Raw genomic sequence first — 56,077 nt, 5'->3', positions numbered from 1 at the left:
CGGGCGACCAGGTCGTCGAGCCGGGTGCGGGTGACGGCGCGGCGCAGCTCGTCCTCGGTGGCGTCCTGGGCGGCGAAGAGCAGGTTCTCGCGCAGCGTGCCGGCCAGGACGGGGGCGTCCTGCTCGACGTAGCCGAGCGCGGCCCGTAGCTCGCCGAGCGGCCAGTCGCGGATGTCCCGGCCGCCGATGGAGATGAGGCCGTCCTGGTGCTCGTAGAAGCGTTCGAGCAGGGCGAACACCGTGGACTTGCCCGCGCCGGACGGCCCGACCAGCGCCGTGAGCCCGCCGGCGGGCACCTCGAAGGTGACGCCGTCGTGCACGGCGGGACGGTCGTCGCCGTACCGGAAGACGACGTCCTGAAACCGCAGGCCCACCGGCGTGCTCGCGGCCGGGACGGCGGCGCTGACCGGCTCGCCGGGCAGGTCCTCGATCTCCTTGATGCGCCGCATCGCGGCCAGCCCGTTCTGCAGCTGGACGGCGCCCTGGACGAGCTGCCCGATCGGCGGCACCAGGTAGAACAGGTAGAGCAGGAACGCGATCAGGGACGAGATCTCCAGCACGCCCGAGGCCACCCGCGACCCGCCGACGGCCAGCACGCACAGGAAGGCGATCTGCACGGCCATCCAGGTCGCCACGCCGGCCAGCGATGTCCAGCCGGCCACCTGCAGCCCGCGGTCGCGGGCGCGCTCGGCCGCCTCCCCGACGACCGCGATCTCCCGCTCCTCCGCGCCGCTGGCCTTGACCGTCCGGTACGCCTGCAGCGCCCGGTCCAGGACGGCCCCCATCTCGCCGACGGCCTCCTGGGCCTGCGTCTGCGCCCGCTGGATGCGCGGCATGATGAGCGCGACCAGGCCGCCGATCACCACCACCACGAGCAGCGTGACCAGCAGCAGCACGCCGTCCATGGTGGCCATCATGACGATCGCGCCGACCAGCATGAAGACCGCGCTGACCGACTCCACGATCCCGTTGGTCAGCACCGCGCGCAGCAGCGTCGTGTCACTCGTCACCCGCGACATCAGGTCGCCGGGCTTGAGCCGGTCGACGTCGGCGACCCTGAGCCGGAGCATCCGGTCGACGAGCCTGCGCCGGGCGCCCAGCACGACGCCCTCGCCGGTGCGTTCCATCAGGTAGGTGCCGCCGGCCGAGACGACGGCTCCCACGAGCACCGCCACGGTCAGTCCTAACAGCGGCGCGGCCAGCGACTGGTCCTCTCCGAAGGCGTCCACGACGTACTTGGCCAGCAGGGGCATCGCCAGCCCCGCCACCGAGCCGATCAGCCCGAGCAGACCGCCCGCGATCAGGACTTTCCGGTGCGGCCTGAGATAGGCCAGCAGCTCTTTGAGCACCCCAACTCCTCTCACGACATTTCTCGAAATTGCCCAACGAACGGCGCAGCGCGATCCGCACCGCCACGCCAGGGTCAACTTAGATTGACGACCAAAGTATGTCAACTTTCGTTGACGCCTCCTCCTTGAGAAGGAGACGCACGGGCGATCGAGGCCCCCTGGCACCGGGATCGGCGGCGGCACTATAGTCATGTCCATGACTAGTCATGTCCTTGAGCGTCGCTGATGGCGTTGCGGCATGCCGTGCTGGCGGCGCTGCTCGACGGCGAGTACAGCGGCTACCAGCTCACCAAGATCTTCGACGTGGGCGTCTCCAACTTCTGGTACGCCGCCCCCCAGCAGCTCTACGCCGAGCTGACCAGGCTGGAGGCCGACGGCCTGGTCACCGGCCGGGAGGTGGTCCAGCGCGGCCGTCCGAACAAGCGCCTGTTCGCGGTCACCCCGGCCGGCCTGGACGAGCTGGCCGCCTTCGCCGCGGCCCCGGCCAAGCCCTTGCTGCTCCGTGACGACCTGGCCGTCAAGGTCCACGCGGCCGACCGGCTCGACCCGGCGCCGCTGATCGCCCAGCTCCTCGACCGCGCCGGGGAGGCCGCCGCCAAGCTCGCGTACTTCGAGAAGACCCTGCTGCGCCTGCGCGGCGACCGCGACGAGGAGTCGTTCCTGCGCGAGGGCGAGCGGGTCGGCCCGTACCTGTCCTGCCTGGCGGGCTGCCGCCTGGAGCGGGAGATGCGCGACTGGTGCCTGAGCACCGCCAGGACGCTCGGCGAGCGCGCCGCCCGCACCCCGGAGGAGAACCCGTGACCTACGCCCGTTACGTCGCGCTCGGCGACAGCCAGACCGAGGGCCTCGGCGACGGCGACGACGTCCTCGGCCACCGCGGCTGGGCCGACCGGCTCGCCGAGCACCTGGCCCGCGGCAATCCCGGCCTGCTCTACGCCAACCTCGCCGTGCGCGGCCGGGTGGCCGCCCAGATCCGCGCCGAGCAGCTTCCCGCCGCCCTGGAGCTCCGTCCCGACCTGGCCACGGTCATGGCGGGCATGAACGACGTCATCCGTCCCGGCTTCGACGCCGCCGCCGTCGCGGCCGACCTGGAGCACATGTTCGCGGCGCTGACCGGGGCGGGCGCGCGGGTGGTGACCGTGACGTTCCCCGACATCGGCCGGATCGCGCCGCTGGCCAGGCCGCTGCTGCCGCGCGTGCTCGACCTCAACGCCCGCGTCCGCGAGGCCGCCGCCCGGCACGGCGTGACGCTGGTGGACACCTTCCCCGACACGGCGGTGACCGACGCGCGGCTGTGGAGCCCCGACCGGCTGCACGCCAGCCCGGCGGGGCACGCCAGGTTCGCCGCGTCGGTGGCCTACGCGCTGGAGCTGCCCGGCAGCGACGACGGCTGGAACCTGCCGCTGCCCGTGCTCCCGCCGCCCGGCCGCCTGCGCACGGCGGCGGCCGAGGCCCGCTGGCTGGGCTCGTTCGCCGGGCCGTGGATCGCCCGGCGGCTGCGGGGCCGCTCGTCGGGCGACGGCCGGGTGTGCAAGCGCCCGGCGCTCGCGCCGGTGCTCCCGGGCCTGCCGGATCAGTCGACCTCGGGCAGGTCGGGGTCGTCGTAGTCGGCGTCGCCGTCGTCGGCCCTGCGCAGCTTGATGTCCTCGGCCCACTCCCGGGCGAAGGCGCGGATGTCCGCGATGTGCCGTTCGTCCAGGCCGTGGGCCTCGAAGCGTTCGTCGCTCATCAGCTCGACGAACTCCAGCCGCATGAGCAGCTCCTGCGGCGAGAAGTCGTCGAGGTGGACGGCGGCGAGGCGTTCGAGGTCGCGGAAGGAGAACACGTGCGCCGCCGAGGCCGCGTCGGCGACGTCGGCCGGCAGCCCCCTCTCGTGCAGGTCGCGCACCCGCAGCCCGATCACGTCCGCCGGGGCCGCCACCGGCAGGCCGTCGCACACCACCGGGGGCTCGCGCAGCGCCTCGCGGGTGAGGACGATCTCGGCGTCGCGCCCGCTGGACGGGTCCGTGACGGTCAGGCGGGCCGCCCACACGGCGCTCTCGGCGACCTCGGCGACCAGCCCGCCGGCGCGCAACGCGGCCACGACGTCGCCGGCGGCGGACGGCAGGGGCCCTTCGGCGGCGGTCACCAGGTCGAGGCCCTCGACCAGGCGGTCGGTGAAGCCGTGGGCCCGCAGGGCGTGGCCGCCCGCCAGCAGCAGCCCGTGCCGCTCGCCGGCCGGCGACAGGGCCCGCAGCAGGCGCTCGGGGAACGGCGGTAAGCGCATCAGAGCGCGACGGGGGGGCGCGAGCGGTGTCATGGGTCAAGTATGCCGACGGCCGCGCCGGCTGGAGGGCAGGTCGTGCCGCCCCGAGAGGAACTCCTGGAACGCGATCTTGCCCCTGATGACCGGCCGCCGCCAGCGTTCCTCACGGTGGACGGCGGTGGCCAGCTTGCGGGGCGAGCGTCCGCCGCGGAAGAACCAGCGGGCCCACGGCGAGCCGGGACGGGCCAGGCGCACGGCGCCCACCACGAGCAGTAAAGGCAGGAACAGCCCCGCCATCCCGGTCCAGATCTTGCCCTTGAGCAGCGTGATCACCGCCAGCGCGAGGTTGGCCACGATCAGCGCCGCCGGGTTGACCGGCGTGCCGTAGTCCCAGGTCAGCGGGCGCAGGCCGATGAGGAGCAGGCCGGTCACGGCGACCGCGATGAAGACCGCGTCCACCGAGGTGCGCCCCTCCTCCTCCCAGTAGACGTCGTGCAGGTGCAGGATCAGCGCGAACTCGTCCAGCACGAGCGCGGAGCCGACGCCGAACACGCAGGCGGCGACCACCTGCCCGGCCTGCGCGGCGCCGTTGACGATGAGCCCGGTCACGCCGCCGATGAGCATGAGCACGACGCCGAACACGACGTGGTGGATGTGCATCTCGCCCACGTTCACGTTGCGGAACCAGCCGACCTTGGCCCTGATCAGGCGGACGTTGATGCGCGTGGCGATGAAGGCCACGATGAGCGTGACGAAGTAACAGAACAGCGGCAGCCGTCCCGTGGTGACGATGTTGCTCTGGAACCAGTTCCCCATGACCTTAGAAGTCGATGGTACGAGCCGGAACAGCCTTGTATGTCCGCTGCGGGATGGCTCATGAGTCGGCTCTCGCCCGGAGGGCCCGTTCGTAGCCCTCGATGACGAGCTGCCGCCTGATGGTGTCGCGTACCTGGTCGAAAGGGGGCGCCCCGGGGGCCGCGGTGCGGGCGTACCGGTCGCGCAGGCGGCGTTCGGACAGGTCGAGGGTGGCCGCGTGCAGCTTGCCGAGCGCCGAGTCCAGCTCGGCGGCCCGCACCTGCGCGTAGGTGTACTGGTCGTAGGAGGGCACGCCCGGGATCGGGCGGCCGGAGCGCGCGGCCTGCGCGCGGCGGGCGTTCTCGGCGGCCAGCTCGCGCTGGAACCCCTGCTCGCTGACGTCGGCGAGCAGGCCCGCCTCGCGGGCCCAGATCCGCCGCGCCTTGTCCAGCACGGCGGCCCGCACCGCCCGCTCCCTGAGCCGCCGCGCCGGGGTGACGCCGTCGCGGGGACGGTCCCAGAAGCCCGGCCCGAGCCCCTGGGCGGCGAACTCGGAGATCACCTCGGCGCGCACGGTCTCGGCCGCCCTGAGTACCTCGGCCCCGCTCACCGGCTCCCCCTCGAACGTGACGACCGTGTCCCCGGGACGCATCCCGAGCACCTCCGCCACGCCCGCGGACGCCGTCCGCGCGGGACCGCCGCCCCCGGCCTCCTCACCCGACACCGCGAGGCCGACGACGAGCACCCCGGCCAGGGCGAGAGCCGCCCACAGGACCCGCCCGCGCGCCGGGAACCTCGGACGCGGGCCGGACGCCCGGCGCGGCCGGCCGAGGGCCGGGGTGCTCGTCACGGCGTCAGCTCGCGATCTTCATGTCGAAGACGTGGAGCCCCGCGTTCGCCAGCGGGCTGCCCGCCGGGAAGGTCACCGTGGCGACCGTCCTGGACGCGTCGAGCGGCACCGCGTAGCCGAAGACCGACACGCCCGACTCGCGCGTCTGCCCGGTGGCCGGGTTCTTGTAGCTGGTCTGCGTCATGTTGTGGTAGTCGGCGCGGGCCACGAGCACGCCCCCGGCGGGCGCGGTCGCGTCCCACTGGTCGCCGAACCTGACGGTCTTGTCCTCGGTCGTCCCGTCGGTGTAGGTGACCTTGAAGACGCCCTCGCGCGCCTTCAGGCCACCGGCGCCGAGCAGGACCAGGCGGGCGCCCTGCCCCGGCAGCGCGACCGTCTGCCCGGCGGCCTTGACGTTGTCGGTCATGCCGTACGGGCGCGGGTGCCAGACGAAGTCGGCGCCGAGCACGTTCACGGTCCGGCCCGGCGTCAGACCGGCCTTCTCCAGCGCCTGGCCGGAGTAGCTGCGGCCGCTGGTGGAGAAGCCGCCGACGTTGGGGTTGAGGTCGGAGCTGACCGCGACGTTGTTGTACGCCTCCTCGACCGAGCCGGACACGACCGGCGCGGTGGCGGGCCCGTTGTAGGCCCCGCGCGAGACCGTGCCGGCGACCTGGTTGCCGAAGTAGTCGCGGTCGCCGAGGCCGTCCACGACCGCGCCGGACGCGAGCGCGGGCGAGCCTTCGAGCAGCTTGTAGCCGTCCACGTCGGCGGCGCCGTCGGCGGTGCCGGGGGCGGCGAGCCCGGGGTCGGCGGTCACCGCGCGGGCGTCGCCCGCCGGTACGGCCACGCCGCCGTGGTAGACGTTGGAGTCGTAGCCGATGCCGGGGGCCGCGGGCAGCGTGCCGGACGGCGCGTAGAAGATGTTGTTGACGATCTTCGAGTTCCCGGTGGGCACGGCCACGTCGAGCTTCTGCGAGGGGCAGAAGAACGTGTTGTTGTACAGCCACAGCGGGCTCGTGTTGTCGCCGGAGGCGTTGCCCGCGATGCGGCAGTCGTCCTGGGCGATGTTGAACCGCAGGATGGCGGTGGCCTTGTAGTTGGGGAACTCGGTGCAGCTCTGGCAGCCGAGGTAGAAGCCGCCGGCGTTGTCGTGCGAGTAGTTGTACTGGTAGACGCACGAGCCCTTGATGCCGCCGTCGCAGTCCCAGGCGGTGGAGTCGAAGATGGTGGGCCGCTGCCGGGTCACTTCATTGAACTGAAATACCGGGTCAACAGAGTTGATCGGCCACATTCCCGCGAAATTTCCGTCTACGTACGGGTATTTCCCGGCGCCGCCCTCGTCGAACAGGTTCCGCTCCACCAGCGGCCGGTCCGAGGCGTGCACCACGATGCCGTCGCCGCCGACCGCGCGGATGGTGTTGCGGGCGATGAGCACGTTCCGGTGGTAGTCGGTGCCCTTACGGCTGATCTTGATGCCGCCGCCGCCCGTGTCGTGCACGTAGTTGCCGGTGATCGTGATGCCGTCGAGGTAGCCGACCTTGCCCTCGGGCAGCGCCTGGACGCTGATGCCCGCCGAGTAGGCGAACCAGGAGCTGTTCGCCCCGGTCTTGTTGCCCCAGCCGGCGACGTCGGAGATCTCCAGGTCCCGCAGGACCAGCCCGGCCTTCGGCTCGGGGGTGGTGGAGTTGTACTGCACGCCGGTCCGCTTGGCCGTGGTGGCCGCCGGGTTGGTGATGTGCAGCTTCTCCAGCGTCACGTAGCTGTTGTCCACCAGGTGGACGGCCCACTCGCCGCCGTCGCCCTGGATGATCGGCTTGGGGCCCTCGCCGTAGGAGGTGAAGACGACGGGGTGCGCGGCCGTGCCGGAGCCGACGGGTTCGAGCCGGCCGGCGCAGACGGTCCCCGCCCTGAACTTGATCGTGTCCTTCTCGCGGAAGGTGATGGCGTTGACGTCGGCCAGGCTGTTCAGCGGCCCGGCGGCGTTGCGCCCCGAGCCGCCGTCCGGCGCCTGGCAGTCGACGAAGAAGTTCCGGGCGGCGGCCGCTTCCGCGGGGGTGGCGACCAGTCCGGCCGCCACGACCAGGGCCGCGACTAACTGAAGGCGCATGTTTACTCTCCGGGGGTGTTTCAGGCGAACTCTGAGCAGTTCAGAGCAGTTCAGAGCAGTTCAGAGCAGTTCAGAGGGGGCTTCAGGCGGACCGGGACAGCGTGCCGGGCTCGACGCCGTGCTCGAAGGGCAGTCCCTGGGCGTGCCGGGCCAGCTCGTCGAGCGCGAGGTCGGCCATCCTGGCCAGCTCGCCGCCCAGCGAGCCGGCGACGTGCGGCGTGACGAGCACGTTCGGCAGGTCGTAGAGTGGCGACTCGGCGGGCAGGAACTCCGGCTCGGTGTGGTCGAGCACCGCGTACAGCCGTCCGGAGGTCAGCTCGGCGACGAGCGCGTCCTGGTCGACCAGGGCGGCCCTGGCCGTGTTGATCAGCGTGGCGCCGTCGCGCATGGCGGCCAACCGGCCCGCGTCGATCAGGTGGCGGGTCTCCGGCAGGTCGGGCGCGTGCAGGCTGACCACGTCGGAGCGGGCGACCAGCTCGTCCAGCCCGACCCGGCGCGCCCCCAGGTCCTCCGCCAGGTACGGGTCGCTGACCAGCACCTCGAAGTCGAACGGCCGCAGCAGCTCGATCACCCGCCGCCCGATCCTGGAGGCCCCGACGACGCCGACCACCCGCCGGTAGTTGCCGAAGCCGGGGAAGCGGGCGTCCCAGTCGTCGTTGGCCCGCCGCGCCCGGTAGGCGCGGGCGATGTCGATCACCCGCTTGTTCGCGAACAGGATCGCCGCGAGCGTGAACTCGGCCACCGGCTCGGCGTTGGCCGAGGCGGCCGAGGAGACCACGATGCCGCGCTCCCAGCAGGCGTCGGTGACGTGGTGCTTGACCGAGCCGGCCGCGTGCACGATCGCCCGCAGCCGGGGCGCGCGGGCCAGCACCTCGGCCGTCACCGGCGGGCACCCCCACGAGGTGAGCAGCACCTCGGTCTGCGACAGGTCGGCGTCGTCGAACGCGGCGACCTCGGCCCGGACGTCGGCCAGCCGGTCAAGGCGGGCGCGCACCTCGCCGGTGAGCATGCGCCCGGCGACCTCGGCGGCCATGGCGACGACCGTCACCGGCTTGTTCATGTTCTCCCCCGAGAGCTCGTTCACTTGACGCTGCCCGCCGTCATCCCGGCCTTCCAGAACCGCTGCAAAGACACGAACACCAGCAGCAGGGGCACCACGGACAGCAGCGACCCGGTGATCACGAGGCTGTGGAACTCGGGGAAGGCGTTGCCCTGCTTCTCCCATCCGTACAGGCCGAGGCTGAGCGGGTAGAGCCGCTGGTCGCTCAGCATGACCAGGGGCAGGAAGAAGTTGTTCCAGATGGCGGTGAACTGGAACAGGAAGATCGTCACGTACGCGGGCAGCAGCATGGGCAGCGCCACGGACACGAACGTGCGCAGCTCGCCGGCCCCGTCGGACCTGGCCGCCTCCAGCACCTCGCCGGGCACGTACCCGGAGGAGAGCACCCGCGCCAGGTAGACGCCGAACGGATGCACCAGCACCGGCACGAACACCGACCAGAACGTGTTCACCACGCCGACCTTGGAGGCCAGCAGGTAGAGCGGCACGGCGGTGGCGGTGGTCGGCACCAGCACGCCGAGCAGCACCAGCCCGAACATCTTCTCCTTGGCGAACCAGGAGTACTTGTCGAAGGCGTAGCCGCACATCACGGTTACGAACGAGCTGACCGCCGCGCCGACGCCGGCGTACAGGACGCTGTTGAGGTACCAGCGGAAGAAGACGCCGTCGCCCTCCTGCGCGACCGCCCTGATGTTCTCGAACAGGTTGAAGCCGGCGAAGGAGAAGCCGGGCGTCGAGTACAGGTCGGACAGCGACTTGGTGGAGGCGAACAGCAGCCACGTCAGCGGCAGCAGCGTGTAGAGGGCGGAGATGATCAGCAGCACGTTGACCGTGGCGCGGGACATCCACTTCACCGGCGGTTCCCCCACTTCGTGACGGCGTAGGACAGCACGGCGGCGAGCAGCGCGAGCAGAATGGAGGCCGCGCCGGCCTGGCCGTAGTCGTTGTTGCCGAACGCCTCGTTGTAGGCGTACATGTTGGGCGTCCAGGTGCTGACGACGCCGTCGCTGACGTTGTCGAGCACCATCGGCTCGGTGAACAGCTGCAGCGAGCCGATGATCGTGAACAGCACGGTGGTGACCACGGCGCCGCGGATCAGCGGCACCTTGACCTGGAGGGCGACGCGCAGCGGGCCGGCGCCGTCCATCCTGGCCGCCTCGACGACCTCGGCCGGGATGGCCTGGAGCGCCGCGAAGTAGATGATCATGTTGTAGCCCACCCACTCCCACAGCGCGATGTTGACCACCGAGCCGAGCACGTGGTCGCCGCCGAGGAAGTCGACGTCGCCGAGCAGGTCCACGATGGGGCTGATGCCGGGCAGGTACAGGTAGAGCCAGATCAGCCCGGCGATCACGCCCGGCACGATGTGCGGCATGAACAGCGCGAGCTGGAAGAACTTGCCCAGCCTGGCCAGCCCGGAGTCCAGCAGCAGCGCCAGCGTGAGCGCGCCGCCGATCATCAGCGGGATGTACAGCACGCAGTAGCCGAGGATGACCAGGAAGCCGTCGGTGAAGGCGGAGTCCTTCAGCGTGTCCAGGTAGTTGCCGAGCCCGACGAACACGGTCTCCGCGCCGCCGAAGCCGAGCCCCGACGACTTCTCGCTGAACAGGCTGAGGTAGACCGCGTAGGCCAGCGGGGCCACGATCACGGCCGCGAACAGCGCGAAGAACGGCCCGACGAACAGCAGGATCGCCCCCCGCCGCCGCCACCCCTCGCCGCCGCGACCGCTTCCTACTGGAGGAGTCACAAGCTGCCTTTCGGTGGGTCGCGGCGGAGCCGGCGCTCCGCCGCGAGCGTCGTGCTACTGCTGGGCGACGTTGAGGCCGCGGCTCTTGATCTCGCCGACGGTGGCCGTCTGGGCGGCGTCCAGCACGCCGGGGATGGTGGTGCCGCCGCTGGAGACCTTGCCGAGGGCGTCCTTGAACGTGGTCAGCGTCTGGACCATGCTCGGGCCCCACGTCCAGCCGGGCTGGACCGTCTTGTACGACTCCGCGAACAGCGCGTAGATGTCCTGGCCGCCGTAGAAGGAGGCGTCGAAGCTCTTGGCCGCGACCGGCACGAGGTCGGCGATGGCCGGGAAGCCGCTGGAGGTGCCCGAGGACAGGCGGGCGGTCCACGCCTCCTCCGAGCCGGTCAGCCACTTGACGACCTCGACGGCGGCCTTGGCGTTCTTCGACCCCTTGCTCACGCCGAACGTGGTGCCGCCGAGCATGCCGCTGGCCGGGGTGCCCCAGTTGGGGATCGGCGCGATGGCCCACTTGCCGGCCTGGCCGGCGTGGTTGCCCTTCATGACGCCCGCGCCCCAGTTGGCGCCGACGTAGCCCCAGAGGGTGTCGTCCTCGAAGGCGGCGTTCCACTCCTGGCTGAAGGACGGCTGGACCTTCAGCAGGTCGTCCTTGACCAGGCCCTGCCAGTACTCGGCGACCTTCTTGCTGGGCTCGTCGTTGATCGTCACCTTCCAGGCGTCGCCCTCGGTGCCGAACCACTTGCCGCCCGCCTGCCACGACAGCGCGGCCAGCACGCTCGGGTCGTCGGGGAAGAAGGTGGCGATGCGCGACTTGCCGTCGGCCTTCTTCACCTTCTCGGCGGCGGCACGGAAGTCGTCCCAGGTCTTGGGGACCTCGATCTTGTTCTTCTCGAACAGGTCCTTGCGGTAGAAGAACACCTGCGGCGCGGCGTCCATGGGCAGCGCCCATGCCTTGCCGCCCAGCTCGACCAGGCCGAAGACCTCGGCCGGGTACTTGGACTTGACGTCGGCCACGTCGGCCGAGATGTCCTGGAGGGCGCCCTGGTTCACGAAGTCGGGCAGCTGCGGGTACTCCACGGACATGACGTCGGGGGCGTTGCCGGCCTTGACGGCGTTGGAGAACTTGGCGTAGCCGCCCGCGTTGCCCGAGGGGATCTCCTCGTACTTGATCTGGACGTCCTTGTGTGACTTGTTGAAGGCGTCCACGACCTGCTGGGTGCCCTTCGCCCAGCCCCAGAAGGTGACCTCGGCGGGCTTGCCCGCCTCGCCCGCGGGCTGCGCCGGCTCCGTGCTGCCGCACGCGGCGGCGAGCAGGCTCATACCGGCCAGCAGTCCGGCAATGCCGGCGCTCTTGCGTCCCATCGATGGCTCCTCATCGCTTTCGATCGATAAGGCATCATTCGCTCATACTCGATCGGTTGTCTAGAGAGAGGCCACAAATCGATCAATAACGAAATGGATGCGTAACGTCATGGGCGCGGCGCGACCGTGGATTCCCGGACCCGCAGCTCGGGCAGCAGCGCCACGTGCTGGGCAGGGCGCCGCGGGCCCTCCTGGATCCGGCTCACCAGCAGGTCGACGGCACAGCGGCCGACCGCGGCCTTGGGGGGCGCGACGGCCGTGAGCGGGGGGTCGCTGAGCGCCGCCACCTCGTCATCGTAGGCGACCAGCGACACCTCTTCGGGAATGCGCACCCCGGCCGTCCGCAGGTGCTGGACCAGCAGCAACGTGTCCTCGTCGTTGTGCACGAGCATGGCGGTGACCCCGCCCCTGATCGCCGCGACCACGTCGGCCACCTGCTCGCGCGAGGGCCCCTCCTGCGCGACGTCGAGGTGGACGGGCTCGGCCAGCCCCAGGTCGCGGACGGCGGCGAGGAACCCGTGCCGCACCCGGGGGGCCGTCGGGCTGTCCCGCGAGACCATGGCCAGGCGCCGGTGCCCGAGCTCGGCCAGGTGCCGGGTGCCGAGGAAGGCCCCGTGGGCATGGTGGGAGGCCGCCGCGTCCAGCAGCGAGGCGGGCCCGCCCAGCTCGGCCCGCCGTTCGACGAGCACCGCCGGCACGCCCAGCTCGGCCAGCCAGCCCTCGTGCGAGGCGTCCGGCTGCCTGCTCGGGGTGAGCAGCAGGCCCTCGATGCCGCCCTCCACGAGCTGCCTGACCTGGGTGCGGTCCTCCTCGTCGTCGTAGCGCGAGACGCCGAGGACGAGCCGCGCGCCCAGCCGTTCGGCCTGCTCGCGGGCGCCCCTGATGACCGCCGGGTAGTAGTAGGTGGCCGAGGGCACCAGCATGCCGAGGGTCAGGGAGCGCTCCCTGGCCGGGGCGGGCGCGGACTCGGGCCGGGTGATGCCGCCGTGCACGCGGTTGACCAGGCCCCGGCCGGCCAGGTGCTCGACGTCCCTGCGCAGGGTGACCATCGAGACGTTGAGCCGGTCGACCAGCTCGGCCAGGCGTACGGAACCGCGCTCGCGCACCTCGCGCAGGATCAGTTCATGACGTTGTTCGGCGAACACCGCGACTCCTTCTGACTCGACCCTGCGATCCTAGCGGGAAGTGCTTTCGTTTTTGAACGGATGCTTTCGTTCGATCAAGATGCTAAGGTCCCGGCCGAGACCGGACGTCCCTTTGGAGTGCCGCATGTTCCCGCTTCCGCCGGAGGATCGAACGCTCAGCCCGTACACCGGCTGGACCCGCGCCCATTGGGCGGCGGTGGCCGACGGGCTGCTGGCCGCGGTGGAACCGTACCGCTCCGCGGACGGCGCCGTGATCACGTTGCCGGGACGCGAGAGCTGGTCGCGCTGCGACGGCCTGGAGGGGTACGCGCGCACCTTCCTGCTGGCCGCCTTCCGCGTGGCCGGCGGCGGCCCCGAGGAGCTGCTGGCCCCGTACGCGCGCGGCCTGGAGTCCGGCCCCGGCGTCTGGCAGCCGATCGAGGACCGCACCCAGCCCATGGTCGAGGCGGCCTCGATCGCCCTGTCGCTCTGGCTGACCCGCGAGCGCCTGTGGGACCGCCTGTCCCCCGCCACCCGCGAACGCGTCGCCGCCTACCTGGCCGGGGCGCTGCGCCACGAGCCGGTGGACAACAACTGGTGGCTGTTCCCCGCCATGGTGGGCGGCTTCCTGTCGGCGGCCGGCCTGCACGCCGAGGAGGCCGGCGCGGCGGTGGAGCGCGGCCTGGCCCGCATCGAGCCCTGGTACGCCGGCGACGGCTGGTACGCCGACGGCGACAACCGCTCCTTCGACCACTACAACGGCTGGGCCATGCACCTCTACCCGGCCCTGCTGGCCCACCTGGCGGGTCAGGGCGCCCCCGGGCCCCGCCTGCGCCGCTTCCTGGAGAGCTACGCCCTCACCTTCGACCAGGACGGCCGCATGCTCTACCACGGCCGCTCCCTCACCTACCGCTTCGCCTCGGCGACCTCGCTCTTCGCCGGCGCCCTGCTGGAGGCCACCTCGCTCTCCCCCGGCCAGACCCGCCGCATCGCCTCCGGCGTCCTGCGCCGCTTCCTCGACGAGGGCGCGCTCTCCCCCGAGGGGCTGCTCACGCTGGGCTGGCACGGCCCCCACGAGCCCTCGCTGCAGTCCTACTCCGGCTCGGCGTCGCCGTACTGGGCGTCGAAGGCGTTCCTCGGGCTGCTGCTGCCGGCCGGCCACCCGGTGTGGACGGCGACCGAGGAGCCCGGCCCCACCGGGCTGGCCGCGCTGCCCGGTCCGGGACTGGTCGTCCAGCACACCGGCGACGTCGCCCGCCTGCTCAACCACGGCAGCCAGCACCACCCCGGCGACCCCCTGTACGACCGGTACGCCTACTCCACCCGCACCGCGCCGACCACGGGCGTCCCCGACAACCACTTCGGCGTGGTCGGCCCGGACGGCACGGTCGGCGGGCGCGGCACGATCACTCCTCGGGGAGCGGGCTCGGCGGGCGACCTGGCGTGGGCGGCGTCGGCGGGCGCGGGCGTGGAGAGCCTGAGCGTGATCAGGGGGGCCGTCGAGGTGCGCGTCCACCGGGTCGCGCCCGGCTCGGCGGTCCGGCAGAGCGGCTGGGCGCTCGTCGCAGCCGCCGACGCCGACGCCGACCAAGCCGACCCTGCCGACCAGGCCGGCGGGCCCGGCGCCCGGGTTCGGGTCCGGGACGGCGACGGGCTGGTCTCCGAGCTGGTCGCGGTGCGCGGCTACAGCCGGGCCTACGTCGCCGACGACCCCGAGGGCAGCGCCTTCGGGGCGCCGGCGGCCGTGCCGGTGCTGGAGGGGGTGGCGGCGGACGGCTGGGCGGTCAGCACGGCCGTCCTGGGCGACGACCCGGCCGGGACGCCGTCAGCGGCGGTGACGGCGACGGCGACGGCGACGGCGACGGCGACGGCTGACGAGATCACGCTGACCTGGCCCGACGGCACCCGCCACACCTTCCGGGTCCGCACCCCGGACGCCGAAACCGCCTGACAGCCCGCCCACGCCACGGCCCCCGCGCCGGCCCCTCCAGGAGGCGCTCGGACCGGGAAGGCGTTCAGACCAGGGGCTCAGGCCAGTGCTCAGGCCAGGAAGGCGCGCAGGAGGGCCGCCGTGCCCTCCAGGTGCTCGGACATCGCCCGGCGGGCCGCGTCCGGGTCGCCGGCCAGGATGGCGTCCACGATGGCCCGGTGCTGGGCGGCGGCGTGCTCGATGTTCACCTGGAGCATCGGGATCGCGTTCAGCAGGTCGCTCACCCGGGAGCGGGCGTCGGCGCACGTCGCCGCGAGCAGCGTCGAGCCGGTCAGCTCGGCGATCGACAGGTGGAAGGCCGTGTCGAGGCGCCGGTAGTCCTCCAGGGGCGCCGCGTCCAGCTCGGCCAGGCGGCGCAGCAGCACCTCCCGCTGTGCCGGGGTCAGCTCGGCCGCGGCCAGCACCTGCGCCGCCCCGCACTCGACCGCCAGCCGGAACGTCAGCGCGTCCGACAGCTCGGCCATGCCCATGTCGGCCACCGCCTGCCGCAGGTCGCCCGCGTCGGGCCGCGGCGGGACGTAGGTGACGAACGCGCCGCCGTACCGGCCGCGCCGCACGTCGAGGTAGCCCGCGTCCTGAAGGGCGCGGATGGCCTCGCGCAGGGTGACCCTGCTGATGCCCAGCCGCACGGCGAGCTCGCGCTCGGGCGGCAGTTTGTCGCCGTACGCCACCACGCCCAGTTTGATCGCCTGGAGCAGCCGTTCCACGGTCTCCTCGAAGGCGTTTCCCGCCTTCACCGGGCGCAGAACTGTCATCAAACGCGCCGAATCGTCCAAGGTGTCCTCAGGTCTTGACAAGCGATCCCGGCATGCACATCAATGGTCTGAGACTAGCCCAATCAACGGGAAAGCGCTTCAGAGCAGATCGGAGCGACCTAGGGTGAGCGAACCAGCGGGCAACGGATTCCTGTCCGTCGAGGAACTGCGGGGCGAGGTCGCCTCCGGCCGGATCGACACGGTGCTGCTCGCCGTCGCCGACATGCAGGGCAGGTTGCAGGGCAAACGGCTCTCCGCCCGCTACTTCCTGGACGAGGTGCTGCACCACGGCTCCGAGGGCTGCAACTACCTGCTCGCGGTCGACGTGGACATGAACACCGTCTCCGGCTACGACATGTCCTCCTGGGACCGGGGCTACGGCGACTTCGCGATGAAGCCCGACCTGTCCACCCTGCGCCGGGTCCCCTGGCAGGACGGCACCGCCCTGATCATGGCCGACCTGGCCTGGGAGGAGGGCGGCGAGGTCACCGCCTCGCCGCGGCAGATCCTGCGCCGCCAGCTCGCCCGCCTGGCCGAGCGGGGCCTGGCCGCGTACGTGGGCACCGAGCTGGAGTTCGTCGTCTACGACGACAGCTACGAGGACGCCTGGCGGCGCGCCTACCGCGACCTGACCCCCGCCAACCTCTACAACGTCGACTACTCCCTCCTCGGCACCGCCCGCGTCGAGCCACTGCTCCGGCGCATCAGGCGCGACATGGAGGGCGCCGGCATGTACGTCGAGTCGGCCAAGGGCGAGTGCAACCTCGGCCAGCACGAGATCGCCTTCCGCTACGACGAGGCCCTGCGCACCTGCGACAACCACTCGATCTACAAGAACGGCGCCAAGGAGATCGCCGCCCAGGAGGGCCGCTCGATCACCTTCATGGCCAAGCCGAACCAGCGTGAAGGCAACTCCTGCCACATCCACATCTCGCTGCGCGGCCTCGACGGCGGCCTGGCGATGGCGGGCGAGGGGCCGTACGGGCTCTCGCCGCTCGGCGCGCGGTTCATCGCCGGGCAGCTCGCCCGCATGCGCGAGCTCACCCTGCTGTACGCGCCCAACGTCAACTCCTACAAGCGTTACGTGCCCGGCAGTTTCGCGCCCACCGCCGTCAAGTGGGGCGTCGACAACCGCACCTGCTCCCTGCGGCTGGTGGGCCACGGGCCGTCGCTGCGGGTGGAGAACCGGGTGCCGGGCGGGGACGTCAACCCCTACCTGGCGGTGTCGGCGCTGATCGCGGCCGGGCTGGACGGCATCGACCGGGAGCTGCCGCTGGAGGACGCCTTCGCGGGCAACGCCTACGACTCCGGCGCCGAGACCGTGCCGCACACGCTGCGGGACGCGCTCGCCCTGTTCGAGGGGTCGAAGCTGGCCAGGGAGGCGTTCGGCGACGACGTGGTCGAGCACTACGCGAACAACGCGCGCGTGGAGCTGGCCGCCTTCGACGCGGCGGTGACGGACTGGGAGCTGTTCCGTGGTTTCGAGCGAATGTGACGGTAGGGCATGAGGATCGTTAATCCGGCGACGGAAGAGGTCGTCGCCGAGGTCGAGCTCGCCGACGCGGCCGAGGTCGACCGGGCCGTGGAGCGGGCCGCGAAGGCGTACCGGAGCTGGCGGGAGGTGGCGCCGGGCGACCGGGCGCGGCTGCTGCGCCGCTTCGCCGACCTGGTGGACGCCCACGGCGAGGAGCTGGCCCGGCTGGAGCTGGACAACGCCGGGCACCCGATCGGCAACGCGCGCTGGGCGGCCGGGGCCGTCCGCGACGTGCTGCACTTCTACGCCGCCGCCCCCGAGCGCAACCACGGCAAGCAGATCCCGGTGCCCGGCGGCGTGGACATCACGTTCCAGGAGCCGCTGGGCGTGGTGGGCGTCATCGTGCCGTGGAACTTCCCGATGCTGATCATGTCGTGGGGCGTCGCCCCGGCGCTCGCGGCGGGCAACACGGTGATCGTCAAGCCGGCGGAATGGACTCCGCTCACGGCGCTGCGGCTGGCCGAGCTGGCCCTGGCGGCGGGCCTCCCCGAGGGGGTGCTCCAGGTGCTGCCCGGGGCGGGGGAGGTCGCGGGGGCCCGGCTGGTCGAGCATCCCGGCGTGGCCAAGATCGTGTTCACCGGCTCGACCGAGGTGGGCAAGGAGATCGCCGCGAAGGCGGCGGCGCAGGTCAAGCGGGTGACGCTGGAGCTGGGCGGCAAGTCGGCGAACATCGTCTTCGCCGACTCCGATCTCGACAAGGCGGCGCGCACCGCTCCCTACGCGGTCTTCGACAACTCCGGCCAGGACTGCTGCGCCCGCTCGCGCATCCTCGTCCAGGCCGAGGTGTACGAGGAGTTCCTGGAACGCCTGTCGGCGGCGGTGCGCGGCGTCAAGGTCGGCGACCCGCTCGACGAGTCCACCGAGATGGGCCCGCTGATCAGCGCCGAGCACCTGGAACGCGTCCGCGGCTTCGTCGAGGGCACGCCCTACCTCCAGGGCGACTGCCCCCAGGGCAAGGGCTTCTGGTTCCCGCCGACCGTGCTCACCTCCAAGGTCACCGACCGCGCCTTCACCGAGGAGATCTTCGGCCCGGTGGTGTCGGTGGTGCCGTTCACCGACGAGGCCGAGGCCGTGCGCATCGCCAACGACACCCCGTACGGGCTGAGCGGGTCCATCTGGACGCGCGACGTCGGGCGGGCGCTGCGGGTGGCCCGCGCGGTCGAGTCGGGCGCCCTGTCGGTGAACTCGCACTCCTCGGTGCGCTACTGGACCCCGTTCGGCGGCTTCAAGCAGTCCGGCCTCGGCCGGGAGCTCGGCCCGGACGCCCTGACGGCCTTCACCGAGACCAAGAACGTCTTCATCTCATGGGAGTGAACCTGACGCAGTGAGCGGAGTGAAGGGCTGAGGAACGAAGCCCTTCGCGAAGCGAATGAGGAAGGTGAACGACCAATCGGACAGGGAGTGAACACAGTGCAGCGTTTGCAGGACCGGGTGGCCGTGATCACGGGCGCGGGCAGCGGCATCGGGCTGGCCACGGCGCGCAGGTTCGCGCAGGAGGGCGCGAAGGTCGTCTGCGTCGACATCGACGAGGAGGCCGGGGCCAAGGCCGCGGGCGAGGTCGGCGGCCTCTTCGTCAAGGCCGACGTGACCAGCGAGGACGACGTCGTCCGGATGTTCGCCACGGCCCACGAGACCTACGGCAGCGTGGACGTCGTCTTCAACAACGCCGGCATCTCGCCGCCCGACGACGACTCGATCCTGGAGACCGGCCTCGACGCCTGGCGCCGCGTCCAGGAGGTGAACCTGACCAGCGTGTACCTGTGCTGCAAGCACGCCATCCCGTACATGCGGCGGCAGGGCAAGGGGTCGATCATCAACACCGCGTCGTTCGTGGCGGTGATGGGGTCGGCCACGTCGCAGATCTCGTACACGGCCTCCAAGGGCGGCGTGCTGGCGATGTCGCGCGAGCTGGGCGTGCAGTTCGCCCGCGAGGGCATCCGGGTCAACGCGCTGTGCCCGGGGCCGGTGAACACGCCGCTGCTGCAGGAGCTGTTCGCCAAGGACCCCGAGCGGGCCCAGCGGCGGCTGGTGCACATCCCGGTGGGCCGCTTCGCCGAGGCGTCGGAGATCGCCGCCGCCGTGGCGTTCCTGGCCAGCGACGACGCCTCCTTCATCACGGGGGCCGAGTTCCTGGTGGACGGCGGCATCTCCGGCGCGTACGTGACGCCGCTGTGACCCGTCCGGTCATCGGCGTCACGACGTACGTCGAGCCCGCCCGGTTCACCGTGTGGGACCTGCCCGTCGCGCTGCTGCCGTACATGTACGTCGAGAAGATCGTCCAGGCCGGCGGGCAGCCCGTGCTGCTGCCGCCGGCCGGCGATCCCGCCCAGGTCGTGGGGCGGCTCGACGGTCTGGTCCTGGCCGGCGGCGGCGACGTCGACCCGGCCAGGTACGGCCGGGCGGCGCACGAGCGCACCGGCTACGTCCGGGAGTTCCGGGACGAGGCCGAGTTCGCCCTCCTGGCGGCGGCCCTGGAGGCCGGGCTGCCGTTCCTGGGCATCTGCCGCGGGCTGCAGGTGCTCAACGTGCTGCTCGGCGGCACCCTGCACCAGCACCTGCCCGACGTGACCGGGCACACCGGCCACTCCCCCGCGCCGGGCGAGTTCGGCCACCTGCCGGTCACGCCCGTCCCCGGCAGCCGCCTGGCCGAGGCGCTCGGCACGGACCCGGTGGCGGTCCCGCACTACCACCACCAGGCGATCGACCGGCTCGCCCCCGGACTCACGGTCACCGCCACGGCCGGCGACGGGACGATCGAGGCGGTGGAGCTCGACTCCGGCGGGTTCGCGGTGGCGGTCCAGTGGCACCCGGAGGCGGGCGAGGGACTGACGCTCTTCGAGGCGTTCACGGCGGCCTGCTGAGACCGTTACTGGAAAGCTTCTTTACCTTTTCTGTGCCCTAAAATCCCGCGAAATCCCAGCTCAGGGGGCCATACCACCGCGTTATAGACAACTTGTTGGGTACCGGGTCGCGCCATCCCGGTGTCACCCTGTGTTCATCCCCAGCCGGCCGGGGCTCTTCCACTCCACACCCCCCTGAGGAGCCAGAGAGTGAACCCCAAACTCAGGTTGGGGGCTGCCGCAATGCTCGCGCTAGCCCTGACCACCAGCTCGCTGGTGGGCGCCACGAGCGCCACAGCCCAAGCGTCGCAGGTGGCCGATCCTCCCAGCCCGGACGAGCGCAGGAACGCGATCGCCACCGCACACAACGCGATCCTGGCCGACTCGGCGGCATTGCTGGCATCCGAGCAGGACACGTTCACGCTGACGTCGACCGTCGAAGGCGTCCGCGGCCTGCAGTACCTGACCTACGCCCGTAAGCACGCGGGCCTGCCCGTCTACGGCGGCGACGTGGTCGTCGCCACGGACGCCTCCGGCGCGGTGGTCGACACGGTCGCCACCGGACAGCGCACGAAGATCGGGATCGGCACCAAGGCGAAGGTCACCGCGGCCCAGGCCGCCGTGACGGCCAGGGCCAAGGTGGCCAGGGTCGAGACCGTCGCCACGCCCGTGCTGTCCGTGCACGCCACCACGACGACCCCGCGGCTGGCCTGGGAGGTCCTCGTCACCGGCGCCAACGCCACCGGTCACGAGACCAAGCTCCACGTCTACGTGGACGCCCTCACCGGCAAGGTCATCGACGACTGGGACGAGGTGCGCGACGGCACCGGCAACAGCTACTACGTCGGCACCGTCACCATCGACACCAGCCCCTCGTACACGATGCGCGACCCCCGCAGGAGCGGCGTCGCGTGCGGCGGCCAGAACGGCACGCCGTACACGAAGACCACCGACACCTGGGGCAACGGCTCTGGCACGAACCTGGAGACCGCCTGCGTCGACGCGCTCTACGCCGCGCAGCGGGAATGGGACATGCTGAGCGCCTGGCTCGGCCGCAACGGCATCAACGGCCAGGGCGGCGGCTACCCGGCCCGCGTCGGCCTGGCCGACGTCAACGCCTACTGGAACGGCCAGTACGGCTCCTTCGGCCACAACTCCGCCAACTCCCAGCAGCTCACGTCGATGGACGTGGTCGGCCACGAGTTCGGCCACGGCATCTTCCAGTTCACCAGCGGCGGCTCGGGCAGCGGCAACGAGACCGGCGGCATGAACGAGTCCACCGGCGACATCTTCGGCGCGCTCACCGAAGCGTACGCCAACAACCCGAACGACCCGCCGGACTACCTGGTCGGCGAGGAGGTCAACCTCTCCGGGTCCGGGCCGATCCGCAACATGTACAACCCGTCGGCCCTCAGCCACCCGAACTGCTACAGCGCCTCCATCCCGAACACCGAGGTGCACGCGGCGGCCGGCCCGCAGAACCACTGGTTCTACCTGGTGGCCGAGGGCACCAACCCCTCGGGCAAGCCCGCCAGCACCCGCTGCGACAACGGCGCCGCGATCACCGGCATCGGCATCCGCAAGGCCGGTGAGGTGTTCATGTCCGCGCTGAACATGAAGACCCAGCCGTGGACGCACGCCAAGGCCAGGGTCGCCACCCTCCAGGCCGCCAAGACCCTGTACCCGGGCAGCTGCACCGAGTTCAACGTGGTCAAGAACGCCTGGGACGGCGTCAGCGTCCGGGCCCAGTCCGGCGAGCCGACCTGCACCCAGGGCAGCAACGACTTCTCGGTCAACCTGAACCCCGCCTCCGGCAGCGTCACCCCCGGCCAGAGCACCACGACCACGGTGAGCACCACCGTGACCGGCGGCTCGGCGCAGTCGATCACCCTGCGGACCGGCACCCTGCCGGCCGGCGTGACCGCCTCGTTCAGCCCGGCCACGATCACCGCGGGGCAGAGCTCGACGCTGACGATCACCACCTCGGCCAGCAGCCCGCAGGGCAGCCACTCGATCGCCATCACGGCCGACGGCGCCGACGTGGACCGCCAGGCCACCTACAACCTGCAGATCGGGCAGAGCTCGCCGAACGACTTCTCCTTCGGCGTGACCCCGTCGTCGGCCTCGGTGCAGGCCGGTCAGTCGGCCACCGCCACGGTCAGCACGCAGGTCACCGCCGGTCAGGCGCAGAGCGTCGCCCTGTCGGCGAGCAACGTGCCCGCGGGCGTGACGGTCAGCTTCAGCCCGTCCACGATCACCGCCGGGCAGTCGTCCACGGTGACGTTCGCGACGACGAGCGGCGTGACGCCCAGCACGTACACGATCAGCCTGAACGCCGACGGCGCGAGCGCCGACCACTCGGCCTCCTTCAGCCTGACGGTGGGCGGCGGCCAGGGCACCACGTGGCAGACGTACACGGCCTACACGGCCGGACAGACCGTCACCTACCAGGGCACCAGCTACCGCTGCCTCCAGGCGCACACCAGCCTGCCGGGCTGGGAGCCGCCCAACACCCCTGCCCTCTGGCAGCCGGTCTAAGTCGCACGACCTGGGCGGCCACGCCGGGGTGGCCGCCCAACCCCCTTGAGGAGCCACAGATCGTGAACGCCATGCTCAGGCTGGGCGCCGCGGCCACCGCCGCGTTGGCCCTGACCCTCACCACGCCGGCCGGACCGGCCGGCGCCGCCGCCGACCCCGCGCCCGACATCCCCGTCGCGAACGTGACGGCGCATCTGAGCCAGTTGCAGTCCATCGCCACGAGCAACGGCGGCAACCGCGCCTCGGGCAGACCGGGCTTCACCGCCTCGATGAACTACATCAAGGGCAAGCTGGACGCGGCCGGCTTCACCACCCGCGTGCAGAACTTCAGCGGCGGCAGCAACCTGATCGCCGACTGGCCGGGCGGGCCCGCCAACCAGACCGTGATGCTCGGCGCCCACCTCGACAGCGTCGCGGCCGGCCCCGGGATCAACGACAACGGTTCCGGCTCGGCCGCGCTCCTGGAGAACGCCCTCACCCTCGCCGCCCGCAAGCCCACCCTCACCAAGCACGTGCGGTTCGGCTGGTGGGGCGCCGAGGAGGCGGGCATGGTCGGGTCCAGGTACTACGTGCAGAACGGCGGCGCGAGCGGCGTCGAGGTGTACCTGAACTTCGACATGATCGCCTCGACCAACGCCGGCTACTTCGTCTACGACGACGACGCGGCCATCCAGCGCACCTTCAACGACTACTTCGCCACCATCGGCCTGCAGACCGAGGGTGACAGGGAGGGCGACGGCCGCAGCGACCACGCCTCGTTCAAGACCGCGGGCGTCCGGGTCGGCGGCCTGGCCACGGGGGCCGGGGCGGTCAAGAGCTCGGCCCAGGCCGCCAAGTGGGGCGGCTCGGCCGGGCAGGCGTTCGACCGCTGCTACCACAGCGCGTGCGACAGCTACCCGAGCGCCATCAACACCACGGCGCTCGACCGCAACTCCGACGCCATCGCGTACGCCATATGGAAGCTCGCCGTGGGCACCGGCACGCCCACGGAGAACGACTACTCGATCTCGGTGACCCCGTCGTCGGCATCGGTCCAGGCCGGTCAGTCGGCTACCGCGGCGGTCAGTACCCAGGTCACGTCCGGCCAGGCGCAGAGCGTCGCGCTCTCCGCCGGGAACGTGCCGAGCGGGGTCACCGTCTCCTTCAGCCCGTCCACGGTTCAGGCGGGCCAGTCGTCCACCGTCACGATCGCCACCACCAGCGGCGTCGCGGCGGGGACGTACACCATAGGGATCAACGGCGACGGGGCGACGGCGGACCACTCCGCGTCCTTCACCCTGACCGTCGGAGGGGACGGCCAGGGCACCACCTGGACGGCTTACAAGTCGTACACGGCCGGAGACGTCGTCACCTACCAGGGGGTCAGCTACCGCTGCCTCCAGGCGCACACCAGCCTGCCGGGCTGGGAGCCGCCGAACGTGCCCGCCCTCTGGGCACGGGCCTGACCCTCGGGCCTGATCTCAGGGCCTGTGATCCGCAGGGCCTGATCCCGCGCGGGCCGGTCACCGCCGGCCCGCCCCGAGCTGCCGCGTGCGAGCTGACCTGCCATGACCGGCTCGCGCGCGGCCACCAACGCGGCCGCGACCCCGCCTCTCCGGGGCCGCGGCCGCTTTTCGCTGCGTGCGGGATGTCGCGGATGCCGCGGATGGCAGGGGGCGAAGCGCGACAACACCCCCATGACGGCACTAGGCTGACGGACATCACCGGCGAAACCGTGCGGGAGAGCACCCTGACAGCCGGTCAGGGTCCCTGAAGGAGCAAGCCCTCCCCGCGAACCTCTCAAGGCAAAGGACCGCGCGGCAGCCCTGTAAGGCGTTCTTACGGGGAGGTGACCTCTGGAAAGCAGGCCCTCGGGGCCTCGCCGAAGGTGAAAGTCCGGTAAAACTCGGGCGAAGCTCTCAGGCATCCATGACAGAGGGGGAGGATGCTGGCATCCAATCCTGTCCTGAGGTGCGACAAATGTCCCGACCTACGCCGCTACGAGACGTCCACGAGGCCCTAGGCGCCACGCTGACCGACTTCGCCGGCTGGCTCATGCCGCTCCGGTACGGCAGCGAGTCGGCGGAGCACAAAGCCGTCCGCGAGGCGGCCGGGCTGTTCGACCTCTCGCACATGGGCGAGATCTTCCTGACCGGTCCGCAGGCCGGAGAGGCCCTCGACTACGCGCTGGTCGGCCACCTGTCGGCGCTGGCGCCCGGCCGGGCCAGGTACACGATGATCGTGGACGAGCGCGGCGGGGTGCTCGACGACCTCATCGTCTACCGGCTGGCGGACGAGGAGTTCATGGTGGTGGCCAACGCCTCGAACTCCGACAAGGTCGCGGATGAGCTGAAAAATCGTACTAAGTCGTATGACGCGACGGTCGATGACCGCTCCCAGCAGTACGCCCTCATCGCAATCCAGGGCCCGAAGGCCCAGGAGATCCTGGCCACGCTCACCGACGCCGACCTCGACGGTCTCAAGTACTACGCGGGCCTGCCCGGCGTGGTCGACGGCCGCCAGGCGCTCATCGCCCGCACCGGCTACACCGGCGAGGACGGCTTCGAGCTGTTCGTCGCCAACCAGGACGCCGTGCCGCTCTGGCGCGCCCTGGAGGCCGCGGGCGAGCCGCACGGCCTGCGCGCCGCCGGTCTGTCCAGCCGCGACACCCTCAGGCTGGAGGCCGGCATGCCGCTCTACGGCAACGAGCTGAGCTCCGACCTGACCCCGTTCGACGCGGGGCTGGGCAGAGTGGTGAAATTCGACAAGCCCGGTGACTTCGTCGGCAGGGCGGCACTGGAGGCGGTCAAGGACGACCAGCCCCGCCGCCGCCTGGTCGGCCTGGTCGCCCAGGGCCGCCGGGTGCCGCGTCACGGCTACCCGGTCACCCGCGACGGCGCCGTCGTCGGCGAGGTCACCAGCGGTGCGCCCTCCCAGACCCTGGGCAAGCCCATCGCGATGGCCTACGTGGACGCCGGGGCCGACACAGGTCTGGCCGTGGACATCCGGGGCAGCCATGAACCTATGGACCTGGTCGAGCTGCCCTTCTACAGGAGGAACAAGTGAGCAACATCCCTGACGACCTGAACTACACCAAGGAGCACGAGTGGGTGTCGGGCGTGGACGACGGCATCACCGTGACCGTCGGCATCACGGCCTTCGCCGCCGAGGCTCTTGGTGACGTCGTCTTCGTGCAGCTCCCCGAGGTCGGTTCGACCGTCGAGGCGGGTGACTCGGTCGGCGAGGTCGAGTCCACCAAGTCGGTGAGCGAGATCTACGCGCCCGTCGGCGGCGAGATCGTCGAGGTGAACTCGGCCGTGGCCGACGACCCGTCGCTGGCCAACAGCGACCCGTACGGCGACGGCTGGATGTTCCGCGTCCGCATGGAGGGCGACGCGGAGGACCTGCTGTCCGCCGAGGAGTACACGGCGCTCACCTCAGGCGAGTCCTGACACCAACGCCGGGGCCCGCGGCGGGCCCCGGCACTTCCTGAACTGAAGGGCGCCATCAATGGCGATCAGCGTCTTCGACCTCTTCAAGATCGGCATCGGACCGTCCAGCTCCCACACGGGCGGCCCGATGGCCGCCGCGCACAAGTTCGCCCGCGGGCTGCACGACGACGGCCTGCTCCCCCGCGTGGCCCGTGTCGAGGTCATCCTGTACGGCTCGCTCGGCCTGACCGGCAAGGGCCACGGCAGCGACAAGGCGGTGCTGCTCGGCCTGTCCGGTGAGAAGCCGGAGCTGGTCGACGTCGACTCCGTCGACGCCCGTCTGGCCGAGATGCGCGCCGCGGGCACGGTCAAGCTCTACGGCGAGCACGAGATCCCCTTCGTCGTGGGCCAGGACCTCGTCTTCGAGCGCAAGATCTCCCTGCCCGAGCACCCCAACGGCATGCGCTTCACCGCCCGCGACGAGCAGGGCGGGACCGTGCGCGAGAAGGTCTACTTCTCCGTCGGCGGCGGCTTCGTCGTGGACGAGAAGGCCACCGGCGCCGACCGCATCAAGCCCGACGACACCGTCCTGCCCTACCCGTTCGCCTCGGGCGAGGAGCTGCTCAAGCACTGCTCGAACACCGGCCTGTCGATCTCCGCCCTGATGCTGGAGAACGAGAAGGCGTTCGGGCGCACCGAGGAGGAGATCCGCGCGGGCATCCTCAACCTGTGGCGGGTGATGTCGGAGTGCGTGCGGCGCGGCATCGGCAAGGAGGGCGTGCTGCCCGGCGGCCTGAAGGTCAAGCGCCGGGCCAACCAGCTCCACCGGCGGCTGCAGGCCGAGTCGGCCGAGAAGGACCCGCTGCAGGCGATGGACTGGGTGGCGCTGTTCGCCCTGGCCGTCAACGAGGAGAACGCCGCCGGCGGCCGCATCGTCACCGCCCCCACCAACGGCGCCGCGGGCATCATCCCGGCCGTGCTGACGTACTACACCAAGTTCGTCCCGAGCGCCGACGACGACGGCGTGGTGCGCTTCCTGCTCACGGCGGCCGCGATCGGCGTGCTGTTCAAGGAGAACGCCTCGATCTCCGGCGCCGAGGTCGGCTGCCAGGGCGAGGTGGGCTCGGCCTGCTCGATGGCCTCGGCCGGGCTGACCGAGGTCATGGGCGGCACCCCCGAGCAGGTGGAGAACGCCGCCGAGATCGGCATCGAGCACAACCTCGGGCTGACCTGCGACCCGATCGGCGGCCTGGTGCAGATCCCGTGCATCGAGCGCAACGCGGTGGCCTCCAACAAGGCCATCACGGCGGCCCGGATCGCCCTGCGCGGCGACGGCCGCCACTACGTGGCGCTGGACAAGGCCATCAAGACCATGCGCGACACCGGCCGCGACATGCTCGACAAGTACAAGGAGACCTCCCGCGGCGGCCTGGCCGTCAACGTCATCGAGTGCTGACCCGCCTCCGAGTGGTACCGTGAAGTTGTACCACTCGGAGGAGGCGACCATGTCCATCACCGCCAGCGAGGCTCGCCGTCGTCTGTTCCCCCTCATCGAGGAGGTCAACAACGACCGCACCGCCGTGGAGATCGTCTCCAAGAGCGGCAGCGCCTACCTGGTGGCCGCAGAGGAGTACGAAGCACTCCAGGAGACGGCCTACCTGCTCCGTTCTCCGGCCAACGCCCGCCGGCTGATCGAGTCCTATCAGGAAGCGATCCAAGGGCGTCATGAGCGACACGAGCTGCTGGGCGACGAGGCTGCTCGGTGAAGGTGGCGTTCACCAGCCAGGGCTGGGAGGACTACGTCCACTGGCAGACGGCTGACCGGCAGGTGCTCAAGCGCATCGACCGGCTCGTCGAGGATGTCCTGCGCGATCCTTACGAGGGCATCGGCAAGCCCGAGCCCCTCAAGTACGCGTTGGCGGGCGCCTGGTCCCGGCGCATCACCGACGAGCATCGCCTGGTGTACCTGGTCGCACACGACGAGATCGTCGTCCTACAGGCTCGCTACCACTACGAGTAGAGACGCGGCGGTCCGCCCGGACCCTCCGCGCAGGAGGGCCGGGCGGGCCGGGGTTCAGGCGGATGAGCGGCAGATGACCGTGGTGGTGTGGCTGTCCACGCAGATCAGGCCGACCGCGGGGCTGAGCGCCTGGGCCAGCAGGCCGGGCAGGTGGTCGCCCACGCAGTGCATCTGGCCGTCTTCCCCGATCTTGCAGGGGATCAGCGGAAAGCCGTCGCCCGTCGCCGCGTGGGCGGCGGGCGCGGTGAGCGCGAGGGCGAGGGTTGCGGCGGCGAACGCGCCGATGATGCGGTGAATGACGACCTCCCGATCGGATTCGACGACGAAGGCGCCGAGTCGCGCCTTCTTCCTTCAGCTACGAGCAGCCGGTTGACTGGTCAGCGGCGCTCGGCCGGTTGGCGGCGGACGTGCACGCGGACGACCGCAGGCGTCTCGTCGTCGCGCACCTCACGGCGGATGCGGCCGACGATGTCCTGGTCGAGCTTGGTCACCACCGCGCCGACGTCCGCGTCGGAGGGGCAGGTCAGGGCGACGCGTAGGCCGTTGTCGGCGACCCGTACGCCGGCCCGGCCCAGGCCGTCCACGCCCTTGAGGCCCACGCAGAGCATGGCCGTGCCGGTGCCGCTGGCCGCGCCCCGGCGGCCCCAGCCCAGGCTGAGCAGCAGCCAGCGCACGGCGAGCATGGCCAGGATCAGCATGGCGAAGGACAGCAGCCACAACGTCCAGGGATCGGCGGCCAGCGTGCGGGCGAACTCGGCGGGCAGCACCTTGGCGTTGCGCGGCAGGTCGAAGAGCAGGCCGCGGCCGCGCAGCCAGCCGTAGCCGCCCACGACGAGCAGGGCGAGGCCGACCAGGGCCAGGCCGACGCGGTTGCCGGTGTACTGCCGCATCACACGCCCTTCCTGCGCAGCCGGACGACGACCTCGCCGGTGCCGAGCGTGCCGACGCCGGCCAGCCGGTCGCCGACCGCCGTGCCCACCTGCCGGAGCATCGCGCCCGAGCTCTCCGGCCCGGTCACGACGGTGACCTCGATGGTGCGCCGGCGCAGCCGTACCCGGGCCCGGTCCACGCCGTTGACCTTCTGGGCGGCCGCGCGCAGGGTGCGGCGCAGCCCGGCGCGGGTGATGCCGATGACGATCAGCGGGTCGGACGTCTCGACCGGGACCGTCCTGGACCGTCCCGGCACGATCGCGAGCAGCAGCATCAGCAGCCCGGCCCCGGCGGTGAGCAGCGCGGCCGAGGAGACCTGCGGCCACGTCCGCGCGCCGGCCAGCTCGACCGCCTCGTTCACCGGGACCCAGCCCAGCGGCTTGCCGAGCAGCGACGTCACCACCTCGGCGGTCGTCGCGCCGAGCACGGCGGCCAGGACGAGCGCGACGAGCGCGCCGGGCAGCGTGCGCGCCGGTCTGAGCGCCCTTCTCGCCCTGCGCAGCCCGGTGTGGTGCTGGGCGGTGATGGCTGCGGGCACCATCTGCTGAAGCGTGGTCATCACAACGACAGACGTACATGGGTGCGCGGGGGCCGCGACCCGCCCTCGCCGCCCATTTGCCCGATCATTACGGCCGCACCAAGGAAAGTGAACCTCTCCCGCGCTCCGGCAAGGAATATGAACCCCGCTCATATTCATTCGCCCGATATGCCGTTACCCTGCTGACATGGATGACCGCCGGCGCTACGACCGCGCCACCGCCGCGCTCGAACCGCCCTTCGCGATCCTCGACCTGGCGGCCATGCGGGCCAACGCGGCCGACCTGGTACGCCGCGCCGCCGGCAAGCCGATCCGGGTGGCGAGCAAGTCCGTGCGCAGCCGCGCGGTCCTCGAACGCATCCTGGCCATGGACGGCTTCCGCGGCGTCATGGCTTTCACCCTCCCCGAGGCCCTGTGGCTGGCCGGACAGGGCTTCACCGACATCCTGGTCGCCTACCCCACGGCCGACCGGCACGCGCTCGCCGCCCTGGCCGCCGACCCGCGGGCCGCCGCCGAGATCGCGATCACCGTCGACTCCCGCGAGCAGCTCGACTTCGTCGAGAAGGCCGTGTCGGACGTGCATCCCAGGGCCGAGCTGCGGCTCTCCCTCGACCTGGACGCCGGCTACGTCGCCCTCGGCGGCAGGTTCAGGGCCGGCGCGCTCCGCTCCCCCGTGCGCGAGCCGCACGAGGCCGCCGACCTGGCCACGGCCATCGCCAAGCGGCCGGGGCTGCGCCTGGTGGGGCTCATGGCCTACGAGGCGCAGATCGCCGGGGTGGGCGACGCCCCGGCGGGCAACGCCGCCTTCGCCCGCGTCGTCCGGGTCATGCAGGCCCGCTCGGCCCGCGAGCTGGTCGTCCGCCGCGGCCGCGTCGTGAACGCCGTGCGCCAGGTCGCCGACCTGGAGTTCGTCAACGGCGGTGGCACCGGCTCGATCGAGACGACGGTCAGGGAGAAGGCGATCACGGAGGTCGCCGCCGGATCGGGCTTCTTCCACCCCCGGCTGTTCGACTTCTACCGGCGTTTCACCGGCCGTCCGGCGGCCCTGTTCGCGCTGCCGGTCGTCCGGCGGCCCGGCCCGGACACGGTGACGGTACTGGGCGGCGGCTACCTCGCCTCCGGCCCTCCCGGGCCGAGCCGGCTGCCGCAGCCGTACCTGCCCGCCGGCCTGCGGTACGCGCAGGACGAGGGCGCGGGCGAGGTGCAGACCCCGCTGCTGGGCCAGGCGGCCCAGGAGCTGCGGGTCGGGGACCGGGTGTGGTTCAGGCACGCCAAGGCGGGCGAGATGTGCGAGCGCTTCGACACCCTCCACCTCGTGGACGGCGACACCCTGGCCGAGTCGGTGCCGACGTACCGGGGCGAGGGCCGGACGTTCCTGTGACCCCGGCCCCGGCACACCCGCTCAGCGCCGGCGGCGCCTGCGCCGGAACAGCACGATCGCGGCGCCGACGACCAGCACCGCGCCGACGCCGATGAGCACCGGCGCCAGGTTGGGCTGCTCGTCCTCCCACACCCCTTCGGGCTTGTCGCCGTAGTCGACCGGGCGGGCGGTCACCCCGAGGGCGTCCCCCACGGACGCCACGAAGTGGCCCGCCCGGGTCTTGACATCGGCGACCGTACGCTCGGCGACCCGCTTGGGGCTCACCCGGTCGGCGATGGCGTCGACCGTCTGCGCCAACTCCGCGCGCGTGCGCGCGATCCGCCGCTCCAACTCGTCGGGATCGGTGTCAGCCATGGCTCTCCTTTCGACCGTACGCGTGGTCGCGCCCGCTACGTTGTCCGTCGCGAGCTCCGTCCGTTCTGGTCGTGATCAGTCTGTCAGGTCGGCGTGCCGTACGGCACAGCGGCCGGGCCGGTAGGTTTGCCGGAGGAACTCAGGAGGGCCCATGACAGAGACCAAGCTCGCGCCCGGCGACGCCGCGCCCGAGTTCACGCTACCCACCGCCGACGGCGGCACCGTCTCCCTCGACAGCCTGCGCGGCAAGAGGGTGATCCTCTATTTCTACCCCGCCGCCATGACGCCCGGCTGCACCAAACAGGCCTGCGACTTCCGCGACAACCTCAGCCAACTGACCGGCGAGGGTTTCGTCGTCCTCGGCGTGTCGAAGGACAAGCCGGAGAAGCTGGCCAAGTTCGTCGCCCGCGACGCCCTGACCTTCCCCTTGTTGTCGGACCCGGAGCTCGCCGTCCACCAGGCCTACGGCGCGTACGGCCCGAAGAAGCTCTACGGCAAGGAGATGATCGGCGTGATCCGCTCGACGTTCGTCATCGACGCCGACGGCAAGATCGAGCAGGCGCTCTACAACGTGAAGGCCACCGGCCACGTGGCCTCGCTCAAGAAGAAGCTCGGCCTGGCCTGACCCCGGCTCGCGGGCCCCGCACGCGAGGGGCCCGCGCTCGTCGCGGAAGGCTGCCCGGCCACGGCCGGAGCGCTAAGCTGTTCCCAGCCCGCCTCGGCGGGATCGCGGGCGTGGCGAAATGGCATACGCGGCAGGTTTAGGTCCTGTTGGTGGAGACACTGTGGGGGTTCGAGTCCCCCCGCCCGCACACGCGGCGGCGGCGCGGGCCGCGCCGTCCGGGGGGCCGGGTCGCGCGGTGCTTCCTCTTCACCGCGCGACCCGCGTCTCGATCATGATCCGCCATCACGATCTCCCTTTACTCGCCCACGAGGGGCGCTCCCGTGTACCACCATGCCTGGTCCCCCGTAAGACCCATGTAAGACCTGGGTCGTACGCGGACTTCCCCCTCCAGGCGGACAAACCCGCGGCGTGGCTTACATATCGTGATGATGTGTTCGGCAGGGTACGGGCGTGGTCGAGGCGCCACGGCGGGCTGGTGAGCGTCCTGCGGGTCGCCCCCCTCGCCGTCTTCAGCTTGCTTCTGGCGATCCCCTACGCCTCGCTCACCCCGGCGCCGGGCAGCCGGTACCTGGGCGTGGCGGGCTACGTCGCGCTCTCGGTGCTGCTGATAGCGCCGCTGCTGTGGCGGCGCAGGCCGCTGGCGGCGTACGCGGTGATCTCGCTGGCCTCCTTCGGGCAGTGGCTGGCCCACGTCGACCCGCTGCCGGCCAACCTCGCGGTCATGGTGGCGCTGTGGACGGTCGCCTCCGAGTGCGCGTTCCGGTGGGCGCTGGCCGCCGGGCTGGTGGCCGAGCTGGGGATCTTCCTGGCGCTGGTGAACTGGTCCGTCGCCACCTTCGGCATGTTCTTCAGCGGCTCGATCTTCGTCGTCACCATCTGGCTGGCCGGCCTGTACGCCAACACCCGCCGGCGCTACCTCGAAGGGCTGGAGGAACGCGCCGAGCGGGCCGAGCGCGAACGCGACCAGCAGGCCAGGATGGCCGCGGCGGCCGAGCGGACGAGGATCGCCAGGGAGCTGCACGACGTGGTGGCGCACAATGTCAGCGTGATGGTGGTGCAGGCCGACGGCGCGGGCTTCGCCCTCGACAGCGATCCCGAGCAGGCCCGGCTGGCCGTGCGGAACATCTCCAAGACCGGGCGGGCGGCGCTGGCCGAGATGCGCAGGATGGTCGGCGTGCTGCGCGAGAACGAGGACGACGGCACCGACTACACCCCGCAGCCCGGCCTGGGCCAGCTCGAAGAGCTGGTACGCGGCGCCGGCGTGCCCGCCAGCCTGCGGATCGGCGGCGTGCCCGGCGAGCTTCCCGAAGGGCAGCAGCTCGCCGTCTACCGCATCGTCCAGGAGGCGCTGACGAACGCGCTCAAGCACGGCGGCCCGCACGTCCAGGCGCGGGTCGAGATCGACTACGGCGGGCCCGAGCTGGTCGTCCGGGTGACCGACGACGGCCGGGGGGCCGCCGCGCCGCGCAGCCCCGACGGGCACGGCCTGATCGGCATGCGCGAACGCGTCGGCATGTACGGCGGCGCGGTCTCGGCCGGTCCTCTGACCGGCGGCGGCTTCGAGGTGCTGGCCCGCCTCCCGACGGCCAGGGCGGCGTGATGATCAGGGTGATGCTGGTCGACGACCAGGAGCTGCTGCGGGCCGGGTTCCGCATGGTGCTCGGCGCCCAGCCCGACATCGACGTGGTGGCCGAGGCCGCCGACGGCGTCACGGCCCTGGAGCTGCTGGACCGCGTCGAGGTGGACGTCGTGCTCATGGACGTCCGCATGCCGCGCATGGACGGCGTCGAGGCGACCAGGCGCATCGACGGGCCGAAGGTGCTGATCCTGACCACGTTCGACCTCGACGAGTACGCCCTGGCCGCGATCAAGGCGGGCGCGGCCGGCTTCCTGCTGAAGGACGTGCCGCCGGCCGACCTGGTCAACGCCATCAGGCAGGTGCACGCGGGCGACGCCGTCGTCTCGCCGCGCACGCTGCGCCGGATGCTGGACCGCTTCGCCGCCCAGTTGCCGGTGGAGGAGCTGCCGGCGGCGACCGAGCTGACCCCGCGCGAGCGGGAGGTGCTGCTCATGGTGGCCCGCGGCCTGTCGAACATGGAGATCGCGAACCGCCTGGAGGTCGCCGAGGCCACGGTGAAGACGCATCTCGGCCGGGTGCTGGCCAAGCTGGGGCTGCGGGACCGGGCCCAGGTGGTCGTGTACGCCTACGAGGCGGGGCTCGTCGTGCCCTCGCATCGGCCGAAAGGCTGACGGGGGTCGTCTGAGGTTCTACACAAAGTCCCTCCTCAGGGCCCACAATTCCTGAAATTTCCACTCCTAACGTTGGTCGCGACGAGAAATTGCGACAAGGAGTGAAAGTGACCCTCACCGAGTCCTGGCGCGCGGCACCGCCCGCGGTGGTGGCCAAGGCCCTGACCAAGGTGTACGGCCAGGGCGACGCCCAGGTCCACGCCCTCCGCGGCGTGGACGTGGCCTTCGCCACCGGCGCCTTCACGGCGATCATGGGCCCGTCCGGCTCCGGGAAGTCGACGCTCATGCACTGCCTGGCCGGCCTGGACACCGCCACCTCGGGCACGGTGCACATCGGCGACGTCGAGCTGACCGGCCTGGCCGACCGGCAGCTCACGCTGCTGCGCCGGGAGCGGATCGGCTTCATCTTCCAGGCGTTCAACCTGCTGCCCACGCTGACCGCCGAGCAGAACATCAGGCTGCCCCTGGACATCGCCGCCCGGCAGGCGGACGAGGAGCTGTTCGCCCGGGTCATCGACACCGTCGGGCTGCGGAACCGGCTCGGACACCGGCCGACCGAGCTGTCCGGCGGCCAGCAGCAGCGCGTGGCCGTGGCCAGGGCCCTGATCAGCAAGCCCCAGGTGATCTTCGCCGACGAGCCCACGGGCAACCTGGACTCGCGCAGCGGCTCGGAGATCCTGTCCTTCCTGCGCACCTCGGTCCGCGAGCTCGGCCAGACCATCGTCATGGTCACCCACGACCCGGTCGCGGCGGCCTACGCCGACCGGGTGGTGTTCCTGCGCGACGGCGAGCTGGTCACCGAGATCACCTCGCCGTCGCCGCAGGCCGTCCTGGACACGCTCGTGAAGCTGGAGGGCTGAGGTGCTGAAGACGGCGCTGGCCGGGCTGCGCGCGCACAAGCTCAGGCTGCTGCTCACCTCGCTGGCGATCACGCTCGGGGTGGGCTTCATCGCGGGCACGTTCGTGCTGAACGACACCATCCAGGCGGGCTTCTCCCAGCGCGTCACCGCCGACGCCGACAAGGTGGACGTGGCCGTCCTGCCCAAGGAGCGCGACGGCGTGCTGCCGGAGAAGGCCCTGGAACGGGTGCGCGCCCTCGCCGGCGTGACCGAGGCGCAGGGCCTGATCCGCGACCCCGCGCCGCTGCTCGGCAAGGACGGCAGGGCGGTCGGCAGCAGCCCGACCACGGCTCTGTCCATCGTCCCCGGCCCGCTGGACCGCACCGCGATCGTGGCGGGCACCGGTCCGGGCACCGATGACCAGGCGGCCGTGCTGGACAAGAACACCGCGAAGTCGCAGGGCCTGCGGCTCGGCGACACGATCACCGTGCTCGACCGCAAGCAGGCCCGCCACCAGTTCCGGCTGGTCGGCCTGCTCGACCCCGGGGTGGACCAGGAGCTCTCCTTCACCGGCGCGGTCGGCTTCACCGCGGCCACCGCGCAGCGCATGACCGGCGCCAAGGGCTACCGCGAGATCGACGTCGCCGGCTCGGCCCCCGGGCTGAAGCAGGCCGTGGCCGCGGCGCTCGGCGGCGCGTACGAGGTCAAGTCCGGCACGGAGCTGGCCGACGACCTGGCGGCCTCGGCCGGGCTGTCGATGCGCACGCTGACCATCGGCCTGCTGCTGTTCGGGGCGGTGGCGATGATGGTGGCCGCGCTGGTCATCTACAACACCTTCACCATCCTGGTCGCGCAGCGCACCCGGGAGATGGCGCTGCTGCGCTGCATCGGCGCGACCCGCGGGCAGGTGTTCGGCTCGATCGTGCTGGAGTCGATCGCGGTCGGGCTGCTCGCCTCCGCGCTCGGCCTGCTGGCCGGGTACGGGCTGGCCATGCTCGCCCTGACGCTGCTGGCCGCGTTCGACGCCCCCATGCCCACGGACGCGGCGGTCGCGCTGACGCCGGCCACCGTCGGGATCGGCCTGGCCGTCGGCCTGGTGGTCACCCTGTTCGCGGCCCTGCTGCCCGCGCGGGCGGCCACCCGCGTGCCGCCGGTCGCGGCGCTGCGCGCCCAGCCGGAGGAGCAGGACTTCCGCACCGGCCTGCTGCGCTCGGTGTTCGCGGGGCTGTTCCTGCTGGCCGGAGCGGGCCTGACCGCGTACGGCGTGGCGGGGCTGCCGGCGGGCGAGACGAGCACGCTGTTCGTCGTGATGGCCGGCGGCGCACTGGTCTTCCTGGCCGTGCTGATCCTCGGGCCGGTGCTGGTCGGGCCGCTGAGCGCGGTGGTGGGCTGGGTCCCGGCCAAGCTGTTCGGCGTGCCCGGACGGCTGGCCTTGGACAACTCGGCCCGCAACCCCCGGCGCGCCGCGACCACCACGGTCGCGCTCACCATCGGCGTCACGCTGATGACGCTGATCTCGGTGCTCAGCGCCTCCACCCGGCTGACCGTGTGGAACAAGCTCGACGAGCAGTTCCCGGTCGACTACATGCTGGCCGGCCAGGTGCAGGACAGCGGGGTGCCGAGGTCGGTGGCCGAGAGGCTGCGCGGCCGTCCCGAGCTGGCCTCGGTGCTGCAGATCCGCGAGACCCCGGGCAAGGTGGGCGACCGGCGCTTCGACATCGGCACCTACCACGGGACCCTCACCCCCGAGGTGCTGTCCGGCTCGATGGCGGGCCTGTCGGCCGGGCAGGTCGCGCTGCTCGACTACGCGGCCTCCGCCCTGGGCGTCAAGGTCGGCGACACGGTCACGGTGAGGACCGAGCTGGCCGGGTCCGTGCCGCTGAAGGTGGTCGCCGTCCTCGCCGGGACGAACTCCACCCTGCCGCCGCTCACCGTCGCCGAGCGGCCGTTCGACACCTACTACGACCGGGTGCCCGACTCCCGCGTGATGATCAACATCCGCGACGGCGTCGCGACCGACCAGGCCCGCCAGGTGGTCAAGGCCGCGATCGCGGCCCATCCCACCGTCCAGATGGCCAGCTCGACCGAGGTACGCGGGCAGTTCGACGAGACCCTGGACATGCTGCTCATGATCGTGACCGGGCTGCTCGGGCTGGCGATCCTGATCTCGCTGCTCGGCATCGCCAACACCCTGTCGTTGTCGGTGCACGAGCGCACCAGGGAGTCGGCGCTGCTGCGGGCGCTCGGGCTGACCCGGCCGCAACTGCGGCGGATGCTCTCGGTCGAGGCGTTGCTGCTCGGCCTGATCGGGGCGCTGGTCGGCGTGGTGCTCGGCGGCGTGTTCGGCTGGGCCGCGGTACGGGCGATGTTGCCCGGCGCGGTGTTCTCCGCGCCGCTCGGGCAGATCGCGCTGTTCGTGGTGCTCTCGGGGCTGGCGGGCGTGCTGGCCGCCGTGGTGCCGGCCCGGCGGGCGGCCAGGGCGTCGATCGTCGGCTCGCTGGCTACCGGTTAATCCCTGATAAAAGCGAATAAAAGCGAAAAATCAGGATAGAGGGTACGCACAGGGGCTGCGCGGCCTCATGGGACGGGTGTCGTGGGGGACGCCGAGGCCGCGCGGCCACATCCGTGCCCGCAGGTCAGGCGTCCCATGGGGGCGCCACGGACAGGTCGGGCGCCCTATGGGGGCGGCGCCCGGCCTTCCGTGCGTCATGCGGTCAGCGTGGGGTGCGGCCCGGCCAGAGTTCGGCGACGGTCTCGGGGTCCAGCAGCGGCCGTACCACGACCTCACCGGACGCCTTGTCGATCACGATGCACGCCCCGCCGATCGTGTCCGGCAGGGTGGTGGGGTCGTCGGGGTCGAGCTCCCGGATCCAGGCGACATACCCGTCGTGGAAGCCGTACAGGCCCACCGACAGCGGCTCGTCCGGCGGGCGCGTCCCGTTGACGTACTCCTCCGCCAGCGCCCTGGCCTGGTCCATGTTCATCGCGGCCGCCCCTGCCGGTCGAGGATCATGCAGAACACCCCGGTCACCGTCGCGTACGGCGGCTCGACCGACATGTGCCCGCGCTGGGCGTCGATCCAGATCACCTCGCTGCCGGAGTTGACCGCGTTCCAGACGTGCGACCCGCCGCCCGGCCAGCGCACCACGATGACCGCGCTCGCGCCGTGCCCGGCCTCCAGCAGCCGCCGGGCGATCATGGGGTAGGCGTGCCGCCCCTGGCCCGCGTACTGGAACCGCTGGCCGGTCCACCGCTCGATCCGGGACGCTCCGCCCTTCTCGCCGGTGAGCAGCGGCCGGCCGATCCCGTCGTACTCGGGGAGCCGGGGGGCGGCGGTGGCGGGCTCGCCGTGCCAGGTGGACAGCACGGCCAGGGCGCAGTCGGCGGCGTTGGAGGCACGGAACGGGTCGTCCGCCGGGCCGCCGCCGTTGATCAGCCGGACCCAGGTGCCGCGCGGGTCGGGGAACCGGGTGCCGGGCTCCAATGCCTGTCTCAGCTCCCGTTCGACCTGCGGGTCGGGCTGTGCCAGCCCGCCGGGCAGCCCGTACGGCCGGCTGTCGGCCAGCCTCGGCGGCCGCCGCTCGCCTTCGAACCAGTCGACGGCGGCACGGTTTCTCGCCCGGTCGATCCGGGCCTCCAGCGGATGCCGTCCGTCCGCGCCACGGGCCCCGTCCCGCTCCCCGAACTCCAGCCGCCGCATCCCGCTGACCGCCGCCCCGAAACCCCGCGTCACCGCGCCCCCGGGCCTCTCCGGCCCGCCGGTCCCGCCCCCTGGGTACTCCCCCGGCTCCCGCCCGTCCGGCCCGGCTCCAGGGAGGCTGCCTCTGTCCGGACTGATCTCATGCGGGCTGCCCAGGTCCGGCCCGGCCGTCCCCAGGCTTCCCGTCTCGGGGGTGGCTCCCCGCAGGCCGCTCCCGTGTGCCGCGCCTGCCTGGGGGGCGGATCCGTTCAGGCCGATCTCGCGCGGGGCGGCGGGCGCGGGTGCGGCTCCGTGCGGATCGCGGGCCGGGTGAGTCGTCGTGCGCGACGCCGCCACCTCCGGCAGTACCCGGGCGTCGGGCGCGTCAGGACGTCCCTCCGGGTGGCCGGACGTGCCGGTCTGCGCCTTCCCGGCGTTCGGCACTGGTGTGGCGGTCTGCCCGACGGTCGCCGCGCCGCCGTCGGCGTCGCAGCCGGTCGGCTCGGCGGAAGGCGGCGCCGGCAGGTCCGGCGCATCCGCCGGCGGCAGGCCGGAGCGTGCGCCCTCCGGTTCGTCCGGGAGGGCGACTGCGAGGCGGTTGAGGGTGTTCAGGCTGAACGTCAGGCCGTACGGCGTGCCGGTGCGGGCCGGGGCCGGGCGGGTGGCGAGACCGGTGAGCACGTCCAGAGCGGAGGCCACACCAGCGGCGGGCTGGGGGGACGGGCGGGAAGAAGCAGGGGCCTGCGTACGGAGGCCGGGGGGCGGCGGCGGCTCCTCGTCGGAGGCGCTGGAGGCGGCGGGCGTTAAGGGGGCCGAGCCGTCACGGGAGGAGGGGACCTCGGTCGTGGCGGGCGCTTCGCCGGGCACGTCCTCGGCGGCACGTTCATAGTCGAGCCACCGGACCCCCTCCCCCACCACCGGGTTGTACTGCCCCTCCGGAAGGACCCCTCGGACGCTCGACTTGCGTTCGCGGACCACGTCCTGCCTCCTGTCCTGCTTGGACGACCGATCGTAGGGCCGCCGTCGCGTCCGAGAGGGGGAAGTGGGGAAGATTATCCGTCTGGGGGGAACGGCTTTACCTGCGCAAACGCCTGCGAATCAGGTCACCTGGACCGTCACGGCCGGCCACCCGCTGGCGCCGTCGGGCGCGGGCGGCGCCTGCCGTTCGGTCTGGGTGTGACCCGCCGCGTCCGTCGCCCGCGCCTCGATCGTGTGCTCCCCGGGCGTGGCGTCCCAGTCGAGCGCCCACTGCCGCCAGGTGTCGGGCCCCGGCACGGCGGCCAGCCGCGCCTGCCGCCACTCGCCGCGATCGACCCGCACCTCGACGGCGTCCACCCCGGTGTGCTGGGCCCACGCCACCCCGGCGATGGTCGTGCGCCCTGCCTTCAGCGAGGCGCCGCTCTTCGGGACGTCGATGCGCGACTCCGTCTTGATCGGCCCCTTGGCGGCCCATCCGCGTGGCGTCCAGTACGCCTGGTCCCGGTCGAACCGGGTCACCTTCACGTCCACCACCCACTTGGTGGCCGACACGTACCCGTACAGGCCGGGCACCACCTGGCGGACGGGGAAACCGTGCTCGAACGGCAGTGCCTCGCCGTTCATGGCGATGGCGAAGAGGGCGTCGCGGCCGTCCATCACGACGTCCACGGGCGTGCCGCAGGTGAAGCCGTCGTCGGAGGTGGACAGCAGCATGTCGGCGCCCGGCTGGAGCCCGGCACGACGCAGCAGGTCGGCCATGCGGACGCCGAGCCAGCGGGCGTTGCCGACGTACGGGCCGCCCACTTCGTTGGAGACGCAGGTCAGGGTGATGTCGGCCTCGGTGAGCGGCAGGTTCAGCAGCTCGGCGTAGGTGATCTCGACCGGTCTGTCCACCATGCCGTGGATGCGAAGCCGCCAGGCGCGCGGGTCCACCTGGGGGACGACGAGCGCCGTATCAACCCTATAGAAGTCCTGATTTTTCGTGATGAAGGATGACAGGCCGGGGATGCGGAAGTCCGTACCGGGGGGAAGGGGCCGGGCGGGCGTCGCGGGCCTGGGCAGCGCCAGGTTCACCCGCGTCGCGGCCAGCTCCCGCCGCCCGCCGAGCTGCCGGCCCAGCGCGGCCGACGCCCCCGCCACCACGATCCCGCCCGCCACCCCGGTGATCAACCGCCGCCGGTCGAACCCGCGCTCCCCCGCCCCGGCCCGCATCACCGCAGGCCGCTCCCCAGCGCCCGCACCGACTTCGGAGCCCGCACCGCCGCCACCAGCGCCGCCAACCTCGGAAACGGCCCCCTCACCGCCGCTCCCAGGCGCCACCTCGCCACCGGCCTCACCGGCCGGGACCGTGCCGCCGACCTCGGGGGCCGCCGCGGCCGTACCGCGACCACCGCCCGCGCGCCGCAGCAGCCACCCCAGCGCCAGCCCGCCGCACAAGACCCCGGCCACCGTGGGCAGCACGTCCGCCGCCCCCGCCCCCGGACGGGTGAGCACCGCGGCCACCCCCACCACCCCGAACAGGGCGAGCCCCGCGTACCCGTACGCGAGCCGCCGCCGCGCCAGCACCCCGATGACGGCCGCGATCCCGGCGAGCACCACGAGCACGCCCCCGATGAGGACGGTCTTGTCGTTCTCCCCGAACGTGTTGATCGCGAAATCCTTGACCGGCGCCGGCGTCAGGTCGACGACGGCGTCGCCCACCGCCACCACCGGAAAGGTCTCAGGACCGGCGAGCCCGGCGACGAGCTGCGCGATCCCCAGCGCCAGCGCGCCCGCCGTGAGCCCCGCCAGGGCGCCGGCCCAGGCAGGCACTGTCTCGTTCTTCTGCACGGTACGACGTTACGTCGCCCGTGGTCAGCAGGTTCTTACGCGGTGGTTACGAGCCGACGATGTCACGCACGATCGGCGCCAGCGCGCGGAAGGCGCGGCCCCGGTGGCTGATGGCGTCCTTCTCGTCGGGAGACAGCTCGGCGGTGGTGCGGTCGTGGCCGAGCGGCACCAGGATCGGGTCGTAGCCGAAGCCGTTGGTGCCCCGCGGGGTGGTGATCAGGTGGCCGGGCAGCGTGCCCTCCACCACCCGGTGCTCACCGGACGGCAGCGCGAGCGCGGCGGCGCAGGCGAAGTGCGCCGACAGCTTCTCGGCGGGCACGTCGGAGAGCTGGGCGAGCAGCAGGTCGAGGTTGGCCTGGTCGTCGCCGTGGCGGCCGGACCAGCGGGCCGAGAAGACGCCGGGCATGCCGTTGAGCACGTCGACGCAGAGCCCGGAGTCGTCGGCCACGGCCGGCAGCCCGGAGCCCTTGGCGACGGCGTGCGCCTTGAGCAGCGCGTTCTCCTCGAAGGTGACGCCGGTCTCGGCGACCTCGCCGATCTCGGGGAACTCCTCCAGGCCGACGATCTCGAAGTCGGCGAGGATGCGCCGCAGCTCCGCGATCTTGCCCGGGTTGCGGGTGGCGAGCACGATCTTCATGCGCCCAGCGCCTCCTGCTGGATCAGGGTGAGCTCCTCGCACCCGGCGGCGGCCAGGTCGAGCAGCTGGTCGAGGGCCGCGCGGTCGAAGGGCACGCCCTCGGCGGTGCCCTGCACCTCGACGAAGGCGCCCTCGCCGGTCATCACGACGTTCATGTCGGTCTCGGCGGCGACGTCTTCGGTGTAGCACAGGTCGAGCATGGGGACCGAGCCGACGACCCCGACGGAGACGGCCGCGACCGAGCCGATCAGCGGGTCTCCGGGGCACATCTTGCGCGCCTTCATCCAGGCGACGGCGTCGGCGAGCGCGACGTAGGCGCCGGTGATCGCGGCGGTCCTGGTGCCGCCGTCGGCCTGGAGAACGTCGCAGTCGAGCACAATGGAGTTTTCGCCCAGAGCCTTGTAATCGACGCACGCGCGAAGTGATCTTCCGATCAACCGGGAAATCTCGTGCGTGCGCCCGCCGATTTTGCCGCGGACCGATTCCCGATCATTACGGGTATTGGTCGCCCGCGGCAGCATCGCGTATTCGGCCGTGACCCAGCCCTGCCCGCTGCCCCTGCGCCAGCGCGGCACGCTGTCCTGCACCGAGGCCGCGCAGAGCACCCTCGTGCCGCCGAACTCGACGAGGACCGAACCCTCGGCATGCGCCAGCCACTGCCGGGTGATGGTGATGGGGCGTAGCTGGTCGGGGTTGCGGCCATCCTGTCGGGACATGCAGATCACCCTATCTCCGCGGCACGACACTCTTGACCAAATGTGTCCGACACATGGATCCTTACGCAATGACAACGGGGGTGTTGCGAAACCCTGACTTCCTCCGGTTCCTGACGTCGCACGTGGGGAACGAACTGGGAGCGAATATCTCGCGCGTCGCCCTCCCGCTGGTGGCGGTCGTCACGCTGCACGCGCAGCCGGCCCAGGTGGCTCTGCTGTCCGCGCTGCAGACCGCCGCGTTCCTCGTGCTCGGCCTGCCCGCGGGGGTGTGGGTCGACCGGATGCGCCGGCGTCGCGTGATGATGGTCACCGACCTGGCCAGGTTCGTGCTGCTGGCGAGCATTCCGCTGGCGGCGCACCTGGGCGTGCTGTCGATCGGGATGATGTTCGCGGTCGCCTTCCTGGCGGGTGCGGCGCAGGTGTTCAACGACGTCGCGGACCAGACGTACCTGCCCAGCCTGGTGAGCACCCGGCAGCTCGGCGACGGCAACTCCAAGCTGGAGGTGGTGCGCTCCGGCGGCTTCCTGGCCGGGCCGGGCGTCGGCGGCGTGCTGGTACAGCTCGTCGGCGCGCCGTTCACGATGCTCGCCACCGCGCTGGGCTCGCTGACGTCGGCGCTGTTCCTCAGCACCATCAAGACCCCGGACAAGCCGCCGGCGACGGGCGAGCCCGAGCCGTTGCTGCGCGGCATCGGCGTGGGCCTGCGCTACGTGTGGCGCGACCGCCTGATGCGCATGTTCGCCGCGTCCTCGGTGCTGGCGAACCTGACGGTCGGCGCCGTGCTCGGCCTGTCGGTGTTGTTCCTGGCCGAGGAGGTGGGCCTGGCGCCCGGTCTCATCGGCGTGCTGCTCATGTCCGGCGGGTTCGGCGGCGTGGCCGCGGGCCTGCTCGGCGCGCTGCTGGCCAGGAAGGTCGGCACGGCCAGGATCACCTGGCTCTCCCTCACCGTGCCGGCGCCCTTCGCCCTGCTGCTGCCGATGACCCAGGCCGACTGGCGGGTGGCGTTCTTCGCCGCCACCTCGATCGCGTTGTCGTGGAGCTCGGCGCTGAGCACGGTCGGCCAGATCACCTACCGGCAGACGACGGTCCCCGAGCAGCTGCTGGGCCGGGTCAACGCCTCGTTCCGGTCGTTGACGTGGACCTCGGTCCCGCTGGGCGCGCTGCTCGGCGGGATCGTCGCCCAGCAGTTCGGCGTGCGGACGGCGTTATGGGTGTTCATGATCGGCCGGGTCATGTCGTTCGCGCCGCTGCTGTTCTCGCCGCTGCCCCGATTACGCGACTTCGACGACGCTCAGGCCAGGTCGTAGACCGCGCCGCTGCGGGCCAGCTCGATCGGCCCGGCGTAGCCGCCCCTCGACGCGTCCTGCAGCACTCTCGCGTTGTCGTTCCACGGCACCAGATGGGTGAGCACCAGCTTGCCCGCGTTGGCCTTGGCCGCGTGCTCGGCCGCCTGACGACCGGTCAGGTGCAGGTCGGGCGGCAGGTCGGGCCCCTCGACGAACGACGCCTCGCACAACATGAGGTCGGCCCCCGCGGCCAGCTTGACCAGCTCCGCCGACTCCCCGGTGTCCCCCGAGTACGCCATGCACACGTCGTCGCTGGCCACCCGGAACCCGTACGCCTCGACCGGATGGTTCACCAGCCCGGCGGTGACGACGAACGGCCCCACCTCGAACGAGCCGGGCGACAGCGGCATGAAGTCGAAGGCGGTCTCCAGGCCGGGCTCGTCCGGCATCCCGTAGGCGGCCGCGAGCCGGGCCGGCGCCCCCTCGGGCGCGTAGACCGGCACCGGCGGGTACGGCGCGTCGGGCCCGTACGTGCGGGCCACGTGGTATCCGCAGACGTCGAGGCAGTGGTCGGCGTGCAGATGGGACAGGCAGATGGCGTCCACGTCGTAGAGGCCGATATGGCGCTGGAGCGCGCCGAGCGACCCGTTGCCGAGGTCGAGCAGCATCCTGAACCCCTCGGCCTCGACGAGATAGCAGGACGCGGGGCTGTCGGGGCCGGGGTAGCTGCCCGAGCATCCGACGATGGTCACCTTCATGTGGGCCTCCCGCTAAAGGTAGTACCCCCCACTGGCGCGACTTCGACCGCGTCGATCTCCGGGCCCAGGAACCGCCTGCCGAGGCGGGCGAAGAGGTGGGAGTCGCCGGTGGCGCGGAAGCGGTGCCGGGGGGTGGCCTCGCCCCCCGCCGCCAGTCCGCGGTCGTGCAGGATCCGGTAGACGTCCTTGGCCGTCTCGTCGGCGCTGGAGACCAGCGTGACCCCGTCGCCGACGACGTAGGAGATCGCGCCGGTGAGCAGCGGGTAGTGGGTGCAGCCGAGGATGAGCGTGTCGCAGCCGGCCGCCCTGATCGGCTCCAGGTAGTCGCGCAGGACGTCGATGAGCTCCTTGCTCATCGTCTCCCCGCGCTCGACGTACTCCACCAGCCGGGGCGCGGCCACGCCGGTGAGCTGCACGTCGGGGGCCGCGGTGAAGGCGTCGTGGTAGGCCAGCGACGTGATGGTGGCCTGGGTGGCGATCACGCCGACCCGGCCGGTGCGGGTGGCGCGCACCGCGCGCCTGGTGGCGGGCTGGATCACCTCGACGACCGGCACGTCGTAGCGTTCGCGGGCGTCGCGCAGGACGGCGGCGCTGGCGCTGTTGCACGCGATGACGAGCATCTTGACGTCCTGCTCGACGAGGTGGTCCATCACCTCAAGGGCGTAGGCGCGCAGTTCCGCGATGGGTTTCGGCCCGTACGGCTGGCGGGCCGTGTCGGCCACGTAGGTGATCGACTCGTGGGGGAGCTGGTCGATGATCGCGCGTGCGACCGTCAGGCCGCCCACCCCGCTGTCGAAGATCCCAATACTCTCGTCCGGCACGTTCTAGAGGGTAGGCGACCTGCTCGATCAACACCGCGTAAGAATGCTCACACCTGATGAAGGCGCGACTGTCGTGTTGCTCACATCAGCCCCTTCCGACCCTGGCGAGCTGGCGCGACTGGGCGACGAGCCGGCCCGCGGAGTCCCAGACCTCGACCTCCTCGTCGAACCAGCCGTCCGCAATGAGGCGGCCGCCGCCGATCAGGGTGAGCCAGCCGGGGGCGGGCAGGGCCCGCAGGTGCCAGGTGAGCTCGACGGTGGGCGCCCAGCCGCGGGCGCCGGCGGAGAACACCACGGGCGGCAGCGCGTCCACGGCCAGGGCCAGCACGTACGGGTCGGCGTCCTGCGGCTCGGCCATCCTGAAGTACGCCCGCGACTCCGGCCTGCCCGTCGGCTCGCCGGCCAGCCAGGCGATGGTGGGCGGGTCGAAACGCATGTCCATCTGGGCGTTGAGGGTCATGTTGTTCTCGGGCTTGGGGTCGGGCAGCTTGACGCACTCCTCGACGGACGGCATGACGACCGAGGGCGCGTCGGTGTAGGCGGGGTCGGCGCCGGTCAGGGTGGCGGTGGTGATCAGGCTCTCGATCTGCGGCACGCCGTCCTGGACGAGGGTGGCCCTGGCGAAGGCGGCCGTGCGGCCCGACTTCAGCGGCTCGACCCGGACCTGGGCGGGGCCGGCGACCGGTGACCTGAGGAACTGCGAGGTGGTGCTCACCGGGTGCTCGAACGGCGAGGCGTCCACGGCGGCGCGCAGGACGACGGCCATCAGGTAGCCGCCGTTGAGCGGGCCGCCGATGGAGTATCCGGGGTCGAGGCACACGTCATAGGTGGTCTCGTCGACCCTGATCGCCTGTGTGGCCTCGTCGAACTTGGTCATCCCGCCCTGCCTTCACCGTACGGAACTATATTCTAGTGGTCCCCCACTTTACGCGGGGCTGCGGCGTTCGCACCACGCCGGTCCGACATCAGCGCGCCTACCTGCGGAAACACCACCCGGATGGGACAGTTCGATCATGGCAACTGTCACCGAACTCATCGGTCAGTCGGTGTGGGACTCCAACGGGATCTGGGTCGGTCACGTGGTCGACATCCGCGCCCACAAGCACAGGGGCGGGCTCCAGCAGAGCCAGACGGTCTACGGGCTGGTCGTCTCGGGACGGCGGGCGCCCGTCCTGCTCGGGCTCACCCGTGACCGTCAGGGCCGCTCGCCCTGGCTGTCCAAGACGCTGGCGCGGACGGTGTACGCCGGGTGCACGTTCGTCCCCTGGGCCTGCGTGACGGACTGGACAGATGGCGAAGTACACCTCGATGTGCTGAAAAAGGAGCTAAACCGGGCCTGATCCCGACTTCAGCACATTGCAAGCGGCCATCTAGCAACATCAGCTACCTTCTCTGTGGTCAAAAGTCCACATTGTGAGTTGAGTGATGTCTGCGAATAATCCCCCACCTGGCCAGGATCCTGAGCGCACCACGGCGTACCGAGGAGGCTGGGACCAGCCGCAGGAGCAGCAGCAGCCGTACCAGCAGCCCTATGGTCAGCAGGCCGCCCAGCCGGGGCAGGGAGCTTCGTACGGGCAGCCGGCTTACAGCCCCCAATCCGCCTACGGCCAGCAGCCCGCCTACGGCGCCCCGTACGGCGGCCAGGCCCAGCAGGGCTGGCAACAGCAGCAACAACAGCAACAGCCCTGGCCGCAGCAGGACCAGCACGCCCAGCAACAGGGCTGGCCGCAGCAGGACCCCTACGCGCAGCAGCAGCACCAGCAGGGCTGGCAGCAGCAGGACCAGTACGGGCAGCAAGGTTGGCAGCAGCAGGGCCCCGAGGGCTTCGGCCCGCCCCAGCCGGCGAAGAAGGGCGGCCGCAAGGGCTGGCTGATCGCCGGCGCGGCGGCGCTCGCGGTGGTGCTGCTCGGCGGCGGCGCGGTGTGGGCCGTGGGCGCGATCGGCGGCGGCGGCACGCAGCCGAACGAGGTTCTGCCCGCCAACGCGATCGCCTACGCCCGCCTCGACCTCGACCCGGCCGCGAACCAGAAGCTGGCGCTGTTCCAGCTCGCCAGGAAGTTCACGGTCACCAAGGGCTCCTTCACCGGCGAGGACCCCCGCCAGGCCCTGTTCAACCTGGTCAACGAGAGCGGCGAGAAGAAGGTCGACTTCGCCAAGGACGTGGACCCGTGGCTGGGCAGCAGGGTCGGCTTCGCCGCCGTGCCCTCCGGCAAGTCCGAGCCCGACTTCGCGGTGGCCGTGCAGGTCAAGGACGAGGCGCAGGCCAAGGCGGGCATCGCCAAGCTCATGGACGGCGACAAGTACGGCATCGCCTTCCGCGACGACTACGCGCTGCTGTCCTCGACCCAGGCGCTGGCCGACAAGTTCGCGAAGGGCGAGGCCACCCTGGCCGACAACAGCGAGTTCAACGACGACATGGGCGACGTCGGCGAGCAGGGCGTGTTGTCGTTCTGGGCGGACATGGGCGCGCTGGCCAAGCTCAGCCCCATCCCCGCCGAGCAGGCCGCGAGCATCGAGCCCATCAAGGACGCCCGGTTCGCCGGCGCGCTGCGCTTCGACAGCGCCTACGTCGAGCTGGCCGGCCTGGTCAGGGGCGCCAAGGGCGTGACCTCGGACGACCTCCAGCCCGCCACCCTGGGCACACTGCCCGCCGGCACCGCCGGGGCCCTGTCGGTCTCCGGCCTGGACCAGATGATCACCAGCCAGTGGGCCCAGATCCAGAAGTCGGCCGCGGCCGGCGGCGGCGCCGAGGTCCAGCAGCTCCTCGACCAGGCCAAGACCAAGTTCGGCCTCGACCTGCCCGGCGACCTCGCCACGGTGCTCGGCAAGAACCTCACGGTCGCGGTGGACAGCCAGGGCCTGGACGGCGACCAGATCAAGGCGGGCGTCCGCGTGGTCACCGACCCGGCCAAGGCCCAGGCGGTCGTCGACAAGATCGAGAAGGCGCTGGCGGCCAGTGGGCAGCCCGCTCCGCAGCTCGCCAAGGTGCCCGGTGACGGCGTCTTCACGGCGGCGACGAGCGAGGAGTACGCCAAGAAGCTGGCCGAGGAGGGCACGCTGGGCGACTCCGAGACGTTCCAGACCGCGATCCCCGACGCCGGCGAGGCGACCTTCGCGCTCTTCGTGGACCTCGACAAGGTCGAGCACCTGTACCTGCAGAGCATGGAGGGCGACGAGAAGGCCAACGTGCAGGTCCTGCGGGCCGTCGGCCTGAGCGGCAAGCAGAGCGCCACCGAGGCGGACTTCTCGCTGCGGGTCCTGTTCAACTGAGCGTGCAAGAAGGGGGCGGCCGTCCCGGCCGCCCCCTTCTTCATGTCCTCAGGCCCAGAGCTGGCCTTCGAGGCGCTCTTCCGCCTCCTCCAGGGAGCCTTCGTAGGCGCCCGTGGACAGGTACTTCCAGCCGCCGTCGGCCACCACGAAGACGACGTCGGCCCGCTCGCCCGCCTTGACGGCCTTCCCGGCCACGCCCAGCGCGGCGTGCAGCGCGGCGCCGGTCGAGACGCCGGCGAAGATGCCCTCGGCGGCCAGCAGCTCGCGGGTGCGCCGCAGCGCGTCGGCCGAGCCGACGGAGAATCGGGTGGTCAGCACGGACTCGTCGTACAACTCGGGGATGAAGCCCTCGTCGACGTTGCGCAGGCCGTAGACCAGCTCGCCGTAGCGCGGCTCGGCGGCGACGATCTGCACGCCGGGCACCCGTTCCCGCAGGAAGCGGCCGACGCCCATGAGCGTGCCCGTCGTGCCGAGCCCGGCCACGAAGTGGGTGACCGTGGGCAGGTCGGCCAGGATCTCCGGACCGGTGGTCTCGTAGTGGGAGCGCCAGTTGGCCGGGTTCCCGTACTGGTAGAGCATCACCCAGGACGGGTTCTCCGCGGCCAGGCCCTTGGCCACGCGGACGGCCTCGTTGGAGCCGCCCGCGGCGGGCGAGGAGATGATCTCCGCGCCCCACATGCGCAGGAGCTGGCGGCGTTCCTCGGAGGTGTTCTCCGGCATCACGCAGATCAGCCGGTAGCCCTTGAGCTTGGCCGACATCGCGAGCGAGATGCCGGTGTTGCCGCTGGTGGGCTCCAGGATCGTGCAGCCGGGCGTGAGCAGGCCGTCCTTCTCGGCCTGCTCGATCATCCACAGCGCCGGCCGGTCCTTGATCGACCCGGTCGGGTTGCGGTCTTCGAGCTTGGCCCAGACGCGCACCTCGGGCGAGGGCGACAGCCGGGGCAGCCCGACGAGCGGCGTGCGCCCGACCGAGTCGATCAGCGAGTCGAACCGCATGTCACCCGCCGGCGACGGCGGGCAGCACGGTCACCGTGTCGCCGTCGGACACCGGGGTGCCGAGGCCGCCGAGGAAGCGCACGTCTTCGTCGTTGAGGTAGACGTTGACGAAGCGGCGCAGGCTGCCCTGGTCGACCAGGCGGTCCTTGATGCCGGGGTGGCGCGACTCAAGGTTGCTGATCAGCTCGTCGAGGGTGGCGCCCTCGGCGTCGACGGCCTTGGCGCCGTCGGTGTAGGTGCGCAGGATGGTGGGAATGCGAACCTCGATGGCCATCGCGGTCATTCTCCTCTTATCTGGTCGTCGTCCCATCGGCGGCAACACCGATGGCTTGGTACGGATTCCAGATCAGCGACAGTCGTAGACGACGACGGCCGGGGTGTGCGCGAAGAGGTAGCTCTGCACCGGCCGGACCATCATGGGAGGAATCTTACCTCTTCCTCCTCGATCACCCCGTCGAGGATCCGGTAGGAGCGGAACTCGACCTCGTTCTCGTCCCTGGTCGAGACCAGGACGTAGTGGGCCTGCGGCTCGGAGGCGTAGGACACGTCGGTGCGCGACGGGTACGCCTCGGTGGCGGTGTGGGAGTGGTAGATCACGACGGGCTCCTCGTCGCGGTCGTCCATCTCCCGCCAGACGCGCAGCTGCTCCATGGAGTCGAACCGGTAGAAGGTGGGCGAACGCTCGGCGTTCTCCATCGGGACGAACCGCTCGGGCACGCCGTCGCGGCCCGCGATCACCCCGCACGCCTCGTCGGGATGGTCGGCCCGCGCGTGCGCGACGATCTTGTCCACCAGTTCCTGCGAGATCGTGAGCATGCCGGGAAGCTACCAGAGGGCGCGGACCAGGCTGTCTTGGAGGTAGGTCAGCCAGTCGTAGGTGACGTAGGCCGGGTAGCGGGGGTCGTCCTCGGACATCATGGCGATCTCGTCGTGGACCTCCTCGGTCACGTCGAGCTTGGTGCCGAGCGTCAGGCGCACGTCGTTGAGCGAGCGCAGCCACGCCTGGGCCTGCTCCGGCGTCAGCTCGGCGCCGCCCGGCCGCGCGGTGTCCAGGACGGTCTGGGCGTCGGCGCGCTTGCCGTCGCGCAGCGTGGCCTCGGTGTAGCGGCGGAACTCCGAGGCCTCCTGCTCGTCCTCGTAGGCCGAGGGGAACAGCCGGGCCAGCACCGGGTCGGTGGGCGCCTGCGCCGCCCCGATGCCGAGCGCCCGCTCCAGCGGATCGTCGCTGGTCTCCCCCGGCGCGACCAGGCCGAGCAGCATCGAGACGAGCGAGCGCAACAGCGAGACCTCCGCGGCCTCGAACTGCGCGATGACCGAGCCGTTCCGCCCGGCCGAGAACCCCGAACTCACCGCCGCCGCCTCACTTGACCGAATCCGGCTGGACCGTCGCCCACAGGCCGTAGGAGTGAAGAATCTGCACATCGCGTTCCATCTCTTCGCGCGTGCCACTGGACACGACCGCCTTGCCCTTTTGGTGGACGTCCAGCATGAGTTTCTCCGCCTTCTCCTTGGTGTAGCCGAAGACGGTTTGGAAGACATAGGTCACGTAGGACATGAGGTTGACCGGGTCGTTCCAGACGATGGTCACCCATGGCAGATCGGGCCGGACGTCCGATGACGGACGCTCGACGGTGATTGGAGCGGTGCTACCCACATCCCCGAGTCTGCCCTATCTGGGTCGTAGTCTTCGAGTCGTGAGAATGACCATGAGCACTGCGTTGCTCACAGATCACTATGAGCTGACGATGCTCCAGGCGGCACTGCGCAGCGGCGCGGCGCACCGGCGCGCGGTCTTCGAGGTGTTCGCCAGACACCTGCCGGGGGGCCGCCGGTACGGGGTCGTGGCCGGCATCGGACGCGTCCTGGACGAGCTCGAACGCTTCCGTTTCGGTGACGAAGAACTCACCTTTCTCCGCGAGCAGGAGGTGGTCGACGAATCGACTCTGGCGTTTCTCGCCGATTACCGGTTTTCCGGGAACGTCTACGGCTACCGCGAGGGCGACCTGTACTTCCCCGCCTCCCCGATCATGATCGTCGAGGGCACCTTCGCCGAGGCCGTGCTGCTGGAGACGCTGACGCTGTCGATACTCAACCACGACTGCGCCATCGCCTCGGCCGCCTCCCGCATGACCAACGCCGCCGGCAAGCGCCCGCTCATCGAGATGGGCTCGCGCCGCACGCACGAGTACGCCGCCGTCGCCGCCGCCCGCGCCGCCTACATCGCCGGGTTCGCCTCCACCTCCAACCTCATGGCCGGCCACATGTACGGCGTCCCCACGGCGGGCACGGCCGCGCACGCGTTCACCCTGCTGCACGACTCCGAGCGGGACGCGTTCGAGGCCCAGATCGCCTCCCTCGGCGTGGGCACGACGCTGCTGGTGGACACCTACGACGTCGAGCAGGCGGTGCGCACGGCGGTCGAGCTGGCCGGCAACAAGCTGGGCGCGGTCCGCATCGACTCCGGCGACCTGGCCGCCGCCGCGCAGGAGGTGCGCGAGCTGCTCGACTCGCTCGGCGCCTTCGACACCCGCATCGTGGTCACCTCCGACCTCGACGAGTACGCCATCGCCGCGCTCGCCGCCGCCCCGGTGGACGGCTACGGCGTGGGCACCTCCCTGGTGACCGGGTCCGGCGTCCCCACGGCGGCCCTGGTGTACAAGCTGGTGGCGCGGGAGACCGGGGCGGGCCGGCTGGAGGCCGTGGCCAAGCGGTCGGTGGGCAAGCCGTCGCGTGGAGGGCGCAAGGAGGCGTACCGGCTGCTCGACGACGACGGGCACGTCGAGACCGAGCTGATCACGACCGGCGGCGTCGTCCCCGACGGCGGCATCCCCCTGCTGCACGAGCTGGTGCGCGACGGCGAGGTCGTCGGCCGGGAGCCCCTGTCCGCCGCCCGTGACCGCCACGCCGCGGCCGTCGCGCTGCTCCCCCAGGAGGCGCTGCACCTCGGGAGGGGGTACGCGGCGATCCCCACGGAGTTCGTCTGACGTATCGTGCTCTTATGGGCACCGCGTTGATCATCGTCGATGTGCAGAACGACTTCTGCGAAGGTGGCAGCCTGGCCGTGGCAGGCGGCTCGGAGGTGGCCGCCGCGATCACCCGCCATCTCGGCGAGCACGGCTACGACCACGTCGTGGCCACCCGTGACCACCACGTCGACCCCGGCACCCACTTCTCGGACACCCCCGACTACGTCACGTCCTGGCCCGCCCACTGCGTGGCCGGCACCCCCGGCGCGGACTTCCACCCCTCCTTCGACGTGTCGGAGGTGGAGGAGGTCTTCAGCAAGGGCGCCCACGCGGCGGCCTACAGCGGCTTCGAGGGCGCCTCGGGCGACGGCGCGCCGCTGGCCGACTGGCTGCGCGAGCGCGGGGTGACCGAGGTCGACGTGGTGGGCATCGCCACCGACCACTGCGTGCGCGCGACCGCGCTCGACGCGGCGGCCAACGGGCTGTCCGTGCGCGTGCTGCTCGACCTCACCGCGGGCGTCTCCCCGGCGACCACGCAGTCGGCCATGGCCCAGATGGAGGCCGCGGGCGTGACGCTGGAGGGCACCCCCAAGGCGGGCTGACCGGCCAACCGCCCGGGGCCGACCCGGGGTTGCACCGCGACCGAGTCTGATCACGGACGGTACACAGTGCGCAACCCTGCGGTCATGTGATATTCAAGGATGACCTAACCTCTCCGCAGTCGAAGTAGTACGTAGAGTCATATCTCTTCATCCTGTGCGAGGTTTCCCATGCTTGCCATCTCCCTGGGCGTGTCCTGGCTGCTGCTCGCCCCTCTCGCCCTCTGGGTGCTCGTCAAGGGCCGTCCGGGAGCGCGGGTGGGTGCGGTCGTGACGCTGGCGCTGCTGGAGGTCGCGACGGTCGCGATGGGCGATGTGCCCTCCGGCCGCGGCCCCGCCGTCGTGGCCCACGACATGCCGCCGGCGCCCCCGCTGCCCGCCTGCGACGAGCGCACCCCGATCCCCCAGTGGGCCAAGGTCGGCCGGCAGCTCGTGCTGTCGTGGTCGGCCGCGCCGCGCGAGTGCGCGACGGCCAAGGTGATCGCCCGTCCGGAGGGCCGCCGGCTGCTGGTGTGGGTGCACGAGGGGCCGCTGAACGGCGACCATCAGGGGGTGCGCACCCTTCCCGTCCGGGTCAAGGACGGCCGGGCGGCGCTGACCGTCCCGCTGCCGGGCGACGAGCGCTACATCCCGGTGGACGGCCGCTCCGGGAGGCGGATCCCGGCCCCCGCCGGCCTCTAGCGCTTCCTAGAGGGTCGCCACGGCCAGCCGCAGGGCGTCGTCGAACCTGGTGAACACCTCGAACGCGTGCCGCAGCCCCGTGATCGACAACACCCGCGCCATCACCCCGTGCACCCCCGCCAGCAGCAGCCTGGTGCCCCTCGACTCGCATCGCTGCATGACCTCGACGAGCTCGTTCATGCCCATCGAGTCGCAGAAGGCGACCGCGCCGAGGTCGAGGATCAGGAACGGCCTGGCCGGAAGCTCCCACACGCGCTGCATGTACTCGCGCAGGATCGGGATCGCGTAGACGTCGAGCTCGCCTTCGAGCCGGATGATGACGGCGTTTCGGGAGAGGCCGGAAGCGACGGTGAGCGTCGACCTGCCGGGGGCCTCAGACGACATGGGCAAGATCCTTCTGGTATCCCAAGACAGCCAAAAGGGTTGTTGCCGTTCTGGCCGGCCTTCTAACGGAAGGTCACTGCTCTGTGTCCAAATGTGCAGGGTCCCCTGCCGGGTCCCCCCGGACCCCTTCGCCGGTTCGCGGGGAACCGGCGAAGGGGGCGCGGCTAGCGCCGCTGGGTGGCCCAGCGGCGGATGGCGTCGATGCGCTCCTGGATCTGCTCGGCCGTGGCCTGCGCGATCGGCGGGCCGCCGCACGTGCGGCGCAGCTCGGCGTGGATGACGCCGTGGGGCTGGCCCGTGCGGTGGTTCCAGGCGCCGACCAGGCCGTTGAGCTCGCGCCGGAGCTCGGCGATCTGCTCGTGCGGGGCGAGCGTCTCCTTGGGCTGCTCGGCCGGGCCCTGCCTGCGCTTGGCGGCCTGCTGGTCGGACTGGCGCTTGCGGAGCAGGGTGGCCACCTGGTCGGGCTCCAGGAGGCCGGGCAGGCCGAGGAAGTCCTCCTCCTCGGCCGAGCCGATCTCCGCGCCGGTGCCGAACTCGCCGCCGTCGAAGAGCACCCGGTCGAAGGTGGCCGAGGTCTCCATCGTCTCGAACGGCAGCTCGTCGCCCAGGACGTCGGGGTTGTCCTTCTGCCGGTTGGCCTGCTCCAGCAGGCTGTCGTCGAGGCCGTCCTCCGGGGGCTTCTTGTTGAGCACGTGGTCGCGCTCGACCTCCATCTCGTTGGCCAGCCCCATGAGGGTGGGCACCGAGGGGAGGAAGACCGAGGCGGTCTCGCCGCGCTTGCGGGCGCGCACGAACCGGCCCACGGCCTGGGCGAAGAAGAGCGGGGTGGAGGTCGAGGTGGCGTAGACGCCCACGCACAGGCGCGGGATGTCGACCCCCTCGGAGACCATGCGGACGGCCACCAGCCACCGGTCGTGGGACGCGGCGAACTGCTTGATCTTCTTGGACGCCCCGGGGTCGTCGGACAGGACCACGGTCGCGCCCTCGCCGGTGATGTTGCGCAGGTGGCGGGCGTAGGCGCGGGCGGTCTCGTGGTCGGTGGCGATCACCAGGCCGCCCGCGTCGGGCACGCCCCGGCGGACCTCGGTCAGGCGGCGGTCGGCGGCCTGCATGACCTGGCGGATCCAGTCGCCCTTGGGGTCGAGCGCGGCCCGCCACGCCTGGGACAGCTGGTCTTTGGTGAGCGGGGTGCCGAGCGTCGCGGCGATCTCGTCGCCCGCGCGGGTGCGCCACTTCATCTCGCCGGAGTAGGCCAGGAAGATCACCGGACGGACGACGCCGTCGTCGAGCGCCGGGCCGTAGCCGTAGGAGAAGTCGGAGACGCTGCGCTTGACGCCCTCGGCGTCCTCCTCGTAGCCGACGAACGGGATCGGGTTGTCGTCGGACCGGAACGGCGTGCCGGTGAGCTGGAGCCGGCGGGTGGCGGGCTCGAACGCCTCGCGCACGCCGTCGCCCCACGACTTGGCGTCGCCCGCGTGGTGGATCTCGTCGAAGATGACCAGCGTCTTGCGGGCCTCGGTGCGCGCCCGGTGGAGCGCGGGGTGCATCGCGACCTGCGCGTAGGTCACCGCCACCCCGGTGTAGTCGCGCGAGGTCGTGCCCTGGCTGTTCTTGAACTCGGGGTCGATGCCGATGCCGACCCGGGCGGCGGCGTCGGCCCACTGGCGCTTGAGGTGCTCGGTGGGCGTGACGACGGTGACGGCCCTGATCACCCCGTTGGCCAGCAGCTCGCTGGCGATGCGCAGGGCGTAGGTCGTCTTGCCCGCGCCGGGGGTGGCCACGGTGAGGAAGTCACGCGGCTCGCGCCTGAAGTACAGGTCGAACGCCTGCTGCTGCCAGGCGCGCAGTTTGGGC

55 protein-coding genes, 1 tRNA gene and 2 riboswitches (2 of these 58 running past the window's edge) are annotated in these 56,077 nt (G+C 71.6%); of the genes, 27 read left to right on the top strand and 29 right to left on the bottom strand.

The window, feature by feature from the left end:
• Positions 1 to 1,349, bottom strand: partial view of an ABC transporter ATP-binding protein gene (locus ABT158_RS02880; protein WP_352350198.1) — the 5' portion only. Its footprint begins 358 nt before the window's first position; 1,349 of the gene's 1,707 nt are visible here — the first part of the coding sequence; the start codon lies at positions 1,347 to 1,349; its stop codon lies beyond the left edge, outside the window.
• Positions 1,350 to 1,574: 225 nt separating this feature from the next.
• Between ABT158_RS02880 and ABT158_RS02875 the strand changes: the two genes are divergently transcribed.
• Both ABT158_RS02875 and ABT158_RS02870 read left to right on the top strand, forming a co-directional pair.
• Entirely contained in the window at positions 1,575 to 2,150 is a 576-nt protein-coding gene (locus ABT158_RS02875; RefSeq protein ID WP_352350196.1) for a PadR family transcriptional regulator, read from the top strand.
• Complete coding sequence (locus ABT158_RS02870) at positions 2,147 to 2,956, top strand: SGNH/GDSL hydrolase family protein (RefSeq protein ID WP_352350194.1); 810 nt, start codon at positions 2,147 to 2,149, stop codon at positions 2,954 to 2,956. Before ABT158_RS02875 ends, ABT158_RS02870 begins: the two co-directional genes overlap by 4 nt.
• On the opposite strand, the gene ABT158_RS02865 is transcribed toward ABT158_RS02870, so the two are convergent.
• The 9 genes from ABT158_RS02865 to ABT158_RS02825 all read right to left on the bottom strand — a co-directional run bounded on the left by ABT158_RS02865 (position 2,923) and on the right by ABT158_RS02825 (position 12,639).
• Positions 2,923 to 3,648 (bottom strand): hypothetical protein, encoded by a 726-nt coding sequence (locus ABT158_RS02865; RefSeq protein ID WP_352350192.1) that lies wholly within the window; start codon positions 3,646 to 3,648, stop codon positions 2,923 to 2,925. The genes ABT158_RS02870 and ABT158_RS02865 overlap by 34 nt on opposite strands.
• 3 nt (positions 3,649 to 3,651) lie before the next feature.
• Complete coding sequence (locus ABT158_RS02860; RefSeq protein ID WP_352350190.1) at positions 3,652 to 4,410, bottom strand: hypothetical protein; 759 nt, start codon at positions 4,408 to 4,410, stop codon at positions 3,652 to 3,654.
• A gap of 58 nt (positions 4,411 to 4,468) precedes the next feature.
• Positions 4,469 to 5,239: a hypothetical protein gene (locus tag ABT158_RS02855; RefSeq protein WP_352350188.1), complete on the bottom strand. Its 771-nt coding sequence runs from the start codon at positions 5,237 to 5,239 to the stop codon at positions 4,469 to 4,471.
• 4 nt (positions 5,240 to 5,243) lie between these two features.
• Positions 5,244 to 7,325 (bottom strand): right-handed parallel beta-helix repeat-containing protein, encoded by a 2,082-nt coding sequence (locus tag ABT158_RS02850; protein WP_352350186.1) that lies wholly within the window; start codon positions 7,323 to 7,325, stop codon positions 5,244 to 5,246.
• 82 nt (positions 7,326 to 7,407) lie between these two features.
• The gene (locus ABT158_RS02845) at positions 7,408 to 8,409 is read right to left on the bottom strand and encodes a hydroxyacid dehydrogenase (protein WP_352350184.1); all 1,002 of its coding nucleotides are present in this window, start codon (positions 8,407 to 8,409) and stop codon (positions 7,408 to 7,410) included.
• Positions 8,406 to 9,230, bottom strand: a complete 825-nt coding sequence (locus ABT158_RS02840) for a carbohydrate ABC transporter permease (RefSeq protein ID WP_352350487.1) — start codon at positions 9,228 to 9,230, stop codon at positions 8,406 to 8,408. Before ABT158_RS02840 ends, ABT158_RS02845 begins: the two co-directional genes overlap by 4 nt.
• Positions 9,231 to 9,235: 5 nt before the next feature.
• Positions 9,236 to 10,132: a carbohydrate ABC transporter permease gene (locus tag ABT158_RS02835; protein ID WP_352324984.1), complete on the bottom strand. Its 897-nt coding sequence runs from the start codon at positions 10,130 to 10,132 to the stop codon at positions 9,236 to 9,238.
• 54 nt (positions 10,133 to 10,186) lie between these two features.
• The gene (locus ABT158_RS02830) at positions 10,187 to 11,494 is read right to left on the bottom strand and encodes an ABC transporter substrate-binding protein (protein WP_352350182.1); all 1,308 of its coding nucleotides are present in this window, start codon (positions 11,492 to 11,494) and stop codon (positions 10,187 to 10,189) included.
• Positions 11,495 to 11,601: 107 nt separating this feature from the next.
• Positions 11,602 to 12,639, bottom strand: a complete 1,038-nt coding sequence (locus ABT158_RS02825) for a substrate-binding domain-containing protein (protein WP_352350180.1) — start codon at positions 12,637 to 12,639, stop codon at positions 11,602 to 11,604.
• Between the two features lie 124 nt (positions 12,640 to 12,763).
• Between ABT158_RS02825 and ABT158_RS02820 the strand changes: the two genes are divergently transcribed.
• Complete coding sequence (locus ABT158_RS02820) at positions 12,764 to 14,569, top strand: DUF2264 domain-containing protein (protein ID WP_352350178.1); 1,806 nt, start codon at positions 12,764 to 12,766, stop codon at positions 14,567 to 14,569.
• A gap of 89 nt (positions 14,570 to 14,658) precedes the next feature.
• Here ABT158_RS02820 and ABT158_RS02815 read toward each other — a convergent pair whose 3' ends face one another.
• Entirely contained in the window at positions 14,659 to 15,363 is a 705-nt protein-coding gene (locus tag ABT158_RS02815; protein ID WP_352350176.1) for a FadR/GntR family transcriptional regulator, read from the bottom strand.
• 124 nt (positions 15,364 to 15,487) lie between these two features.
• Here ABT158_RS02815 and ABT158_RS02810 point away from each other — a divergent pair, with 124 nt between their 5' ends.
• The 11 genes from ABT158_RS02810 to ABT158_RS02760 all read left to right on the top strand — a co-directional run bounded on the left by ABT158_RS02810 (position 15,488) and on the right by ABT158_RS02760 (position 27,705).
• Positions 15,488 to 16,858, top strand: coding sequence for a glutamine synthetase family protein (locus ABT158_RS02810; protein ID WP_352350174.1), 1,371 nt, complete (start codon positions 15,488 to 15,490; stop codon positions 16,856 to 16,858).
• Between the two features lie 9 nt (positions 16,859 to 16,867).
• Positions 16,868 to 18,211: an aldehyde dehydrogenase family protein gene (locus tag ABT158_RS02805; RefSeq protein WP_352350172.1), complete on the top strand. Its 1,344-nt coding sequence runs from the start codon at positions 16,868 to 16,870 to the stop codon at positions 18,209 to 18,211.
• A gap of 96 nt (positions 18,212 to 18,307) precedes the next feature.
• Positions 18,308 to 19,072, top strand: a complete 765-nt coding sequence (locus ABT158_RS02800) for a 3-oxoacyl-ACP reductase (protein ID WP_352350170.1) — start codon at positions 18,308 to 18,310, stop codon at positions 19,070 to 19,072.
• Positions 19,069 to 19,758 (top strand): gamma-glutamyl-gamma-aminobutyrate hydrolase family protein, encoded by a 690-nt coding sequence (locus ABT158_RS02795; protein ID WP_352350168.1) that lies wholly within the window; start codon positions 19,069 to 19,071, stop codon positions 19,756 to 19,758. The genes ABT158_RS02800 and ABT158_RS02795 overlap by 4 nt, the downstream gene beginning before the upstream one ends.
• 222 nt (positions 19,759 to 19,980) lie before the next feature.
• Complete coding sequence (locus ABT158_RS02790; protein WP_352350166.1) at positions 19,981 to 22,275, top strand: M4 family metallopeptidase; 2,295 nt, start codon at positions 19,981 to 19,983, stop codon at positions 22,273 to 22,275.
• Between the two features lie 71 nt (positions 22,276 to 22,346).
• The gene (locus tag ABT158_RS02785; protein ID WP_352350485.1) at positions 22,347 to 23,720 is read left to right on the top strand and encodes a M28 family peptidase; all 1,374 of its coding nucleotides are present in this window, start codon (positions 22,347 to 22,349) and stop codon (positions 23,718 to 23,720) included.
• A 262-nt stretch (positions 23,721 to 23,982) separates the two neighbouring features.
• A riboswitch (glycine riboswitch) is annotated at positions 23,983 to 24,080 on the top strand.
• 20 nt (positions 24,081 to 24,100) lie between these two features.
• A riboswitch (glycine riboswitch) is annotated at positions 24,101 to 24,200 on the top strand.
• A gap of 34 nt (positions 24,201 to 24,234) precedes the next feature.
• Positions 24,235 to 25,320 carry a glycine cleavage system aminomethyltransferase GcvT gene (gene gcvT / locus ABT158_RS02780; protein WP_352350164.1) on the top strand — a complete coding sequence of 362 codons (1,086 nt, stop codon included), beginning with the start codon at positions 24,235 to 24,237 and terminating at the stop codon, positions 25,318 to 25,320.
• Positions 25,317 to 25,706, top strand: a complete 390-nt coding sequence (gene gcvH / locus ABT158_RS02775; protein WP_352324995.1) for a glycine cleavage system protein GcvH — start codon at positions 25,317 to 25,319, stop codon at positions 25,704 to 25,706. The genes gcvT and gcvH overlap by 4 nt, the downstream gene beginning before the upstream one ends.
• Before the next feature lie 58 nt (positions 25,707 to 25,764).
• Positions 25,765 to 27,141 (top strand): L-serine ammonia-lyase, encoded by a 1,377-nt coding sequence (locus ABT158_RS02770; RefSeq protein ID WP_352350162.1) that lies wholly within the window; start codon positions 25,765 to 25,767, stop codon positions 27,139 to 27,141.
• A 49-nt stretch (positions 27,142 to 27,190) separates the two neighbouring features.
• A complete protein-coding gene (locus ABT158_RS02765; RefSeq protein ID WP_352350160.1) occupies positions 27,191 to 27,451 on the top strand; it encodes a type II toxin-antitoxin system Phd/YefM family antitoxin in 261 nt (86 codons plus the stop codon).
• Complete coding sequence (locus tag ABT158_RS02760) at positions 27,448 to 27,705, top strand: Txe/YoeB family addiction module toxin (protein ID WP_352350158.1); 258 nt, start codon at positions 27,448 to 27,450, stop codon at positions 27,703 to 27,705. Before ABT158_RS02765 ends, ABT158_RS02760 begins: the two co-directional genes overlap by 4 nt.
• Positions 27,706 to 28,082: 377 nt before the next feature.
• Here ABT158_RS02760 and ABT158_RS02755 read toward each other — a convergent pair whose 3' ends face one another.
• Positions 28,083 to 28,595 (bottom strand): hypothetical protein, encoded by a 513-nt coding sequence (locus ABT158_RS02755; RefSeq protein ID WP_352350156.1) that lies wholly within the window; start codon positions 28,593 to 28,595, stop codon positions 28,083 to 28,085.
• On the bottom strand, positions 28,595 to 29,176 hold the full coding sequence (locus ABT158_RS02750) for a DUF6286 domain-containing protein (protein ID WP_352350154.1): 582 nt from the start codon (positions 29,174 to 29,176) through the stop codon (positions 28,595 to 28,597). The genes ABT158_RS02755 and ABT158_RS02750 overlap by 1 nt, the downstream gene beginning before the upstream one ends.
• Before the next feature lie 184 nt (positions 29,177 to 29,360).
• Here ABT158_RS02750 and ABT158_RS02745 point away from each other — a divergent pair, with 184 nt between their 5' ends.
• Positions 29,361 to 30,554 (top strand): amino acid deaminase/aldolase, encoded by a 1,194-nt coding sequence (locus ABT158_RS02745; protein WP_352350152.1) that lies wholly within the window; start codon positions 29,361 to 29,363, stop codon positions 30,552 to 30,554.
• A 21-nt stretch (positions 30,555 to 30,575) separates the two neighbouring features.
• Here ABT158_RS02745 and ABT158_RS02740 read toward each other — a convergent pair whose 3' ends face one another.
• The gene (locus ABT158_RS02740) at positions 30,576 to 30,908 is read right to left on the bottom strand and encodes a DUF3618 domain-containing protein (RefSeq protein ID WP_352350150.1); all 333 of its coding nucleotides are present in this window, start codon (positions 30,906 to 30,908) and stop codon (positions 30,576 to 30,578) included.
• A 151-nt stretch (positions 30,909 to 31,059) separates the two neighbouring features.
• On the opposite strand from ABT158_RS02740, the gene bcp reads away from it, so the two are divergent.
• The 6 genes from bcp (at position 31,060) to ABT158_RS02710 (ending at position 37,134) form a co-directional block, all read left to right on the top strand.
• On the top strand, positions 31,060 to 31,533 hold the full coding sequence (bcp, locus tag ABT158_RS02735) for a thioredoxin-dependent thiol peroxidase (RefSeq protein WP_352350148.1): 474 nt from the start codon (positions 31,060 to 31,062) through the stop codon (positions 31,531 to 31,533).
• A gap of 104 nt (positions 31,534 to 31,637) precedes the next feature.
• Positions 31,638 to 31,720: transfer RNA gene (locus tag ABT158_RS02730), tRNA-Leu, on the top strand.
• 243 nt (positions 31,721 to 31,963) lie between these two features.
• Positions 31,964 to 33,133, top strand: coding sequence for a sensor histidine kinase (locus ABT158_RS02725; protein WP_352350146.1), 1,170 nt, complete (start codon positions 31,964 to 31,966; stop codon positions 33,131 to 33,133).
• Positions 33,133 to 33,783 (top strand): response regulator, encoded by a 651-nt coding sequence (locus ABT158_RS02720; RefSeq protein ID WP_352350144.1) that lies wholly within the window; start codon positions 33,133 to 33,135, stop codon positions 33,781 to 33,783. The genes ABT158_RS02725 and ABT158_RS02720 overlap by 1 nt, the downstream gene beginning before the upstream one ends.
• A 107-nt stretch (positions 33,784 to 33,890) precedes the next feature.
• Positions 33,891 to 34,643, top strand: coding sequence for an ABC transporter ATP-binding protein (locus ABT158_RS02715; protein WP_352350142.1), 753 nt, complete (start codon positions 33,891 to 33,893; stop codon positions 34,641 to 34,643).
• A 1-nt stretch (position 34,644) separates the two neighbouring features.
• Complete coding sequence (locus tag ABT158_RS02710; RefSeq protein ID WP_352350140.1) at positions 34,645 to 37,134, top strand: ABC transporter permease; 2,490 nt, start codon at positions 34,645 to 34,647, stop codon at positions 37,132 to 37,134.
• A gap of 202 nt (positions 37,135 to 37,336) precedes the next feature.
• Here ABT158_RS02710 and ABT158_RS02705 read toward each other — a convergent pair whose 3' ends face one another.
• The 5 genes from ABT158_RS02705 to rph all read right to left on the bottom strand — a co-directional run bounded on the left by ABT158_RS02705 (position 37,337) and on the right by rph (position 42,462).
• Positions 37,337 to 37,606, bottom strand: coding sequence for an SUKH-4 family immunity protein (locus ABT158_RS02705; RefSeq protein ID WP_352350138.1), 270 nt, complete (start codon positions 37,604 to 37,606; stop codon positions 37,337 to 37,339).
• A complete protein-coding gene (locus ABT158_RS02700; RefSeq protein ID WP_352350136.1) occupies positions 37,603 to 39,279 on the bottom strand; it encodes a toxin glutamine deamidase domain-containing protein in 1,677 nt (558 codons plus the stop codon). The genes ABT158_RS02705 and ABT158_RS02700 overlap by 4 nt, the downstream gene beginning before the upstream one ends.
• Before the next feature lie 120 nt (positions 39,280 to 39,399).
• Positions 39,400 to 41,109, bottom strand: a complete 1,710-nt coding sequence (locus ABT158_RS02695; RefSeq protein ID WP_352350134.1) for a molybdopterin-dependent oxidoreductase — start codon at positions 41,107 to 41,109, stop codon at positions 39,400 to 39,402.
• A 46-nt stretch (positions 41,110 to 41,155) separates the two neighbouring features.
• The gene (rdgB, locus tag ABT158_RS02690) at positions 41,156 to 41,746 is read right to left on the bottom strand and encodes an RdgB/HAM1 family non-canonical purine NTP pyrophosphatase (RefSeq protein ID WP_352350132.1); all 591 of its coding nucleotides are present in this window, start codon (positions 41,744 to 41,746) and stop codon (positions 41,156 to 41,158) included.
• Positions 41,743 to 42,462, bottom strand: a complete 720-nt coding sequence (gene rph / locus ABT158_RS02685; protein ID WP_352326186.1) for a ribonuclease PH — start codon at positions 42,460 to 42,462, stop codon at positions 41,743 to 41,745. The genes rdgB and rph overlap by 4 nt, the downstream gene beginning before the upstream one ends.
• Positions 42,463 to 42,542: 80 nt before the next feature.
• Between rph and ABT158_RS02680 the strand changes: the two genes are divergently transcribed.
• Entirely contained in the window at positions 42,543 to 43,769 is a 1,227-nt protein-coding gene (locus ABT158_RS02680; RefSeq protein ID WP_352350130.1) for an MFS transporter, read from the top strand.
• Here the strand turns inward: ABT158_RS02680 and ABT158_RS02675 are convergent.
• From ABT158_RS02675 to ABT158_RS02665, 3 genes are all read right to left on the bottom strand, one after another.
• Positions 43,754 to 44,506, bottom strand: a complete 753-nt coding sequence (locus tag ABT158_RS02675; protein ID WP_352350128.1) for an MBL fold metallo-hydrolase — start codon at positions 44,504 to 44,506, stop codon at positions 43,754 to 43,756. The two genes, ABT158_RS02680 and ABT158_RS02675, sit on opposite strands and share 16 nt — an antisense overlap.
• On the bottom strand, positions 44,503 to 45,327 hold the full coding sequence (gene murI, locus ABT158_RS02670) for a glutamate racemase (protein ID WP_352350126.1): 825 nt from the start codon (positions 45,325 to 45,327) through the stop codon (positions 44,503 to 44,505). Before murI ends, ABT158_RS02675 begins: the two co-directional genes overlap by 4 nt.
• 85 nt (positions 45,328 to 45,412) lie before the next feature.
• Entirely contained in the window at positions 45,413 to 46,204 is a 792-nt protein-coding gene (locus ABT158_RS02665) for a thioesterase family protein (RefSeq protein WP_352350124.1), read from the bottom strand.
• A gap of 136 nt (positions 46,205 to 46,340) precedes the next feature.
• Between ABT158_RS02665 and ABT158_RS02660 the strand changes: the two genes are divergently transcribed.
• Together ABT158_RS02660 and ABT158_RS02655 are read left to right on the top strand one after the other, a co-directional pair.
• Positions 46,341 to 46,667, top strand: coding sequence for a hypothetical protein (locus ABT158_RS02660; RefSeq protein WP_352350122.1), 327 nt, complete (start codon positions 46,341 to 46,343; stop codon positions 46,665 to 46,667).
• Between the two features lie 85 nt (positions 46,668 to 46,752).
• Positions 46,753 to 48,597: a DUF3352 domain-containing protein gene (locus ABT158_RS02655; RefSeq protein WP_352350120.1), complete on the top strand. Its 1,845-nt coding sequence runs from the start codon at positions 46,753 to 46,755 to the stop codon at positions 48,595 to 48,597.
• A 48-nt stretch (positions 48,598 to 48,645) separates the two neighbouring features.
• Here ABT158_RS02655 and ABT158_RS02650 read toward each other — a convergent pair whose 3' ends face one another.
• The 5 genes from ABT158_RS02650 to clpS form a co-directional block, all read right to left on the bottom strand.
• On the bottom strand, positions 48,646 to 49,593 hold the full coding sequence (locus tag ABT158_RS02650) for a PLP-dependent cysteine synthase family protein (RefSeq protein WP_352350118.1): 948 nt from the start codon (positions 49,591 to 49,593) through the stop codon (positions 48,646 to 48,648).
• A gap of 1 nt (position 49,594) precedes the next feature.
• Entirely contained in the window at positions 49,595 to 49,867 is a 273-nt protein-coding gene (locus tag ABT158_RS02645; RefSeq protein ID WP_352350116.1) for a MoaD/ThiS family protein, read from the bottom strand.
• A gap of 140 nt (positions 49,868 to 50,007) precedes the next feature.
• Positions 50,008 to 50,409, bottom strand: coding sequence for a M67 family metallopeptidase (locus ABT158_RS02640; protein ID WP_352327704.1), 402 nt, complete (start codon positions 50,407 to 50,409; stop codon positions 50,008 to 50,010).
• Positions 50,410 to 50,418: 9 nt separating this feature from the next.
• Positions 50,419 to 50,943, bottom strand: a complete 525-nt coding sequence (locus ABT158_RS02635) for a DUF2017 domain-containing protein (protein WP_352350114.1) — start codon at positions 50,941 to 50,943, stop codon at positions 50,419 to 50,421.
• A 10-nt stretch (positions 50,944 to 50,953) separates the two neighbouring features.
• Complete coding sequence (gene clpS / locus ABT158_RS02630) at positions 50,954 to 51,247, bottom strand: ATP-dependent Clp protease adapter ClpS (RefSeq protein ID WP_352350112.1); 294 nt, start codon at positions 51,245 to 51,247, stop codon at positions 50,954 to 50,956.
• A gap of 46 nt (positions 51,248 to 51,293) precedes the next feature.
• Between clpS and ABT158_RS02625 the strand changes: the two genes are divergently transcribed.
• From ABT158_RS02625 to ABT158_RS02615, 3 genes are all read left to right on the top strand, one after another.
• Complete coding sequence (locus ABT158_RS02625) at positions 51,294 to 52,577, top strand: nicotinate phosphoribosyltransferase (RefSeq protein ID WP_352350110.1); 1,284 nt, start codon at positions 51,294 to 51,296, stop codon at positions 52,575 to 52,577.
• Between the two features lie 14 nt (positions 52,578 to 52,591).
• Positions 52,592 to 53,161, top strand: a complete 570-nt coding sequence (locus ABT158_RS02620; RefSeq protein ID WP_352350108.1) for a nicotinamidase — start codon at positions 52,592 to 52,594, stop codon at positions 53,159 to 53,161.
• Positions 53,162 to 53,329: 168 nt separating this feature from the next.
• On the top strand, positions 53,330 to 53,839 hold the full coding sequence (locus ABT158_RS02615) for a hypothetical protein (protein ID WP_352350106.1): 510 nt from the start codon (positions 53,330 to 53,332) through the stop codon (positions 53,837 to 53,839).
• 6 nt (positions 53,840 to 53,845) lie between these two features.
• On the opposite strand, the gene ABT158_RS02610 is transcribed toward ABT158_RS02615, so the two are convergent.
• A complete protein-coding gene (locus tag ABT158_RS02610) occupies positions 53,846 to 54,223 on the bottom strand; it encodes an STAS domain-containing protein (protein ID WP_352350104.1) in 378 nt (125 codons plus the stop codon).
• A gap of 164 nt (positions 54,224 to 54,387) precedes the next feature.
• Positions 54,388 to 56,077, bottom strand: partial view of a DEAD/DEAH box helicase gene (locus ABT158_RS02605; RefSeq protein WP_352350102.1) — the 3' portion only. 65 nt of this gene lie beyond the right edge of the window; only the last 1,690 of its 1,755 coding nucleotides appear in the window; the start codon falls outside the window, past its right edge — the gene reads right to left on this strand; it ends in the stop codon at positions 54,388 to 54,390.

The sequence above is a fragment of the Nonomuraea sp. NPDC001636 genome (assembly GCF_040298265.1).
Classification (GTDB): domain Bacteria; phylum Actinomycetota; class Actinomycetes; order Streptosporangiales; family Streptosporangiaceae; genus Nonomuraea.
This window is presented reverse-complemented; position numbering and strand designations above follow the sequence as displayed.

Bases quoted from the DNA above. Each gene is read 5' to 3' on its own strand.
- ABT158_RS02875 (WP_352350196.1), top strand. From the start codon at position 1,575: ATGGCGTTGCGGCATGCCGTGCTGGCGGCGCTGCTCGACGGCGAGTAC.
- ABT158_RS02865 (WP_352350192.1), bottom strand. From the start codon at position 3,648: ATGACACCGCTCGCGCCCCCCCGTCGCGCTCTGATGCGCTTACCGCCG.
- ABT158_RS02860 (WP_352350190.1), bottom strand. From the start codon at position 4,410: ATGGGGAACTGGTTCCAGAGCAACATCGTCACCACGGGACGGCTGCCG.
- ABT158_RS02850 (WP_352350186.1), bottom strand. From the start codon at position 7,325: ATGCGCCTTCAGTTAGTCGCGGCCCTGGTCGTGGCGGCCGGACTGGTC.
- ABT158_RS02840 (WP_352350487.1), bottom strand. From the start codon at position 9,230: ATGTCCCGCGCCACGGTCAACGTGCTGCTGATCATCTCCGCCCTCTAC.
- ABT158_RS02830 (WP_352350182.1), bottom strand. From the start codon at position 11,494: ATGGGACGCAAGAGCGCCGGCATTGCCGGACTGCTGGCCGGTATGAGC.
- ABT158_RS02820 (WP_352350178.1), top strand. From the start codon at position 12,764: ATGTTCCCGCTTCCGCCGGAGGATCGAACGCTCAGCCCGTACACCGGC.
- ABT158_RS02815 (WP_352350176.1), bottom strand. From the start codon at position 15,363: ATGACAGTTCTGCGCCCGGTGAAGGCGGGAAACGCCTTCGAGGAGACC.
- ABT158_RS02805 (WP_352350172.1), top strand. From the start codon at position 16,868: ATGAGGATCGTTAATCCGGCGACGGAAGAGGTCGTCGCCGAGGTCGAG.
- ABT158_RS02790 (WP_352350166.1), top strand. From the start codon at position 19,981: ATGCTCGCGCTAGCCCTGACCACCAGCTCGCTGGTGGGCGCCACGAGC.
- ABT158_RS02785 (WP_352350485.1), top strand. From the start codon at position 22,347: ATGCTCAGGCTGGGCGCCGCGGCCACCGCCGCGTTGGCCCTGACCCTC.
- gcvT (WP_352350164.1), top strand. From the start codon at position 24,235: ATGTCCCGACCTACGCCGCTACGAGACGTCCACGAGGCCCTAGGCGCC.
- ABT158_RS02770 (WP_352350162.1), top strand. From the start codon at position 25,765: ATGGCGATCAGCGTCTTCGACCTCTTCAAGATCGGCATCGGACCGTCC.
- ABT158_RS02765 (WP_352350160.1), top strand. From the start codon at position 27,191: ATGTCCATCACCGCCAGCGAGGCTCGCCGTCGTCTGTTCCCCCTCATC.
- ABT158_RS02755 (WP_352350156.1), bottom strand. From the start codon at position 28,595: ATGCGGCAGTACACCGGCAACCGCGTCGGCCTGGCCCTGGTCGGCCTC.
- ABT158_RS02750 (WP_352350154.1), bottom strand. From the start codon at position 29,176: ATGGTGCCCGCAGCCATCACCGCCCAGCACCACACCGGGCTGCGCAGG.
- ABT158_RS02745 (WP_352350152.1), top strand. From the start codon at position 29,361: ATGGATGACCGCCGGCGCTACGACCGCGCCACCGCCGCGCTCGAACCG.
- ABT158_RS02740 (WP_352350150.1), bottom strand. From the start codon at position 30,908: ATGGCTGACACCGATCCCGACGAGTTGGAGCGGCGGATCGCGCGCACG.
- bcp (WP_352350148.1), top strand. From the start codon at position 31,060: ATGACAGAGACCAAGCTCGCGCCCGGCGACGCCGCGCCCGAGTTCACG.
- ABT158_RS02720 (WP_352350144.1), top strand. From the start codon at position 33,133: ATGATCAGGGTGATGCTGGTCGACGACCAGGAGCTGCTGCGGGCCGGG.
- ABT158_RS02705 (WP_352350138.1), bottom strand. From the start codon at position 37,606: ATGAACATGGACCAGGCCAGGGCGCTGGCGGAGGAGTACGTCAACGGG.
- rdgB (WP_352350132.1), bottom strand. From the start codon at position 41,746: ATGAAGATCGTGCTCGCCACCCGCAACCCGGGCAAGATCGCGGAGCTG.
- rph (WP_352326186.1), bottom strand. From the start codon at position 42,462: ATGTCCCGACAGGATGGCCGCAACCCCGACCAGCTACGCCCCATCACC.
- ABT158_RS02675 (WP_352350128.1), bottom strand. From the start codon at position 44,506: ATGAAGGTGACCATCGTCGGATGCTCGGGCAGCTACCCCGGCCCCGAC.
- ABT158_RS02665 (WP_352350124.1), bottom strand. From the start codon at position 46,204: ATGACCAAGTTCGACGAGGCCACACAGGCGATCAGGGTCGACGAGACC.
- ABT158_RS02660 (WP_352350122.1), top strand. From the start codon at position 46,341: ATGGCAACTGTCACCGAACTCATCGGTCAGTCGGTGTGGGACTCCAAC.
- ABT158_RS02655 (WP_352350120.1), top strand. From the start codon at position 46,753: ATGTCTGCGAATAATCCCCCACCTGGCCAGGATCCTGAGCGCACCACG.
- ABT158_RS02650 (WP_352350118.1), bottom strand. From the start codon at position 49,593: ATGCGGTTCGACTCGCTGATCGACTCGGTCGGGCGCACGCCGCTCGTC.
- ABT158_RS02645 (WP_352350116.1), bottom strand. From the start codon at position 49,867: ATGGCCATCGAGGTTCGCATTCCCACCATCCTGCGCACCTACACCGAC.
- ABT158_RS02640 (WP_352327704.1), bottom strand. From the start codon at position 50,409: ATGCTCACGATCTCGCAGGAACTGGTGGACAAGATCGTCGCGCACGCG.
- ABT158_RS02625 (WP_352350110.1), top strand. From the start codon at position 51,294: ATGACCATGAGCACTGCGTTGCTCACAGATCACTATGAGCTGACGATG.
- ABT158_RS02620 (WP_352350108.1), top strand. From the start codon at position 52,592: ATGGGCACCGCGTTGATCATCGTCGATGTGCAGAACGACTTCTGCGAA.
- ABT158_RS02615 (WP_352350106.1), top strand. From the start codon at position 53,330: ATGCTTGCCATCTCCCTGGGCGTGTCCTGGCTGCTGCTCGCCCCTCTC.
- ABT158_RS02610 (WP_352350104.1), bottom strand. From the start codon at position 54,223: ATGTCGTCTGAGGCCCCCGGCAGGTCGACGCTCACCGTCGCTTCCGGC.